45 protein-coding genes, 1 rRNA gene, 1 other RNA gene, 1 pseudogene and 1 other annotated feature (1 of these 49 running past the window's edge) are annotated in these 57,671 nt (G+C 52.4%); of the genes and pseudogenes, 26 read left to right on the plus strand and 22 right to left on the minus strand.

Going from position 1 to position 57,671, the window contains the following annotated elements; all coding sequences use genetic code 11:
* The 4 genes from J4650_RS06000 to rluD all read right to left on the minus strand — a co-directional run.
* A 16S ribosomal RNA gene (locus tag J4650_RS06000) occupies positions 1-220 on the minus strand; the annotation flags it as partial.
* 451 nt (positions 221-671) lie between these two features.
* A complete protein-coding gene (clpB, locus tag J4650_RS06005) occupies positions 672-3,245 on the minus strand; it encodes an ATP-dependent chaperone ClpB (RefSeq protein WP_023993989.1) in 2,574 nt (857 codons plus the stop codon).
* A gap of 129 nt (positions 3,246-3,374) precedes the next feature.
* Positions 3,375-4,106, minus strand: coding sequence for a purine nucleoside phosphorylase YfiH (gene yfiH, locus J4650_RS06010; RefSeq protein WP_000992634.1), 732 nt, complete (start codon positions 4,104-4,106; stop codon positions 3,375-3,377).
* Positions 4,103-5,083 carry a 23S rRNA pseudouridine(1911/1915/1917) synthase RluD gene (gene rluD / locus J4650_RS06015; RefSeq protein ID WP_000079130.1) on the minus strand — a complete coding sequence of 327 codons (981 nt, stop codon included), beginning with the start codon at positions 5,081-5,083 and terminating at the stop codon, positions 4,103-4,105. Before rluD ends, yfiH begins: the two co-directional genes overlap by 4 nt.
* A 131-nt stretch (positions 5,084-5,214) precedes the next feature.
* Between rluD and bamD the strand changes: the two genes are divergently transcribed.
* From bamD to pheA, 4 genes are all read left to right on the plus strand, one after another.
* On the plus strand, positions 5,215-5,952 hold the full coding sequence (gene bamD, locus J4650_RS06020) for an outer membrane protein assembly factor BamD (RefSeq protein WP_000197660.1): 738 nt from the start codon (positions 5,215-5,217) through the stop codon (positions 5,950-5,952).
* Between the two features lie 271 nt (positions 5,953-6,223).
* Positions 6,224-6,562 (plus strand): ribosome-associated translation inhibitor RaiA, encoded by a 339-nt coding sequence (raiA, locus tag J4650_RS06025; protein WP_000178449.1) that lies wholly within the window; start codon positions 6,224-6,226, stop codon positions 6,560-6,562.
* A gap of 102 nt (positions 6,563-6,664) precedes the next feature.
* Positions 6,665-6,790 (plus strand) — a sequence feature (Phe leader region).
* On the plus strand, positions 6,666-6,713 hold the full coding sequence (gene pheL / locus J4650_RS06030) for a pheA operon leader peptide PheL (RefSeq protein WP_010989056.1): 48 nt from the start codon (positions 6,666-6,668) through the stop codon (positions 6,711-6,713). Its footprint overlaps the feature before it by 48 nt.
* Before the next feature lie 22 nt (positions 6,791-6,812).
* Positions 6,813-7,973 (plus strand): bifunctional chorismate mutase/prephenate dehydratase, encoded by a 1,161-nt coding sequence (gene pheA / locus J4650_RS06035; protein WP_000200080.1) that lies wholly within the window; start codon positions 6,813-6,815, stop codon positions 7,971-7,973.
* On the opposite strand, the gene J4650_RS06040 is transcribed toward pheA, so the two are convergent.
* From J4650_RS06040 to aroF, 3 genes are read right to left on the minus strand one after another with little or no spacing between them, the layout of a single operon-like run.
* A complete protein-coding gene (locus tag J4650_RS06040; protein ID WP_023993988.1) occupies positions 7,934-8,842 on the minus strand; it encodes an SMP-30/gluconolactonase/LRE family protein in 909 nt (302 codons plus the stop codon). The two genes, pheA and J4650_RS06040, sit on opposite strands and share 40 nt — an antisense overlap.
* Before the next feature lie 57 nt (positions 8,843-8,899).
* The gene (gene tyrA, locus J4650_RS06045; RefSeq protein ID WP_000225191.1) at positions 8,900-10,021 is read right to left on the minus strand and encodes a bifunctional chorismate mutase/prephenate dehydrogenase; all 1,122 of its coding nucleotides are present in this window, start codon (positions 10,019-10,021) and stop codon (positions 8,900-8,902) included.
* A gap of 9 nt (positions 10,022-10,030) precedes the next feature.
* On the minus strand, positions 10,031-11,101 hold the full coding sequence (gene aroF / locus J4650_RS06050) for a 3-deoxy-7-phosphoheptulonate synthase AroF (RefSeq protein ID WP_001168062.1): 1,071 nt from the start codon (positions 11,099-11,101) through the stop codon (positions 10,031-10,033).
* A 439-nt stretch (positions 11,102-11,540) separates the two neighbouring features.
* Between aroF and J4650_RS06055 the strand changes: the two genes are divergently transcribed.
* Entirely contained in the window at positions 11,541-12,059 is a 519-nt protein-coding gene (locus J4650_RS06055) for a YfiR family protein (RefSeq protein ID WP_001212380.1), read from the plus strand.
* Positions 12,052-13,272: a diguanylate cyclase DgcN gene (gene dgcN, locus J4650_RS06060; RefSeq protein ID WP_001030985.1), complete on the plus strand. Its 1,221-nt coding sequence runs from the start codon at positions 12,052-12,054 to the stop codon at positions 13,270-13,272. Before J4650_RS06055 ends, dgcN begins: the two co-directional genes overlap by 8 nt.
* Before the next feature lie 156 nt (positions 13,273-13,428).
* Here the strand turns inward: dgcN and rplS are convergent, their stop codons facing one another.
* The 5 genes from rplS to ffh all read right to left on the minus strand — a co-directional run bounded on the left by rplS (position 13,429) and on the right by ffh (position 17,058).
* Positions 13,429-13,776 (minus strand): 50S ribosomal protein L19, encoded by a 348-nt coding sequence (gene rplS / locus J4650_RS06065; protein WP_000065257.1) that lies wholly within the window; start codon positions 13,774-13,776, stop codon positions 13,429-13,431.
* Between the two features lie 40 nt (positions 13,777-13,816).
* Positions 13,817-14,584, minus strand: a complete 768-nt coding sequence (trmD, locus tag J4650_RS06070) for a tRNA (guanosine(37)-N1)-methyltransferase TrmD (protein WP_000469813.1) — start codon at positions 14,582-14,584, stop codon at positions 13,817-13,819.
* Between the two features lie 44 nt (positions 14,585-14,628).
* Positions 14,629-15,177: a ribosome maturation factor RimM gene (gene rimM / locus J4650_RS06075; RefSeq protein WP_000043266.1), complete on the minus strand. Its 549-nt coding sequence runs from the start codon at positions 15,175-15,177 to the stop codon at positions 14,629-14,631.
* 18 nt (positions 15,178-15,195) lie between these two features.
* Entirely contained in the window at positions 15,196-15,444 is a 249-nt protein-coding gene (rpsP, locus tag J4650_RS06080; protein WP_000256453.1) for a 30S ribosomal protein S16, read from the minus strand.
* Positions 15,445-15,696: 252 nt separating this feature from the next.
* On the minus strand, positions 15,697-17,058 hold the full coding sequence (gene ffh, locus J4650_RS06085) for a signal recognition particle protein (RefSeq protein ID WP_000460052.1): 1,362 nt from the start codon (positions 17,056-17,058) through the stop codon (positions 15,697-15,699).
* A 168-nt stretch (positions 17,059-17,226) separates the two neighbouring features.
* On the opposite strand from ffh, the gene J4650_RS06090 reads away from it, so the two are divergent.
* The 3 genes from J4650_RS06090 (at position 17,227) to J4650_RS06100 (ending at position 20,049) form a co-directional block, all read left to right on the plus strand.
* Positions 17,227-18,018 (plus strand): inner membrane protein YpjD, encoded by a 792-nt coding sequence (locus J4650_RS06090; protein WP_001537507.1) that lies wholly within the window; start codon positions 17,227-17,229, stop codon positions 18,016-18,018.
* Between the two features lie 19 nt (positions 18,019-18,037).
* On the plus strand, positions 18,038-19,324 hold the full coding sequence (locus J4650_RS06095) for an HlyC/CorC family transporter (protein ID WP_127172650.1): 1,287 nt from the start codon (positions 18,038-18,040) through the stop codon (positions 19,322-19,324).
* A gap of 119 nt (positions 19,325-19,443) precedes the next feature.
* Entirely contained in the window at positions 19,444-20,049 is a 606-nt protein-coding gene (locus J4650_RS06100; protein ID WP_001287928.1) for a hypothetical protein, read from the plus strand.
* A 34-nt stretch (positions 20,050-20,083) separates the two neighbouring features.
* Here the strand turns inward: J4650_RS06100 and grpE are convergent, their stop codons facing one another.
* Complete coding sequence (gene grpE, locus J4650_RS06105; protein ID WP_001518875.1) at positions 20,084-20,674, minus strand: nucleotide exchange factor GrpE; 591 nt, start codon at positions 20,672-20,674, stop codon at positions 20,084-20,086.
* A gap of 123 nt (positions 20,675-20,797) precedes the next feature.
* On the opposite strand from grpE, the gene nadK reads away from it, so the two are divergent.
* The 3 genes from nadK to bamE all read left to right on the plus strand — a co-directional run bounded on the left by nadK (position 20,798) and on the right by bamE (position 23,910).
* On the plus strand, positions 20,798-21,676 hold the full coding sequence (gene nadK, locus J4650_RS06110) for an NAD(+) kinase (protein ID WP_001059155.1): 879 nt from the start codon (positions 20,798-20,800) through the stop codon (positions 21,674-21,676).
* 85 nt (positions 21,677-21,761) lie between these two features.
* Positions 21,762-23,423 (plus strand): DNA repair protein RecN, encoded by a 1,662-nt coding sequence (gene recN, locus J4650_RS06115; RefSeq protein WP_000880965.1) that lies wholly within the window; start codon positions 21,762-21,764, stop codon positions 23,421-23,423.
* Positions 23,424-23,571: 148 nt separating this feature from the next.
* Positions 23,572-23,910 carry an outer membrane protein assembly factor BamE gene (bamE, locus tag J4650_RS06120; protein ID WP_001203445.1) on the plus strand — a complete coding sequence of 113 codons (339 nt, stop codon included), beginning with the start codon at positions 23,572-23,574 and terminating at the stop codon, positions 23,908-23,910.
* Between the two features lie 165 nt (positions 23,911-24,075).
* Here the strand turns inward: bamE and J4650_RS06125 are convergent, their stop codons facing one another.
* Positions 24,076-24,366, minus strand: a complete 291-nt coding sequence (locus tag J4650_RS06125) for an RnfH family protein (protein WP_001112990.1) — start codon at positions 24,364-24,366, stop codon at positions 24,076-24,078.
* Positions 24,356-24,793: a type II toxin-antitoxin system RatA family toxin gene (locus J4650_RS06130; protein ID WP_001537508.1), complete on the minus strand. Its 438-nt coding sequence runs from the start codon at positions 24,791-24,793 to the stop codon at positions 24,356-24,358. Before J4650_RS06130 ends, J4650_RS06125 begins: the two co-directional genes overlap by 11 nt.
* 188 nt (positions 24,794-24,981) lie before the next feature.
* On the opposite strand from J4650_RS06130, the gene smpB reads away from it, so the two are divergent.
* The 7 genes from smpB (at position 24,982) to J4650_RS06165 (ending at position 44,193) form a co-directional block, all read left to right on the plus strand.
* Positions 24,982-25,464 carry an SsrA-binding protein SmpB gene (gene smpB, locus J4650_RS06135; RefSeq protein WP_001518569.1) on the plus strand — a complete coding sequence of 161 codons (483 nt, stop codon included), beginning with the start codon at positions 24,982-24,984 and terminating at the stop codon, positions 25,462-25,464.
* A gap of 617 nt (positions 25,465-26,081) precedes the next feature.
* Positions 26,082-37,556: a biofilm-associated protein BapA gene (gene bapA, locus J4650_RS06140; protein WP_023993987.1), complete on the plus strand. Its 11,475-nt coding sequence runs from the start codon at positions 26,082-26,084 to the stop codon at positions 37,554-37,556.
* Between the two features lie 64 nt (positions 37,557-37,620).
* On the plus strand, positions 37,621-39,030 hold the full coding sequence (locus J4650_RS06145) for a TolC family outer membrane protein (RefSeq protein ID WP_023993986.1): 1,410 nt from the start codon (positions 37,621-37,623) through the stop codon (positions 39,028-39,030).
* Positions 39,027-41,207, plus strand: a complete 2,181-nt coding sequence (locus tag J4650_RS06150) for a type I secretion system permease/ATPase (RefSeq protein ID WP_023993985.1) — start codon at positions 39,027-39,029, stop codon at positions 41,205-41,207. Before J4650_RS06145 ends, J4650_RS06150 begins: the two co-directional genes overlap by 4 nt.
* Before the next feature lie 7 nt (positions 41,208-41,214).
* Positions 41,215-42,378 (plus strand): HlyD family type I secretion periplasmic adaptor subunit, encoded by a 1,164-nt coding sequence (locus J4650_RS06155; RefSeq protein WP_072095627.1) that lies wholly within the window; start codon positions 41,215-41,217, stop codon positions 42,376-42,378.
* 71 nt (positions 42,379-42,449) lie between these two features.
* Positions 42,450-42,812: a transfer-messenger RNA gene (ssrA, locus tag J4650_RS06160) on the plus strand.
* Positions 42,813-42,996: 184 nt separating this feature from the next.
* The gene (locus tag J4650_RS06165) at positions 42,997-44,193 is read left to right on the plus strand and encodes an integrase domain-containing protein (protein ID WP_001604633.1); all 1,197 of its coding nucleotides are present in this window, start codon (positions 42,997-42,999) and stop codon (positions 44,191-44,193) included.
* A gap of 36 nt (positions 44,194-44,229) precedes the next feature.
* Here J4650_RS06165 and J4650_RS06170 read toward each other — a convergent pair whose 3' ends face one another.
* The 4 genes from J4650_RS06170 to J4650_RS06185 all read right to left on the minus strand — a co-directional run bounded on the left by J4650_RS06170 (position 44,230) and on the right by J4650_RS06185 (position 47,732).
* The gene (locus J4650_RS06170; protein ID WP_001604631.1) at positions 44,230-45,639 is read right to left on the minus strand and encodes a hypothetical protein; all 1,410 of its coding nucleotides are present in this window, start codon (positions 45,637-45,639) and stop codon (positions 44,230-44,232) included.
* A gap of 533 nt (positions 45,640-46,172) precedes the next feature.
* Positions 46,173-46,739 (minus strand): phage polarity suppression protein, encoded by a 567-nt coding sequence (locus J4650_RS06175; protein WP_023993984.1) that lies wholly within the window; start codon positions 46,737-46,739, stop codon positions 46,173-46,175.
* Positions 46,740-46,755: 16 nt separating this feature from the next.
* Complete coding sequence (locus J4650_RS06180) at positions 46,756-46,998, minus strand: ogr/Delta-like zinc finger family protein (protein WP_000984209.1); 243 nt, start codon at positions 46,996-46,998, stop codon at positions 46,756-46,758.
* Entirely contained in the window at positions 46,995-47,732 is a 738-nt protein-coding gene (locus J4650_RS06185; protein ID WP_000149860.1) for a hypothetical protein, read from the minus strand. The genes J4650_RS06180 and J4650_RS06185 overlap by 4 nt, the downstream gene beginning before the upstream one ends.
* A gap of 537 nt (positions 47,733-48,269) precedes the next feature.
* Here J4650_RS06185 and J4650_RS06190 point away from each other — a divergent pair.
* From J4650_RS06190 to J4650_RS06210, 5 genes are read left to right on the plus strand one after another with little or no spacing between them, the layout of a single operon-like run.
* Positions 48,270-48,536: an AlpA family transcriptional regulator gene (locus J4650_RS06190; RefSeq protein ID WP_000556594.1), complete on the plus strand. Its 267-nt coding sequence runs from the start codon at positions 48,270-48,272 to the stop codon at positions 48,534-48,536.
* Positions 48,533-49,084, plus strand: coding sequence for a host cell division inhibitor Icd-like protein (locus J4650_RS06195; protein WP_015701354.1), 552 nt, complete (start codon positions 48,533-48,535; stop codon positions 49,082-49,084). The genes J4650_RS06190 and J4650_RS06195 overlap by 4 nt, the downstream gene beginning before the upstream one ends.
* Entirely contained in the window at positions 49,081-49,308 is a 228-nt protein-coding gene (locus tag J4650_RS06200; protein ID WP_001216603.1) for a hypothetical protein, read from the plus strand. Before J4650_RS06195 ends, J4650_RS06200 begins: the two co-directional genes overlap by 4 nt.
* Complete coding sequence (locus J4650_RS06205) at positions 49,305-49,625, plus strand: DUF5375 domain-containing protein (protein ID WP_023993983.1); 321 nt, start codon at positions 49,305-49,307, stop codon at positions 49,623-49,625. The genes J4650_RS06200 and J4650_RS06205 overlap by 4 nt, the downstream gene beginning before the upstream one ends.
* 14 nt (positions 49,626-49,639) lie before the next feature.
* Positions 49,640-51,973, plus strand: coding sequence for a primase-helicase zinc-binding domain-containing protein (locus J4650_RS06210; protein ID WP_023993982.1), 2,334 nt, complete (start codon positions 49,640-49,642; stop codon positions 51,971-51,973).
* A gap of 599 nt (positions 51,974-52,572) precedes the next feature.
* On the opposite strand, the pseudogene J4650_RS06215 reads toward J4650_RS06210, so the two are convergent.
* The 3 genes and pseudogenes from J4650_RS06215 to J4650_RS06225 all read right to left on the minus strand — a co-directional run.
* Positions 52,573-52,794: pseudogene (locus J4650_RS06215) on the minus strand (helix-turn-helix domain-containing protein); the annotation flags it as partial.
* Between the two features lie 27 nt (positions 52,795-52,821).
* Entirely contained in the window at positions 52,822-53,361 is a 540-nt protein-coding gene (gene fljA, locus J4650_RS06220; protein ID WP_023994244.1) for a phase 1 flagellin gene repressor FljA, read from the minus strand.
* Positions 53,362-53,428: 67 nt separating this feature from the next.
* Positions 53,429-54,949: a FliC/FljB family flagellin gene (locus tag J4650_RS06225; protein WP_023993980.1), complete on the minus strand. Its 1,521-nt coding sequence runs from the start codon at positions 54,947-54,949 to the stop codon at positions 53,429-53,431.
* 91 nt (positions 54,950-55,040) lie between these two features.
* On the opposite strand from J4650_RS06225, the gene hin reads away from it, so the two are divergent.
* Together hin and iroB are read left to right on the plus strand one after the other, a co-directional pair.
* Complete coding sequence (gene hin, locus J4650_RS06230) at positions 55,041-55,613, plus strand: flagellar phase variation DNA invertase Hin (protein WP_000190907.1); 573 nt, start codon at positions 55,041-55,043, stop codon at positions 55,611-55,613.
* Between the two features lie 963 nt (positions 55,614-56,576).
* Positions 56,577-57,671, plus strand: partial view of a salmochelin biosynthesis C-glycosyltransferase IroB gene (gene iroB, locus J4650_RS06235; protein WP_023993720.1) — the 5' portion only. It continues 21 nt past the right edge of the window; only the first 1,095 of its 1,116 coding nucleotides appear in the window; it begins with the start codon at positions 56,577-56,579; the stop codon falls past the right edge of the window.

Consider the following 57,671-nt stretch of genomic DNA (forward strand, 5'->3'; position numbering starts at 1 on the left):
GGCAAGAGGCCCGAAGGTCCCCCTCTTTGGTCTTGCGACGTTATGCGGTATTAGCCACCGTTTCCAGTAGTTATCCCCCTCCATCAGGCAGTTTCCCAGACATTACTCACCCGTCCGCCACTCGTCACCCGAGAGCAAGCTCTCTGTGCTACCGTTCGACTTGCATGTGTTAGGCCTGCCGCCAGCGTTCAATCTGAGCCATGATCAAACTCTTCAATTTAAAAGTTTGATGCTCGTGAATTAAACTTCGTAATGAATTACGTGTTCACTCAGAGACTTGGTATTCATTTTTCGTCTTGCGACGTCAAGAATCCGTATCTTCGAGTGCCCACACAGATTGTCTGATAAATTGTTAAAGAGCAGTGCAACGCGGCTTTCGCTCACCGTTGCGAGGTGGCGCATATTACGCTTTCCTCTTTTTGAGTCAAGCCTTTATTTTCGCTTTCCTCACAGACTTCTTAACGAAGCCTTTCTGACCCGGCGGCCTGTATGCCGTTGTTCCGTGTCAGTGGTGGCGCATTATAGGGAGTTATTAGAGCCTGACAAGACCTAAATGCAAAAAAAAGCTCAACCGTTCACTTTTCAAACAACATTTGAACCAAAAGCCTATTTTCGCCTGGTTTTTAAACAAAAACGAGCCCGTCAGGGCCCGTTTTATTCAAATTTGTGACTTACTGCACTGCCACAATACGATCATCATTAGCTTCAAGGCGAATCACTTTGCCAGGAACCAGTTCACCAGACAGGATTTGCTGCGCCAGTGGGTTTTCGATCTGCTGTTGAATAGCACGTTTTAACGGACGCGCCCCGTAGACCGGATCGTAACCGTTGGCGCTCAACAGTTTCAGCGCCTCGTCGGAGATATGGATTTCATAACCACGTTCTTCCAGACGTTTGTACAGACGCTGCAGCTGGATCTGAGCAATAGAAGCGATGTGTTGCTCACCTAACGGATGGAATACCACAACTTCATCAATACGGTTGATAAATTCCGGACGGAAGTTTTGGCTAACCACACCCAGCACCATCTCTTTCATTCGACCGTAATCCAGTTCGCCAAAGCGCTCCTGAATGAGATCGGAACCGAGGTTAGAAGTCATAATGACCACCGTATTACGGAAGTCGACCGTTCTCCCCTGCCCGTCAGTCAGCCGACCGTCGTCCAGCACCTGCAACAGAATGTTGAATACATCCGGATGCGCTTTTTCTACTTCATCCAACAAGATGACGGAATAAGGACGACGGCGTACCGCTTCTGTCAAATAACCGCCTTCTTCATAGCCGACATATCCCGGAGGCGCCCCGACCAAACGAGACACGGAGTGTTTCTCCATAAACTCGGACATATCGATACGCACCATCGCGTCGTCGCTGTCGAACATAAAGTTAGCCAGCGCTTTACACAGTTCGGTTTTACCGACCCCCGTCGGCCCAAGGAACAGGAAGGAACCAATCGGACGGTTCGGATCGGACAGCCCCGCGCGGCTACGACGTATGGCGTTCGATACTGCTTCAACGGCTTCATTCTGCCCGATCACACGGCTGTGTAACTCTTGTTCCATACGCAACAGTTTTTCACGTTCGCCTTCCAGCATTCTGGCCACCGGAATACCGGTCCAGCGCGCCAGCACTTCGGCAATTTCCGCATCCGTTACTTTGTTACGTAACAGACGCATGGTTTTACCTTCCGACTGGGTCGCGGCTTCCAGCTGTTTTTCCAGCTCCGGAATTTTGCCGTACTGCAGTTCAGACATTCGCGCCAGGTCGCCAACGCGACGCGCCTGCTCGATGGCGATCTTCGCCTGCTCCAGCTCCGCTTTAATAGTTTGCGTCCCAGAAAGCGATGCTTTTTCCGCTTTCCACTCTTCTTCCAGCTCAGAGTACTGACGCTCTTTATCGTCCAGTTCTTCGTTGAGCATATCGAGACGTTTTTTACTCGCCTCGTCAGACTCTTTCATCAACGCCTGCTGTTCCAGTTTGAGCTGAATAATGCGGCGGTCGAGTCTGTCCAGCTCCTCCGGCTTAGAGTCAATCTGCATACGAATGCTGGATGCCGCTTCATCGATGAGGTCGATAGCTTTATCCGGCAACTGACGGTCGGCGATGTAGCGGTGAGATAATGTTGCCGCCGCCACAATCGCCGGGTCAGTGATCTGCACATGGTGGTGCAACTCGTAACGTTCTTTCAGGCCACGCAGAATAGCAATGGTGTCTTCCACTGAAGGTTCTGCGACAAACACTTTTTGAAAACGACGTTCCAGCGCCGCGTCTTTTTCAATGTACTGACGGTATTCATCCAGCGTGGTCGCACCCACACAGTGCAGTTCACCACGCGCCAGCGCCGGTTTCAGCATGTTACCGGCATCCATGGCGCCATCAGCTTTACCTGCGCCAACCATGGTGTGCAGCTCGTCGATAAACAGGATGACGTTGCCTTCCTGTTTCGCCAGATCGTTCAGCACGCCTTTCAGACGCTCTTCAAATTCGCCGCGATATTTCGCCCCGGCCACCAGCGCGCCCATATCCAGCGCCAGCACGCGACGGCCTTTCAGGCCTTCCGGTACTTCACCGTTGATAATACGTTGCGCCAGCCCTTCAACAATGGCGGTTTTACCTACGCCTGGCTCACCGATTAACACCGGGTTGTTTTTAGTACGACGTTGCAATACCTGAATGGTACGGCGAATTTCTTCATCACGACCAATTACCGGGTCAAGCTTACCTTGTTCAGCCCGCTCGGTCAGATCGACGGTATATTTTTTCAAGGCCTGACGTTGGTCTTCAGCCCCTTGATCGTTCACGCTTTCACCTCCGCGCATCTGTTCAATTGCCTGAGTGATATTGGCCGTGGTCGCACCGGCTGATTTCAGCAGATCGGTTAACGTGCCGTGAGACTCAAGCGCCGCCAGAACAAACAGCTCTGACGAAATAAAATTGTCCCCCCGTTTTTGCGCCAGCTTGTCACAAAGGTTCAGTACGCGTACCAGTTCCGAAGAAGGCTGTACGTCGCCGCCGGTGCCTTCCACCTGCGGTAAACGGCTCAGCGCCTGATCGATAGCGGTGCGCAACTGGCCAGCATTAATGCCGGCGGAGGTTAATAAAGGACGTATCGATCCCCCTTCCTGGTTCAGCAAGGCGCTCATTAAATGAAGAGGTTCGATGAATTGGTTGTCGTGCCCCAGCGCGAGCGACTGGGCATCGGCAAGAGCAAGCTGGAATTTGTTAGTAAGACGATCCAGACGCATAACTCCTCCCATAACAGGTCAAAATTGCTACTGGAGATTAAATGAGGTCATCCCTCAATTATTCAAGGTGAATGACCTGAATTATGTGAAAAGAAAGTTACCCGTACCGGATCGTCTTGATTCTTTAGGTTATATCAGCCAAATAAAACTTGCCATACGACCTGTCGTCTTGTCGCGACGATAAGAGAAGAAAGTCTCACTTTCGCTAAAGGTGCAGCGATCCCCGCCATAGACATGTTCAACGCCGGTATTCGCCAGACGTTGGCGTGCAAGCTGATAAATATCCGCCAGAAATTTTTCCCCGTGCGGCAAAAATGCGCTATCGGCTTGCGCATCTTTTGCTAAAAATGCGTCACGCACTTCCGGCCCCACTTCAAACGCGGCCGGGCCGATCGCCGGACCTAACCAGGCGATGATATTTTCTGGTTTGTCAGCAAAGCAGGTGACAGTTTCCTCCAGTACGCCTTCACATAATCCGCGCCAGCCCGCATGAGCCGCCGCCACTTCTGTCCCCTCACGGTTACAGAATAGCACAGGCAGGCAGTCTGCCGTCATTACCGCGCAGACGGTTCCTGGCGTATTGCTGTAAGACGCATCCGCACGTTTGGAGGCATAAGGTTCTCCGGTAAGCCTCAATACATTTTTACCGTGAACCTGTTCAAGCCAGACAGGTTTCGAAGGCAGATTGCCCGCCGCGAACAGACGCTTGCGGTTCTCTTCAACATGCTCCGGGTTATCGCCGCAATGCGCGCCCAGATTCAGCGAGTCGTAAGGCGGTAAACTCACCCCGCCAATACGGGTAGAACTACAGGCTGCGACGCCTTTCGGCAGCGGCCACTGCGGGACAATCAGTGCATTCATAACCAGTCCACATCATCTTTATGATCTTCGAAATCGGCGCGCATCGCATCGATAAGGTCCACCATATCTTGTGGAATCGGCGCGTGCCACTCCATTTCGATACCCGATACAGGATGGTAGAGACGCAGCATCGTTGCATGAAGCGCCTGGCGGTCAAACTTACGCAGAGTGGAAATAAATTCTTCCGATGCGCCTTTCGGTGGACGTGGACGACCACCGTAGACCTGATCGCCCACTAACGGATGCGTAATATGCGCCATATGCACGCGGATCTGGTGCGTACGCCCGGTCTCCAGACGCAACCTAAGACGCGTGTGCACACGGAAATGTTCCATAATGCGGTAGTGGGTCACCGCCGGTTTGCCCATAGGATGCACCGACATATGGGTACGTTTGGTCGGGTGACGACTGATGGGTTCATTCACCGTTCCTCCTGCTGTCATATGTCCGATCGCGACCGCTTCATATTCGCGGGTGATCTCGCGCAGCTGCAAAGACTCCACCAGGCGCGTTTGCGCCGGAACGGTTTTGGCCACCACCATCAGCCCCGTCGTGTCCTTATCCAGACGATGCACAATGCCCGCGCGCGGAACATCCGCAATCGGCGGATAATAATGTAGCAACGCGTTCAGTACCGTACCGTCCGGGTTACCCGCGCCAGGATGTACCACCAGATCGCGTGGTTTGTTGATAACCAGAATATCGTCATCTTCATAAACAATATCTAACGGGATATCCTGCGCTTCAAAACGAATCTCTTCGTCGATCTCCGCATCAATAGCCACCCGCTCGCCGCCTAACACTTTTTCTTTTGGCTTATCGCAAAGTTGACCATTGACCAACACGCGTTGATTCAAAATCCATTCTTTTATACGCGAACGTGAATAATCCGGGAACATTTCGGCCAAAGCCTGATCTAAGCGTTGACCGAGTTGGTTTTCGGAGACCGTTGCGGTGAGTTGTACTCGTTGTGCCATATACAGCTTCTTCGTTTAACGTTGGGTTTTACGGCTTTGCCGTTTAATATAGTGTGCTATTGTAGCTGGTCTTAACCGGGAGCAGGAACAGAGAATCTCCCGTAAAACATTTTGAGGAAAGTCAAAACGTCATGACGCGCATGAAATATCTGGTGGCAGCAGCCACGTTGAGCCTGTTTCTGGCGGGTTGCTCGGGTTCAAAGGAAGAGGTGCCCGATAATCCGCCGAATGAAATCTACGCGACTGCTCAGCAAAAGCTGCAGGACGGTAACTGGAAACAGGCAATAACGCAATTGGAAGCGTTAGATAATCGTTATCCATTCGGACCGTATTCTCAGCAGGTGCAGTTGGATCTTATCTACGCCTATTACAAAAACGCCGATTTGCCGCTAGCGCAGGCCGCTATCGATCGTTTTATGCGTCTTAATCCAACGCACCCTAATATTGACTATGTCATGTACATGCGCGGCCTGACGAACATGGCGCTGGATGATAGCGCGCTGCAGGGTTTCTTTGGCGTCGATCGCAGCGATCGCGATCCGCAACATGCGCGGGCGGCGTTCAATGACTTTTCGAAACTGGTACGCAGCTATCCTAATAGCCAGTACACCACCGACGCCACTAAGCGTCTGGTATTCCTGAAAGACCGTCTGGCGAAATATGAATATTCCGTCGCAGAGTACTATACCGCGCGCGGCGCATGGGTTGCGGTCGTAAACCGGGTAGAAGGTATGCTACGCAATTATCCTGATACGCAGGCCACGCGCGATGCGTTGCCACTGATGGAAAACGCCTATCGTCAGATGCAGCTGAATGCGCAGGCTGACAAAGTCGCGAAAATTATTGCCGCTAACAGCAAAAACACCTGAAGCAATACAGACAAGCAAAACGGCAGCCTTCCGGCTGCCGTTTTTTTATTCGATATCTGATGCAACAGAAATGATTTCACTGCAACGCATCCAGTCAAATATGGCCTGCTTTCAGCCATTCCTCAAGTAAAAGATCGCTTCTTCCTGCGATGCCTCACAAAAAGTTCGCCTTGACAAAAAGTGACAAAATAATGTGATTTACATCACACATTTTGACATTAAGAACGGTATGCTGGAATCACCAAGACGGGAAAGACAAGAGGTAAAATTTATGACAATGAACATTACCAGTAAACAAATGGAAATTACTCCGGCAATCCGCCAACATGTCGCAGACCGTCTCGCCAAACTGGAAAAATGGCAAACTCACCTGATTAATCCTCATATCATTCTGTCTAAAGAGCCACAGGGTTTTATTGCTGACGCCACCATTAATACACCGAACGGACATCTGGTCGCCAGCGCAAAACACGAAGATATGTACACCGCTATTAATGAATTGATCAACAAGCTGGAACGGCAGCTCAATAAAGTGCAGCACAAAGGCGAAGCCCGTCGTGCCACCGCATCGGTGAAAGATGCCAGCTTCGTCGAAGCAGAAGAAGAGTAGTCCCTTACATTGAGTGTATCGCCAACGCGCCTTCGGGCGCGTTTTTTGTTGACAGGATTAAAACAGTACGGGTACTGTACTTACGTACACAAAGGAAACAGTTATGAAGCTAACCCGGTTTTTCTTCGCATTCTTTTTTATCTTCCCCTGACCGGGAGGCGTTTCGTCATGTGATAAAGAATGCGAAGACGAACAAGAAGGCCTCCCCCACCGGGAGGCCTTTTTTATTGATAACAAAAAAGGCAACACTATGACATCGGAAAACCCATTACTGGCGCTGCGAGATAAAATCAGCGCTTTAGACGAAGAGTTACTGGCCTTACTGGCAAAACGACGCGCGCTGGCGATTGAAGTGGGACAAGCAAAACTACTGTCGCATCGTCCGGTTCGGGATATCGATCGTGAACGCGCGCTGCTGGACAGGCTCATCCATCTCGGTAAAGCCCACCATCTCGACGCACACTACATTACCCGTCTGTTCCAGCTTATCATTGAAGACTCCGTGCTTACTCAGCAGGCGCTGCTGCAACAACATCTGAATAATACTCACCCTCATTCGGCACGTATTGCGTTTCTTGGGCCGAAAGGCTCCTATTCTCATCTCGCGGCGCGCCAGTATGCTGCACGCCATTTTGAGCAATTTATTGAGAGCGGTTGCGCAAAATTCACCGATATTTTTCATCAGGTCGAAACCGGCCAGGCCGATTACGCCGTGGTTCCGATAGAGAACACCAGCTCCGGCGCTATCAACGATGTGTACGACTTATTGCAACACACCAGTCTATCGATTGTCGGTGAGATGACCGTCACTATCGATCACTGCGTGCTGGTTTCCGGCGCTACGGATCTGAATACCATCGAAACGGTGTACAGCCATCCGCAGCCGTTCCAGCAGTGCAGTAAGTTTTTGAGCCGCTATCCGCACTGGAAAATCGACTATACCGAGAGTACGTCGGCAGCGATGGAAAAAGTCGCGCAGGCAAACTCTCCGCGCGTCGCGGCGCTCGGCAGCGAGGCAGGCGGCATGTTGCACGGTTTACAGGTGCTGGAACGCATTGCCGCAAACCAGACGCAGAATATCACCCGCTTTCTGGTACTGGCGCGCAAAGCCATCAACGTTTCCGATCAGGTTCCGGCAAAAACCACTCTGTTAATCGCCACCGGGCAGCAAGCTGGCGCGCTGGTCGAAGCGCTGCTGGTGCTGCGTAACCACAATCTCATCATGACGAAACTGGAGTCGCGCCCCATTCACGGCAATCCGTGGGAAGAGATGTTTTATCTCGATATTCAGGCGAACCTGGAGTCGCAGGTAATGCAAAGCGCGCTAAAAGAGCTGGGCGAGATCACGCGCTCAATGAAAGTGCTTGGCTGCTATCCCAGCGAAAACGTCGTGCCGGTAGAACCTGCCTGACGTTCAATAAAACGGCTTTTCTTCATCCCTGCGACGGCTACCTGCAGGGTGAAGATGGCGCCGGAGAGCGGATAATCCGCCACTTCCTGAGCAGACATATTTTCTCTGGTAGTTGTAATAAACAGCGTTTTCATATCTGCGCCGCCAAAGCAAACCATCGTCGGACAACGTACCGGCAACCGGTACTCTTCCAGCTGCTCTCCTTGCGGTGAGAAACGCGCCACGCGCCAGCCGTCAAACATCGCGCTCCAGTAGCACCCTTCGCTATCCATCGCCGCGCCGTCGGGAAGTCCTTCTCCTTCGCCAAAATGGCGAAAAAGTTCACGCTTGCCCGGATCGCCATGCTTATCAAGTAACGTGCGGTATATCACGCCATTCGGCGTATCGGAGGTATACATCCACTGGTTATTCGGGCTGAACGCCAGGCCGTTGTGTCCCTGGATATCGCACTGGATCACTTTTGCCGTCAGGTCATGATCGATCCGCATCAGCAACGCGCCATTATAGTCACCTGGCGCCCAGAACGTTCCGGCATAAAAACGTCCATCGCCATCAGTGCCGCCATCGTTGAAACGCGCCAGTTTCGTATTAGAGGGATTGTCGCAAACCTTACGCTGCAATAATCCATTTTTATCGGCCAGCCAGATAGCATGACGCATGGCCACAATAAATCCGCCCTGCTCACGCAAGGCAAAACAACCCACCTCTTCCGGAAACGCCAGCACGCTATGCGTCCCGCTCGCCGGATGGTAACGATGGATCTCCTGTTCCAGGATATCGGTCCAGTACAGCGCGCTTTCATCCTCGCTCCATGTGGGGCATTCTGGTAAATGTCCGACATAATCAAATAAAAGGTGCGGCGTAGTCATAACGGTTCCTTAAACGAAAAAAGCCAGCAAAGCTGTCTTTTAGTATAGATGTCATCATTATGGTCGGCTGTCATTCGCCTGACGCAATAACACACGGCTTTCATTCTGGAAGCGTCTGGCATAATCGCCAAACCAGTGTTCAACTTTGCGAAAACTGTCGATAAAAGCCTGCTTATCACCCTGTTCCAGTAACCCGATCGCATCGCCAAAACGTTTATAGTAACGCTTGATAAGCGCCAGATTGCGCTCCGACGACATAATAATGTCTGCATACAGCTGCGGGTCCTGGGCGAACAGACGCCCGACCATCGCCAGCTCCAGTCGATAAATCGGCGATGATAGCGCCAGAAGCTGCTCAAGCTGGACGTTCTCTTCCGCCAGATGCAGCCCATAAGCGAAGGTAGCAAAGTGGCGCAGCGCCTGGATAAAAGCCATGTTCTGATCGTGCTCGACAGCGCTAATTCGGTGCAACCGCGCGCCCCACACCTGGATTTGCTCAAGGAACCACTGATACGCTTCCGGTTGACGCCCATCACACCAGACCACCACCTGCTTCGCCAGGCTCCCGCTGTCCGGACCAAACATCGGATGCAAGCCCAACACGGGGCCATCATGGGCCGCCAACATTGCCTGCAACGGACCGCTTTTCACCGATGCCAGATCGACCAGAATACAGTCGGACGGCAGGGGCGGCAGTTGCGCTATGACCTGTTCAGTAACATGAATCGGCACGCTGACGATCACCATTCCGGCATCGGCGACAATGTCCCTGGCGCGCGGCCAGTCCTGTTGTTCCAGAATACGGACCTGATAGCCCGACAGCGTGAGCATTTTTTCAAACAGACGCCCCATCTGTCCGCCGCCGCCCACAATGACGACCGGACGCAGAGAAGGACAAAGCGTTTTGAACCCCTTATCATTTTCGCTGGAGTAAGATTCACGCATTACCCGGCGCAGGACATCTTCAATGAGATCGGGCGGGACACCGATCGCTTCTGCTTCCGCCCGTCGTGAAGCCAGCATAGAGGCCTCACGCTCCGGCACGTAAATAGGCAGGCCAAAACGGCTTTTCACCTCGCCGACTTTGGCAACCAGTTCCAGGCGCTTAGCCAGTAAATTCAACAACGCTTTATCGACATCATCTATTTGATCGCGTAACGCGGTCAATTCAGCAACCATAACAACCTCTTATGCGACGCGCACCGCCAGCTGGCCGCTCAAATCTTTATGAATTTCACGTAACAGGGCATCGGTCATCTCCCAGCTAATACAAGCATCGGTGACGGAAACGCCATACTTCATTTCGCTGCGCGGCTGTTCGGAAGACTGATTACCCTCATGAATATTACTTTCAATCATTAAGCCAATGATTGAACGATTGCCATCTTTAATCTGCGCAACCACAGATTCGGCAACGGCTGGCTGGCGGCGATAATCTTTATTGGAGTTACCATGACTGCAATCTACCATCAGCGAAGGACGTAGTCCCGCCTGTTCCATCTCTTTTTCACACTGAGCGACATCTGCCGGGCTATAGTTTGGCGCTTTGCCACCACGCAGAATTACATGGCCATGCGGATTTCCCTGGGTTTGCAATAACGCAACCTGACCGGCCTGGTTAATGCCAACAAAGCGATGGGGTTGCGCAGCGGCGCGCATGGCGTTAATCGCTGTCGCCAGGCTGCCATCCGTGCCGTTTTTAAAGCCGACCGGCATAGAAAGACCAGACGCCATTTCGCGGTGGGTTTGCGATTCGGTTGTGCGCGCGCCTATCGCCGACCAGCTAAACAGATCGCCCAGGTATTGCGGGCTGTTCGGATCCAACGCTTCGGTCGCCAACGGCAACCCCATATTCACCAGTTCCACCAGTAGCTGACGCGCTATTTTCAACCCGGCTTCCACATCAAATGAGCCATCCATGTGAGGATCGTTAATCAGCCCTTTCCAGCCGACGGTAGTCCGCGGCTTTTCAAAATAGACGCGCATTACCAGATAGAGGCTATCGCTGACCTCTGCGGCAAGGGCTTTAAATCGACGGGCATATTCCAGAGCGGTTTCAGGATCGTGAATAGAACAAGGACCGCATACCACCAACAGACGCGGATCGCGCCCGGCAATAATGTCAGAAATGATTCCCCGGGACTGCGCTATCTGCGCTTCCTGCGCCAGACTCAACGGAAAGGCCGCTTTAAGCTGCTCCGGCGTCATTAATACCTGTTCATCGGTGATACGTACGTTATTCAGCGCGTCTTTTTGCATGATGGCGATCCTGTCTTTTCTTGTTTGCGATAGTTGATCCTCCACGAGGATGTTTAAACCATACCACAAAAAGTAAAGATTTCAATCCATATTACGTAAAATAAACTTTACACCATGCGCAATCGTCGATTAAACCACCTCATTTCGTATCAAAAACTTTACACAACAAGTGAATTATTTTATTCCCAGCCTCAGAAAAGCGGTAAAATGAGCGATGCTCGCTATTTTTTGATTATTTTTTCTCCGCACACATATTTTTACTTTCTGATATAGGGTGATTAATACCATTATCACAAGAATTTAATATCAGGGATATCACTTAAATTATTCATATTATCAATAAGACATAATGACGATATGGCAAAATAATGTTATTTTGCTACAAACAATCACGGATGTATTTTAATGCTTTACGACTGAAGATGGTGGGGACTTGTTAATGCGTTTTTCTCACCGATTTATCCTTCTGTTATCGCTATTATTAGCAAGCTTGCCTCTGTATGCTCAACGCGTCACGGAAGAAGAGAAATCCGTACGCGCCATCGTCTCCGGTATCGTCAGTTATACACACTGGCCGGCGTTATCCGGGCCGCCAAGGCTATGCATATTTTCATCTGCGCGTTTTGTCAGGGTACTTAGCGAAGAGGCTGACTGGGCTTTCCCTTATCAACCGCTTGTCATCCGTACCACACAAGAAGCCCTGAGCGCCCGCTGTGATGGTTTTTACTTTGGCAATGAATCGCCAGCTTATCAGGTGGAGTTAACGCGTCATTATCCAGTTAATGCCTTGTTATTAATTGCCGAGCAAAATACCGAATGTATTATGGGCAGCGCATTTTGTCTGATCATTAACAATGATGAAGTCAAATTTTCCGTCAACCTGGACTCCCTCTCGCATAGCGGGGTGAGAGTGAATCCAGAAGTATTAATGCTTGCACGGAATCAAAAGCATGAATAAGGAATTTTCTCTGTCCAGACCAACATTTAAACGCACACTACGGCGGATTAGTATAATCAGCGTGCTGCTTACAATGACATTGATCTGGCTATTAATTTGCGTTGCGTCTGTCCTTACGCTCAAACAGTATGCGCAAAAAAATCTCGATTTGACCGCCGCCACAATGGCCCATAGCCTTGAAGCGGCACTGGTATTTTCCGATAACGCGGCCGCAGCGGAAACGCTCGCCACACTGGGACGCCAGGGACAATTTTCAGCGGCGGAGGTCCGCGATAAAAATGGCCGTACTATCGCCTCATGGCGCTATGATGCGCGAGCCGCAGACGATAAGCTCATCGGCTTAATTAGCCACTGGCTTTTTCCATTGCCGGTATCGCAACCCGTCTGGCACAACGGCAGGGCCATCGGCGAAGTACGGCTTGTCGCCCGCGACAGCCTTATTGGTCATTTTATCTGGCTATCGCTGGCAGTGCTGACAGGATGTATTCTGCTGGCATCCGGCATTGCCCTGCTGCTCACGCGTTATTTGCACAATGGCGTTGTGGATGCGCTGCAAAATATTACTGAAGTTGTACACGACGTTCGCACTAACCGAAATTTTTCACGCCGGGTACCTGATGAGCGTATTGCGGAATTTCACCTGTTTGCGCAGGATTTCAATAGCCTTCTGGATGAGATGGAAGAATGGCAGCTACGGCTTCAGGCTAAAAATGCCCAGTTACTACGTACCGCGTTGCACGATCCGCTGACGGGGCTTGCCAATCGCGCGGCATTTCGCAGCTGTATTAACGCGCTGATGAAGGACAATTCCGCTCGTAGCAGTTCGGCATTGTTATTTCTGGATGGCGATAACTTTAAATATATTAATGATACCTGGGGACATGCGGCAGGCGACCGCGTACTTATAGAGGTTGCCAAAAGATTAGCGGAATTCGGTGGTAGCCGTTATCAGACTTACCGACTCGGCGGCGATGAATTTGCGATGGTGCTTTACGATGTACATTCGGAATATGAAGTACAACGTATTTGCGCAGCGCTATCCCAGGCGTTTAATCGACCTTTTGAACTGCATAACGGCCAGCGAATAACGATGACCCTGAGTATTGGCTTTGCGCTGACATGGGAACATGCCACTGCCGAAAAACTACAAGAACTGGCCGATCGAAATATGTATCAGGCTAAACACCGGCGTGCGGAACGCTCGCTAAACTAAGGAACGGGCCTGGCCGTTTCTGACTCAGCGTTGAGACCACTGACCCAGACTAATCATGCAACCGTCTATGGCGTGGAGCAACCCCATAAAAAAGGGGCCAGCGTAATGCCAGCCCCTTCTTTTCTACAAGCTTTCGGATGTTGCGAAAGCGCGTTCTTAGTTAAGACGCTCTTTGATACGAGCCGCTTTACCAGTACGCTCACGCAGGTAGTACAGTTTAGCTTTACGAACAGCACCACGACGTTTAACAGCAATGCTGTCAACTACCGGAGAGTGAGTCTGGAAGACACGCTCAACGCCTTCGCCGTTGGAAATTTTACGAACAGTGAATGCAGAGTGCAGACCGCGGTTACGAATAGCGATAACCACGCCCTCGAATGCCTGCAGACGTTTCTTGGTACCTTCAACAACCCATACTTTCACTTCCACGGTATCGCCCGGACGGAAGGAAGGTACGTTCTGCTTCATCTGCTCTTGTTCAAGTTGCTTAATAATGTTGCTCATAATTTAATCTCTTATCCTGGGTAAACTGATATTTGGGGGCCTATGCCATCCCATCATGTTTATGCTGCTGTTGTGCGTGTTCTGTTTTGAACTCCGCCAGCAACCTTGCTTGCTCTTCAGTCAGAGCCAGGTTTTCCAGAAGTTCAGGTCTTCTAAGCCAGGTTCGGCCCAGCGACTGTTTCAAACGCCAGCGACGTATCTCGGCATGGTTTCCCGACAGCAATACTGGCGGTACTTCCATCCCCTCTAACACTTCAGGGCGCGTATAGTGCGGACAATCCAGCAACCCATCAGCAAACGAATCTTCGATTGCTGATGCTTCATGCCCCAGAACTCCCGGTATAAACCGGGCGACGGAGTCAATCAGCGTCATTGCCGGTAGTTCGCCACCGCTGAGAACGTAATCGCCAATTGACCATTCTTCGTCAATTTCGGTCTGAATTACGCGCTCATCTACGCCTTCGTAGCGACCACACACCAGAATAAGTTTCTGATTCGTGGCCAGCTCGCTAACGCCCGCTTGATCAAGCTTGCGTCCCTGAGGCGACAGATAAATCACTTTAGCGCCTTCACCTGCCGCGGCTTTTGCTGCATGAATGGCGTCCCGCAAAGGTTGCACCATCATTAACATCCCTGGTCCGCCGCCGTAAGGACGGTCGTCCACGGTACGGTGCCGGTCATGCGTGAAGTCGCGAGGACTCCAGCTCTGGATGTTCAGCAGGCCATTTTTTACTGCCCGGCCAGTTACCCCGTAATCGGTAATTGCGCGGAACATTTCAGGAAACAGGCTAACTATGCCAATAAACACAAGCCAATCCCCATAACGCCATTTATTACCGTTTATTCGGTGGTTTAAAAACCAGGATCCCAGTCTACTTCGATAGTACGAGTAGCGAGATCGACTTTCTTGATAACCTGCCCATCGAGGAACGGTACTAGTCGTTCCTTGATACCAAATGCATCTTTCAGGTTCGCCTTAATGACGAGAACGTCATTCGACCCGGTTTCCATCATGTCGATAACTTTACCGAGATCGTAGCCTTCAGCGGTGACTACCTGGCAGCCCATCAGGTCTTTCCAGTAGTAGTCTCCCTCCTCAAGCGCAGGAAGTTGCGAGGAATCCACGACAATTTCGCAATTCGTCAGAAGATTCGCGGCATCTCGATCGTCAACGCCTTTCAGCTTGATGATCAGATCCTGATTGTGGTGCTTCCAGCTTTCCAGCTGTACCTGCTGCCACTGACCCGCCTTCTGGATAAACCAGGGCTGATAGTCAAAAATGCTTTCGGCGTCTTCAGTGGAGGAAAACACTCTGAGCCAACCACGGATACCGTATGAAGAACCCATTTTCCCCAGTACAACCGGTTCAGCGGGTACTTGTGCGGCGAGTTGCTTGCTCATCATGACCACCGTGACAGATTAAGCTGCTTTTTTTACTTCTTTGATCAGCGCCGCAACGCGATCGGAAATGGTTGCGCCCTGGCCAACCCAGTGAGCGATGCGATCCAGATCCAGGCGGGTGCCTTCTTCTTTTTCGCTAGCGATTGGGTTGAAGAAACCAACGCGCTCAATGAAGCGACCGTTGCGTGCATTACGGCTGTCGGTGACAACAACCTGGTAGAACGGACGCTTTTTAGCGCCGTGACGAGCTAAACGAATAGTTACCATAACATCCTCTTGTGTGAATAAAACAACCGGGCCCCATCGAGGAACGGAGCCCGGCGTCATATTAAAAGCCCGAAAATTTTACTGATTTCTGGGAGAATTGCAATCAACAGTTAATAACTCTGCTGTAGAAGGCCGTCGGCGGCGCAGCGAGTTCGGTACCGGCGTGCGCGCAGCCACCGCAGCGTACACGCAGTACGTGAGGATGGCGAGCACACCCCGGTGCCGAAATAGCAAGTGAGCCAGGCCGGGAAATTAGCGACCCGGGAAGCCTGGCGGCATCATCCCCTTCATACTCCGCATCATCTTCGCCATCCCGCCCTTCTTCATCTTCTTCATCATGCGCTGCATGTCGTCGAACTGTTTCAGAAGGCGGTTAACGTCCTGCACCTGCATCCCACAGCCCTGCGCGATACGACGCTTGCGGGAACCTTTGATGATTTCCGGCTTCGCGCGTTCTTTCAGCGTCATCGAATTGATGATCGCCTCCATACGCACCAGCACCTTGTCATCCATCTGCGATTTAACGTTGTCCGGAATCTGCCCCATGCCCGGTAATTTGCCCATCAGACTGGCCATACCGCCCATGTTTTTCATCTGTTTGAGCTGTTCCAGGAAGTCGTTCAGGTCGAAACCGTCGCCTTTCTTCAGTTTAGTCGCCAGCTTTTCAGCCTGTGCGCGGTCAACTTTGCTTTCGATATCTTCGATCAGCGACAGCACGTCGCCCATGCCGAGAATACGCGAGGCGATACGATCCGGATGGAACGGCTCCAGCGCGTCGGTTTTCTCGCCGACACCGAGGAATTTAATCGGCTTGCCGGTGATATGACGAATAGAGAGCGCCGCACCGCCACGCGCATCACCATCAACTTTGGTCAGCACAACGCCGGTTAACGGCAGCGCTTCGTTAAAGGCTTTTGCGGTATTCGCCGCATCCTGACCGGTCATCGCATCAACGACAAACAGCGTTTCTACTGGCTTGATAGACGCGTGGACCTGTTTGATTTCGTCCATCATCGCTTCGTCAACGTGCAGACGACCGGCGGTATCCACCAGCAGCACGTCGTAGAATTTGAGCTTCGCTTCTTTCAGCGCGGCGTTGACGATATCAACCGGTTTCTGGCCGACATCAGACGGGAAGAAATCCACGCCAACCTGCTCAGCCAGCGTTTCGAGCTGTTTGATCGCCGCCGGGCGATAGACGTCGGCAGAGACGACCAGCACTTTCTTCTTGTGCTTCTCGCGCAAGAATTTACCCAACTTACCGACGCTGGTGGTTTTACCCGCCCCCTGCAGACCCGCCATCAATACTACGGCTGGCGGCTGCGCAGCTAAATTCAGCGTCTGGTTCTCTTCGCCCATCGCCGCAACCAGTTCGCTACGGACAATCTTGACGAACTCCTGCCCTGGGGTCAGGCTCTTGTTAACTTCATGACCAACCGCTTTCTCTTTTACGCGATTGATGAACTCACGCACTACCGGCAGCGCAACGTCAGCCTCCAGCAGCGCCATGCGCACTTCGCGCAGCGTCTCTTTAACGTTGTCTTCAGTAAGGCGCCCACGGCCACTGATATTGCGCAGCGTGCGCGACAAACGATCGGTTAAATTATCAAACATTGTCTCTCGCCTGGGGTGGAAACGGTTGGTCGCCGCAGCGACACAGTTACAGAATTTCGCCACAGTATACCATGAAGCCGTCTTTGTTGTTATGCAACGGTTGGAGCTGCGGTCACGTAACGCTATACTGCTTCTCTTTCTCACTGGTCAACTGTCGACACAACTATTATGCCCGTTTTTGCTTTACTTGCCCTTGTCGCCTACTCCTTCAGCCTCGCGCTGATCGTTCCCGGACTGTTGCAAAAAAACAGCGGCTGGCGGCGTATGGCTATTCTTTCTGCGGTCATCGCGCTGGTGTGCCATGCTGTCGCGCTGGAATCGCGTATTCTGCCCGGCGGCGACAGTGGACAAAACCTGAGCCTGCTGAATGTCGGTTCGCTGGTCAGTCTGATGATCTGCACGGTGATGACCATTGTCGCGTCGCGTAATCGCGGCTGGTTACTTCTGCCCATTGTCTATGCTTTTGCGCTGATTAACCTGGCCTTCGCCACGTTCATGCCTAATGAATATATTACGCATCTGGAAGCGACCCCAGGCATGATGGTGCACATCGGTCTGTCGCTTTTCTCTTACGCGACGCTGATAATCGCCGCGCTGTATGCGCTACAACTGGCGTGGATCGACTATCAGTTGAAGAACAAAAAGCTGGCGTTTAGTAATGAAATGCCGCCATTGATGAGCATTGAGCGCAAAATGTTTCATATCACGCAGATTGGCGTCGTACTGCTGACCCTTACTCTGTGTACCGGCCTGTTTTACATGCATAACCTGTTCAGTACTGAAAATATTGATAAAGCCGTGCTCTCTATCGTGGCATGGTTTGTCTATATCGTTCTGCTGTGGGGGCATTACCATGAAGGCTGGCGGGGTCGGCGGGTCGTGTGGTTTAACGTCGCAGGCGCGGGTATTCTGACGCTGGCCTATTTTGGTAGCCGCATATTACAGCAATTTGTAAGCTAAGCTTTTAAAGGAGTTTCCCCTGGAACACATCTCCACCACCACGCTGATTATCATATTAATCATCATGGTGGTCATCTCGGCCTATTTTTCCGGTTCCGAAACTGGAATGATGACGCTAAACCGTTACCGTTTACGCCATATGGCGAAGCAAGGTAATCGCTCGGCAAAACGGGTAGAAAAATTACTGCGTAAACCCGACCGACTGATAAGCCTGGTGCTGATCGGCAATAACCTGGTCAACATTCTTGCCTCGGCGCTCGGCACGATTGTGGGTATGCGGCTTTACGGCGACGCTGGCGTGGCTATCGCCACCGGGGTACTGACGTTTGTCGTGTTAGTTTTTGCCGAAGTCCTGCCCAAAACTATCGCCGCGCTCTATCCGGAAAAAGTGGCCTATCCCAGCAGCTTCCTGCTGGCGCCGTTACAGATACTGATGATGCCGCTGGTGTGGTTACTTAACACCATCACCCGCCTGCTGATGCGTCTGATGGGAATTAAAACGGACATCGTGGTCAGCGGGTCGTTAAGCAAAGAGGAATTACGCACTATCGTGCATGAATCCCGTTCGCAAATCTCTCGCCGCAATCAGGATATGCTGCTGTCGGTTCTCGATCTGGAAAAGGTCAGCGTGGATGACATCATGGTGCCGCGTAATGAAATTATCGGGATCGATATCAATGACGACTGGAAGTCTATCGAGCGGCAGCTCACCCACTCGCCGCACGGACGCATTGTGCTCTATCGCGATTCGCTGGATGACGCCATCAGTATGCTGCGCGTGCGTGAAGCCTGGCGGTTAATGGCCGAGAAAAAAGAGTTCACCAAAGAGATGATGCTGCGCGCCGCCGATGAAATCTATTACGTCCCGGAAGGTACGCCGCTCAGTACGCAACTGATTAAATTTCAGCGCAATAAAAAGAAAGTCGGACTGGTCGTCAATGAGTATGGCGATATCCAGGGGCTGGTCACCGTTGAAGATATTCTCGAGGAGATCGTTGGCGACTTCACCACATCGATGTCGCCGACACTGGCAGAAGAGGTCACGCCGCAAAACGACGGTTCGGTCATTATTGACGGTACCGCCAACGTCCGGGAAATCAATAAAGCGTTTAACTGGCACCTGCCGGAAGATGACGCGCGCACCGTCAACGGGGTGATTCTGGAGGCGCTGGAGGAAATTCCGGTTGCTGGCACGCGCGTGCGCATTGAGCAGTACGATATCGATATTCTCGATGTACAGGAAAATATGATTAAGCAGGTAAAGGTTGTACCGGTAAAACCGCTGCGCGAGAGTGTGGCGGAGTAACACAATGGCGAACTCCGGTTCGCCTTTTTATCGCCGTCTTTTAAGATTCCATCAATTCCAGCCATTTACTTAACAATGCAATAATGTCTTTTCAGGCATTCAGAAAGGATATTGATGTTATGTCAGAAGATTATGTAATTGAATGGGATAAGAATTTTGCAGACGACCTCAACGTCGTCGCCAGCGTTTTTTTATCGCACAACCCAACCTTATGGCCCACTATTTTCTCTCAACTTTCGACGCAACCTGAAATCTTTGAAGACGAAGATGAAGACGAATATGGGTTGCAGGACGTCCTGGATTGTAGCGGTGGCGATCTCGGAAATAACGATCTGGCACAGGCATTTTTACAAGTTCTACGCGGCGAAGGATTTATTCACCTCGTTGACTGGAAAGGTGAAGATGAAGAAGGCGAACTGGCTAATTTTGCCGCAGATCGCTTTTATGAACTCACAAAAAACCTGACGGATTCTGAGGAATTAAGAAATCTTCTTGTCGAAATAACCCAAGAGGATGAAATCTCCGATGTCTGTGAAGCCGGGGACCGTTACCTTGACGAGATCTTTGAACGCATCCAGACCGAACTCAATAAGAGGGGCTTCCAGATTTTTGATCTGAATGAAGGATCTGACACCTATAATGTGGTCGTTCTGCCAATGAGCGAATATAAAAAAATAGAGGATTTCAACACGCCGTGGCTGGAAGTGCAGGATTTTTTAAGCTAAAAAAATGGCCGACTTTACATCGGCCATCAGACTTTTACTTCGCCTTCGCTACCGTCACCATCGCCGCGCGAATGGTACGACCGTTCAGCGTATAGCCTTTCTGCATAATACCCAGCACATTGCCTGCCGGAACCTCTTCCGACTCCACCATCGCAATCGCCTGATGCACGTTCGGGTCCAGCGGCACGTTGGTCTCAGCAATCACTTCCACGCCGAACTTACGCACCACATCCAGCATAGACTTCAGCGTCAGCTCAATCCCTTCGACCATTGCCGCCATATCCGGATTGGCTTTGTCTGCGACTTCCAGCGCGCGATCCAGGCTATCGATTACCGGCAGCAATTCGTTGACGAATTTCTCGAGAGCAAATTTATGCGCTTTTTCGATATCCTGTTCAGTACGACGGCGCAGGTTTTCCATTTCCGCTTTGATGCGCAACACGGTGTCGCGTTCGCGAGTCTGGGCTTCTGCAAGCTGAACTTCCAGATTCGCAATTTTTTCATCGCGCGGATCCACCTGCTCAGCAGAATCGTTTGGTTCAACTGCCTCAACCTCTTCGTGCTGATCCATGATAATTTCTTCCGGGGCTTGCCCCTCAGGCGTTTTCTGTTCTTTACTACTCATGAATTTCTCCGCGTTTTTTTTCGCATTCATCTCGCTAACTTCGCTTATTATGGGGATCAGATTCAGGGTTTCAAGGGAAGTACTCACATTGTCATCAATCTTCGCTACAAGGACCTCAGAAAAATGAATAATCATTTCAAGTGTATCGGCATTGTGGGGCATCCGCGTCATCCCACCGCACTCACGACACATGAAATGCTCTACCGTTGGCTATGCGATCAGGGTTATGAGGTCATTGTGGAGCAACAAATCGCCCACGAATTACAGCTAAAAAATGTGCCAACCGGCACGCTGGCGGAAATTGGTCAACAGGCGGATCTGGCGGTAGTCGTGGGCGGCGACGGCAATATGCTTGGCGCAGCGCGTACGCTGGCGCGTTATGACATCAATGTGATTGGCATTAACCGCGGTAATCTTGGCTTCCTGACCGATCTCGATCCGGACAACGCCCTGCAACAATTATCTGATGTGCTGGAAGGGCGCTATATCTCCGAAAAACGTTTTCTGCTGGAAGCGCAGGTCTGCCAACAGGACCGCCAGAAGCGTATCAGCACAGCCATTAATGAAGTAGTGCTGCATCCGGGAAAAGTGGCGCATATGATCGAATTCGAGGTTTATATTGATGAAACCTTCGCTTTTTCACAGCGATCTGATGGTCTGATCATTTCTACGCCGACCGGCTCCACCGCCTATTCGCTCTCCGCAGGCGGCCCTATTCTGACCCCTTCACTGGATGCCATCACCCTGGTGCCGATGTTCCCGCATACCTTGTCTGCGCGCCCGTTAGTCATTAACAGCAGTAGCACGATTCGTCTGCGTTTTTCGCATCGCCGTAGCGATCTGGAAATTAGCTGCGACAGCCAGATAGCGCTGCCTATTCAGGAAGGAGAAGATGTGCTGATTCGCCGCTGCGATTACCATCTCAACCTCATACATCCCAAAGACTATAGCTATTTCAATACATTAAGCACAAAACTCGGTTGGTCAAAAAAATTATTCTAATTTTACGTTAGCCTCTTTACTGTATAAAAAACCAGTTTATACTGTATTTAATTACAGTCATGGTTTTTCATACAGGAAAACAGCTATGTTGGCGCAACTGACCATCAGCAATTTTGCTATCGTTCGTGAGCTTGAGATCGATTTTCAGAGCGGAATGACCGTCATTACTGGTGAAACCGGCGCGGGTAAATCTATTGCGATTGATGCCCTGGGTCTGTGTCTGGGCGGTCGCGCTGAGGCCGATATGGTCCGTACCGGAGCGACCCGCGCCGATTTGTGTGCCCGCTTTGCACTGAAAGACACGCCTGCGGCATTGCGCTGGCTGGAAGAAAACCAGCTTGAAGAAGGTCGCGAATGCTTACTTCGCCGCGTTATCAGCAGCGATGGTCGCTCACGGGGCTTTATTAACGGCACCGCTGTGCCCCTGTCTCAATTGCGTGAGCTCGGTCAGTTGCTGATTCAAATTCACGGTCAACATGCGCACCAGCAGCTTACCAAACCCGAACAGCAAAAATCGCTGCTGGATAGCTATGCCAACGAAGCCGCTTTAGCGCAGCAGATGGCTGCCCGCTACCAATTATGGCATCAAAGCTGCCGCGATCTCGCCCATCACCAACAACAAAGCCAGGAACGCGCCGCGCGCGCGGAACTGCTGCAATATCAGTTAAAAGAGTTGAACGACTTTAATCCGCAGGCCGGCGAATTCGAGCAAATTGACGAAGAGTACAAACGGCTGGCCAACAGCGGGCAGTTGCTTACGACCAGCCAGAACGCTCTGGCGCTACTCGCGGACGGCGAAGACGTTAATCTGCAAAGCCAGTTATATAGCGCAAAACAACTGGTTAGCGAGCTGGTGGGTATGGACAGCAAGCTTTCCGGCATCCTGGATATGCTGGAAGAAGCCACTATCCAACTCACCGAAGCCAGCGATGAATTACGCCACTATTGCGAGCGTCTGGATTTAGACCCCAATCGTCTGTTTGAGCTTGAACAGCGCATCGCTAAACAAATTTCGTTGGCGCGAAAACATCACGTCAGCCCGGAAGCGCTGCCGCAGCTTTATCAGTCACTGCTCGAAGAACAGCAGCAGCTCGACGATCAGGCCGATTCGCTGGAAACGCTAACGCTGGCGGTTAATAAGCATCACCAACAAGCGCTGGAAACGGCGCAAGCACTGCATCAACAGCGTCAGTTTTACGCCCAGGAGCTGGGGCAGTTGATCACTGAAAGTATGCATTTACTTTCGATGCCGCACGGTCTGTTTACTATCGACGTGAAATTTGATGAGCATCATCTGAGCAACGACGGCGCCGATCGCGTGGAGTTTAAAGTGACGACAAACCCAGGTCAGCCGCTGCAGCCTATCGCTAAAGTCGCGTCTGGCGGTGAACTGTCGCGCATTGCGCTGGCTATTCAGGTGATTACCGCGCGCAAAATGGAAACGCCGGCACTGATTTTTGACGAGGTCGATGTTGGCATCAGCGGCCCAACCGCCGCCGTGGTCGGTAAACTCCTGCGTCAGCTTGGCGAATCCACTCAGGTGATGTGCGTCACTCACCTGCCACAGGTAGCCGGGTGCGGTCACCAGCACTTCTTTGTCAGTAAAGAAACAGACGGGGCAATGACCGAAACCCATATGCAACCTTTGGATAAACGTGCGCGTTTACAAGAACTGGCCCGCCTGTTGGGAGGAAGTGAAGTTACGCGTAATACGCTGGCAAACGCAAAAGAACTGCTGGCGGCGTAAACTTTTTTATCTCCCGAAGGTCTGAGTTCACAACAAAAACGCCGTAAGACCCGACAGCAAAAGGTTTTAAAGTGATGAAAGGTCTATTATCATCGGCATATTAATATGAGCCACGTACTGCTCAGGCCCGAAAAGGAACCCAATCACTATGCGCTGTAAAACGCTGACTGCTGCCGCAGCAGTACTCCTGATGTTGACCGCAGGCTGTTCCACTCTGGAGCGAGTGGTTTACCGACCTGACATCAATCAGGGGAACTATCTTACACCTACGGATGTCGCCAAAGTGCGTGTTGGTATGACGCAACAACAGGTTGCGTATGCTTTAGGCACGCCGATGATGACCGATCCTTTTGGTACGAACACCTGGTTTTATGTCTTCCGCCAGCAGCCAGGACATGAGAACGTGACGCAGCAGACTCTGACGCTCACCTTTAACAGCAGCGGCGTGTTAACCAATATTGATAACAAACCGGCGTTGACGAAGTAATTTTGTGATACCGCCTGATGAGGTTACGTTCATCAGGCCTGCAAACCTCTCCCCCGCCATTTGGTACGAATTTGCCTGATGGCGCTACGTTTATCTGGCTTACAGGCACGCCTGTGCTTCAGGTGTGGTACGGCTTTCACACCGTTATCCGGCAAAAGAGGCTAATTATCTGCCAGCCGATTTTTCGGCACGCTGGCGGCGTAATGCTTTTGGATCGGCGATTAAGGGACGGTAAATTTCAACCCGATCGCCATCCTGCACCGTATCGGTGAGTTTTACCGGACGACTGTAGATACCTACTTTATTTTTCGCCAGATCGATATCCGTGCGCAATTCCAGCAAGCCGGAAGCGCGAATCGCCTCTTCGACCGTCGCGCCCTCCTCCAGCGTTACGCGCTGCAAATACTGCTTTTCCGGCAGCGCATAAGCCACTTCAACCACAAGTTTATCCGGCACGGTAAACCTCTTTGGCGCGAACCGTAAACGCCTGCACCATGTTGGACGCTAACTCTTTGAATATACGACCAAACGCCAGCTCAATGAGTTTATTGGTAAACTCAAAATCAAGCTGAAACTCAATGCGGCACGCCTCGGGGCTGAGCGGGGTAAATTTCCAGCCGCCGATCAGCTTTTTAAAGGGGCCATCCACCAGATGCATCAGAATGCTCTGGTTACGCGTTAGCTGATTACGCGTCGTAAACGTCTTGCTGATACCCGCCTTCGACACGTCAACAGCCGCCGTCATCTGTGCTGGCGATGACTCCAGGACGCGACTACCAACACACCCAGGCAAAAACTGGGGATACGATTGCACGTCATTCACTAACTGATACATCTGTTCCGCACTGTAGGGGACTAAAGCAGTCCGACTAATCTGAGGCATAGCAATTCCCATCAACATAAATCGTGTAAATAATACCACTTATCAGCGAGTAAAAAAAATGCTGTCCCCAACCGTCATGCCTTAATTGTGCGTGCATAGCCCAACTCATGCTAAGATAGATTTTTGCACCTCATCAGGACGTAATGGGGTGTTTTCGATATCAGATTACCTATGAATTCACGACACTTATGACGAAGAAAAAAGCACATAAACCGGGCTCAGCCACCATCGCGCTGAATAAGCGCGCCCGGCACGAATACTTTATCGAAGAAGAGTTCGAGGCTGGTCTCGCCCTGCAAGGCTGGGAAGTAAAATCTCTGCGCGCAGGAAAAGCCAATATCGGCGACAGTTACGTTATCCTCAAAGATGGCGAGGCCTGGCTGTTTGGCGCAAACTTTACGCCGATGGCGGTCGCCTCGACACATGTCGTATGCGACCCAACCCGAACCCGCAAACTGTTGTTAAATCAGCGTGAGCTTGATTCACTGTATGGCCGTATTAATCGTGAAGGTTATACTGTCGTCGCGCTTTCTCTGTACTGGAAAAATGCCTGGTGCAAAGTGAAGATCGGCGTGGCGAAAGGTAAAAAACAACATGATAAACGTTCCGATCTTAAAGAACGTGAGTGGCAACTGGATAAAGCACGCATTATGAAAAATGCAGGCCGATAATAGACATTTTTGTGACCAGCTTCTCAGTATGAAGCTGGTCAATATTCATATCTCATGCATGCCTCGAAAATATATTCTCTGTGTCTGACGCTTATCAATAGCAATAAATACCACACCACAACAAGAATATATTCTTTGTTTAAAAATTTTTATAGTCTAATAACACAATACTTCAAATGATTTTTATAAAATTTAATATTGCTGAATACCTTCACAAAAAGTATTGTTTTTATGTTAAAAGAGAAAAAGAAGAAAAAATTAAAATTCATTATAAAACATAAAGATAAATAAAAAAATATCATGTATTGTTAGCCCACCCTACATCTCCTTAACACAAACTCCGTTATATTTCAGACGCACTAACACCTTTATCAATAGATCTTAATTTGCAGAAAGATTTTTTTCTGACTATATCATCTAATACGAAAGCACTAGTCAGGCACAAAAAACAAAGGGTTATTCGGCGAGAAAACCAGACCTTCACCTACGCTCATAAAAAAGAATATGGCTACGGAAATTCATCTCTCATGATGAACGGGAAGGCTCGTCTACGCATTTTGCCCTGAACGTCGTGCCCGTTAATTAATACACAGAGCAAATCCATCAGGAGCTAATTTATGCGTCTACTCGCCGTGGTTTCGAAATTGACTGGCGTCTCCACCACTGTGGAATCCTCAGCGGTCACTCTTAACGCCCCGTCAATTGTTAAATTATCAGTGGCCCGGGAGGAAATTAGTCAACTTACGCGCATTAATCAGGATCTGGTGGTGAGGCTCCATTCCGGCGAAACGATCACGATTAAAAACTTTTACGTTACCAACGATCTGGGCGCAAGCCAGTTAGTACTGGCGGAAAACGATGGCACGTTATGGTGGGTAGAAAATCCGCAAGCCGGGCTACATTTTGAACAAATCGCTGATATTAATGAGCTGCTGGTCACTTCTGGCGCTTCCCATGAAGCAGGCGGCGCCGTTTGGCCGTGGGTACTGGCTGGCGCGGTGGCGGCTGGCGGCATTGCCGCTATCGCGTCTGCCGGCGGCGGCGATTCCCATCATCATTCGGATGGCGATAATCCGCCCCCCAATAACACCAATCCTGACGGTAATCCCCCTGATAACAGCAATCCCGGCGGCAGTAACCCTAACGGCAATACTCCAGGTAGCAGTAATCCTGTAGATACTACCCCGCCTCTCGCTCCCGGCAACTTGTTGATTTCAGCGGACGGAAAAACGGTAAGCGGGCAAGCCGAAGCGGGCAGTACCATTACCATTAAAGATCCTTCAGGTAACGTCGTTGGCGAGGGCAAAGCGGATAGCGACGGTAAATTTAGTATTGATCTGACAGCGCCACAGATTAGCGGCGAACAACTTACCGTGACCGCGACTGACGATGCCGGCAATACCGGCCCATCCGCAACCATTGATGCGCCCAACATTCCTCTCCCCGATACACCGGTTATCACCGCCGCTATCGATGATGCCGCTCCCCTCACCGGCACGCTGAGCAATAATCAGTTTACGAACGACAGTACCCCCACTCTGGAGGGCACCGGCAGCGCAGGCACAGTCATCCATATTTACGCCAATGGTCAGGAAATAGGCTCCACAACGGTTGATACCAGCGGAAACTGGCGTTTTGCCATTACCAGCGCGCTAGCGGATGGGGAAAATCATTTCACCGCCATTGCGACTAACGTTAAAGGCGAAAGTAGCGAATCAGCCCGCTTTACGCTGACTATCGACACACTCAGCCCCGATGCCCCACGCGTTGAACTGATTGCCGATAACACCGGTTTGCTCACCGGGCCGCTACAGAATAATGACCGGACTGACGAGGCAAAACCGCTATTTTCCGGGCAGGGAGAGGCAGGCAATACCATCACGATTAAAGAAGGTTCAACCGTTATCGGCAGCGCTACCGTAGACGAAAATGGACGCTGGACCTTTACGCCGACTACGCCGTTAAGCGATGGCGAACATACCTTTACCGTCGAACAAAGCGACAAAGCCGGAAACACGAGCCGCGTGACGACAACGCCTACTATCATTGTGGACACCACGCCACCGGACGCCGCTATCATTGATAATGTTGCGAAAGACGGCACAACCGTTAGCGGCACCGCTGAAGCTGGCAGTACCGTGTCGATCTATGACCCGGCGGGAAATTACCTGGGCTCCACGATTACCGGAGAAAATAACCACTTCAGCATCACGCTGAATCCGGCTCAGACCCACGGCGAGCGTCTGGAAGCGCGTATTCAGGACGCCGTCGGTAACATCGGCCCCGCCACGGAGTTTACCGCTTCTGACTCACAGTATCCTGCCCAGCCGACTATCCTTACCGTGACGGATGACGCTGGCGCCGTTACCGGGCTGCTGAAAAATGGCGATGCCACAGATGATAACCGCCCAACCCTCAGCGGTACTGCTGAACCAGGCAGTACGATATCGATTAACGATAATGGCTTTCCTGTAGCGACCTTTCCGCCCATTGTCGCTGACGCTGACGGCAAATGGAGCTTTACCCCCTCGCTGGCGCTTGCCGATGGCGACCATGTCTTTACCGCTACCGCGACCAACGATCGCGGCACCAGCGGGCAGTCCGTCTCCTTTACCATTGATATCGACACGCAGCCGCCGGTGCTGGAAGGCCTGACGGTTAGCGACGTCGGCGACAAACTCACCGGCACTACGGAAGCTGGCAGTACGGTGGTTATCAAAGATAGCCTGGGAAATACGCTCGGGAGTGGAACGGCAGGCGACGACGGCACCTTCTCAATAGGTATTAGCCCGGCGAAAATTAACGGCGAAACATTAAGCATTAGCGTTACCGATAAAGCCGCGAATAGCGGTCCGGTAGAAACGCTGAACGCGCCGGATAAAACTGCGCCTGCGGCACCGAACGGTCTTATCGTGGCGACCGACGGTCTGTCCGTAAGCGGTCAGGCGGAAGCCGGGGCAACGGTCACTATCCGCGACAGTAGCAACACCGTACTTGGCAGCGCCGTCGCTAACGGCAACGGACAATTTATCGTTCCGCTGAATACGGCGCAGACTAACGGCCAGGCGCTTATCGCTACCGCCACCGATGTCGCGAAAAACGAAAGCGCCGCCGCGACGGTTATCGCGCCGGACAGTACCGCGCCGGAAATGCCGAAAAACGTGGTAATTAGTGAGGATGGCACCAGTATCAGCGGCACCGCCGAACCGGGTAGCGCCATCACGATCGCCACGCCGGACGGCAAGCCGCTTGGCAGCGGCAAAGCAGATGGCGAAGGTCATTTTACCCTTCCCCTCGTCCCCGCACAGACCAACGGCGAACAGGTTACCGTCACCGCCACCGACAGCGCCAACAATGTCAGCCCGCCAACCACAGCGCAAGCGCCCGATATCACCGCCCCGGATAAGCCCATTATCACTCAGGTGTTGGACGATGTTGAAAGCTTCACCGGGCCGCTGGTGAACGGACAAACCACCAACGACAACCGTCCCACCCTTAGCGGTACGGCGGAGGCCGGCGCGCGTGTCGAAGTCTTTGATAACGGCGTTTCACTGGGACTCGCCACGCTACAGCCCAACGGTGCCTGGACGTTTACGCCGTCGCAAAATTTAGGTGAAGGCGCGCATCGACTGACCGTAATCGCAACCGACGCTAAAGGCAATGCCAGTCAGGCCGCGTCATTCGACCTGGTGGTCGATACACAATCGCCGCAGCAACCGGTAATCACCTTCATTACAGATGATGCGCCGGGTATTCTCGGTAGCGTCGCGCATCTGGGGCTCACTAACGACAGCACGCCAACGATTAATGGTACAGGTGAACCGGGTTCCACAGTACACCTGTATCAGAATGGCGCCCGGATAGCAGATATTATCGTCGGTAATTCCGGCGTCTGGAGCTACGCTTACACCACGGCCTCGCCACTGGCGGACGACACCTACACCTTTACCGTGACGGCCAGCGACAGTAACGGCAACACCACGCCTTTTTCGACCGATTTTACGATTACCATTGATACCCAGGCCCCTGCCGCCCCCGGCATTATCGGCGTAGCTGACGGCGACGGAAATACGATTGATACCAATCAGATTACCCAGGAATCCCAGCCCCGGTTGAGCGGTAGCGGCACCGCAGGCGACACAATCATCCTTTACGATAACGGCAATGCCATAGGTCAGGCGCTGGTCGGCACGGACGGGCGCTGGCAGTTTACGCCGCCTGCCGCGCTGGGCGACGGCGACCACCTTCTGACCGCTCGCGCCAACGATCCGGCGGGGAACGAAAGTCCCGAATCCCTCAGCTTTACCCTGCGCGTCGATACCCAGGTGCCGGATGCGCCGCAGATCGTGTCAGCCGCCATCACCGGCGGAGAAGGCGAGGTGCTACTGGCAAACGGCAGTATTACCAATCAGCGTATGCCGACCCTCAGCGGCACCGGCGAACCCGGCGCCATCATCACCCTGTACAATAACGGCGTAGAACTGGCTACCGTCCAGGTCAATCCACAGGGTAGCTGGACCTATCCGCTAACCCGTAATCTGAGCGAAGGATTAAACATCCTGACGGCCACCGCCACGGATGCCGCAGGCAATAGTAGCCCGACCTCCGGCGTTTTCTCCGTTACCCTTGATACCCAGCCTCCAGCGCAGCCTGACGCGCCGCTAATCAGCGATAACGTCGCGCCGGTTATCGGCAACATCGGCAATAATGGCGCAACGAACGATACCACGCCGACCTTCAGCGGCACGGGAGAGATCGGCAGCACGATTATTCTCTACAATAATGGCAGTGAAATTGGTCGCACAACGGTAGGCGATAACGGTAGCTGGAACTTTACGCCTGCGGCACTGACGCCAGAAACCTATACCATTACCGTCACGGAAACCGATATAGCGGGCAATATCAGTCCACCTTCCGCCTCAGTCACTTTTACGCTAGACACCACTGCGCCCGCCAATCCGGTTATCACTTTTGCCGAAGATAACGTCGGCGAAGTCCAGGATACTATTGTCAGCGGCGCAACCACTGACGACAATACACCGGTCATTCACGGCACTGGCGACATCGGCAGCATTATTACGCTCTATAATGGCAGCAGCGTTTTAGGCGTAGCCACCGTCGATGAGACCGGCACCTGGACGCTGCCGGTGACCAGCGCGTTGCCGGATGGCGTCTACACCCTGACCGCCATTGCCGCCGATGCCGCCGGAAACAGCAGCGGCGTATCGAACAGCTTTACCTTCACCGTCGACACCGTTCCGTTGCAGCCGCCCGTCGTCAATGAGATCCTTGACGATATTGCACCAGTGACCGGGCCATTAACCGATGGCGCCTTTACTAACGATCGGATGCTGACTATCAACGGCAGCGGCGAAAACGGCAGCACCGTCACGATTTACGACAATGGCGTGGCAATCGGTACAGCGGTCGTCACCGACGGGGCCTGGACATTCAATACGCCCGAATTGTCAGAAGTCAGCCATGCGCTAACCTTCAGCGCGACTGACGACGCTGGAAATACCACGGCGCAAACCCAACCGATCACCATTACCGTGGATATCACCGCCCCGCCCGCGCCAACGATCCAGACGGTGGACGACGATGGCACGCGCGTCGCCGGACTTGCCGATCCTTACGCTACCGTTGAAATTCATCATGCCGATGGCACCCTGGTCGGCAGCGCTGTCGCTAATGGTACCGGTGAATTCGTCGTTACGCTCAGTCCGGCGCAAACCGATGGCGGTACGCTGACGGCAATTGCTATCGATCGCGCGGGGAATAACGGCCCGGCTACGAATTTTCCCGCTTCCGACAGCGGTCTGCCCGCCGTCCCGGCCATCACGGCGATTGAAGATGATGTCGGGAGCGTACAGGGGAATATTGCGGCGGGCGGCGCCACGGACGACACCATGCCGACGCTGCGCGGCACCACGGATATCGGCTCTACCGTTGAAGTTTTCATTGATGGCGATTCGGCAGGCTTTGCCACCGTTGACGCCAGCGGGAACTGGATCTTTGAGATCGCGACGCCATTAAGCGAAAGCACACATTACTTCACCGTCCAGGCAACCAATGCGAATGGCCCGGGCGGCCTGTCCGCACCGGTCGGGATCACTGTCGATCTTAGCGCGCCGGCGCAACCGGTTATTACCAGCGCAACGGATGATGTCCCCGGCATGACCGGTACGCTGGATAACGGCGCGCTCACCAATGATTCACGCCCGACGCTCAACGGAACGGGAGAAGCTGGCGCCACGATCCGCATTCTGGATAACGGCGTAGAAATCGGTTCCGCCACGGTAGATCAAAGCGGCAACTGGCGCTTCACCCCGAACGCGCCGCTGGAGAGCAACGCGCACATCTTTACCGCCGTGGCGACCGATCCCGCTGGCAATAGCGGCCAGCCTTCGGACGGCTTTACGCTGAACATTGACGCGCAGGCGCCAGATGTGCCGGTTATCACGTCCGTGATTGACGATAACAATCAACCGACCGTTCCGGTGTTACCGGGGCAATCCACCGACGATCGGCAGCCAATACTGAACGGAACTGGCGAACCTGGCGCGACAATCACCATTTTTGATAACGGTACGCCGCTTGGCACGGCTCAGGTAGGCGAAAACGGTAGCTGGACCTTCCCGGTGCCCCGCAATTTGTCAGAGGGAAGCCATAATCTGACGGTTAGCGCTACCGATCCGGCGGGCAATACCAGCGCGGTCTCCGCGCCGTGGACGATCGTGGTCGATATTACGCCTCCGGCGATCCCGGTTCTCACCTCCGTCGTGGATGACCAGCCCGGAATTACCGGCAACCTGGTTAGCGGGCAGCTAACGAACGATGCGACGCCCACCCTGAACGGGCGCGGAGAGGCAGGCGCGACGATTAATGTCTATCTTGACGGTAATCCCGCGTCCATCGGTACCACGACGGTGAATAGCGACGGCACGTGGAGTTTCACGCCGCAGACGCCGCTTGCAAACGGTAGCCACACGTTCACCCTTAGCGCCACCGATCCGGCGGGTAATAGCAGCTCGGTGTCCAGCGGATTTGTGCTGACGATTGACGCCACACCGCCCGCCGCGCCGGTTATCGCCAGCGTGGCAGATAATACGGCGCCAGTAACGGGCATCGTCCCCAACGGCGGCTCGACGAACGAAACCCGACCAACACTCTCGGGTACCGGTGAGGCGGGTACAACCATCTCGATTTATAATGGCAGCGCGCTGGTCGGCACGGCGCAAGTTCAGGCCAACGGTAGCTGGAGCTTTACGCCGTCTACCTCGCTGGGCGCGGGCGTCTGGAACCTGACGGCGACAGCAACCGATGCGGCAGGCAATACCAGCGCCGCGTCCGAAATACGCTCGTTTACTATTGATACCACGGCTCCCGCCGCGCCTGTTATTGATACGGTCTACGACGGTACGGGCCCCATTACCGGCAATCTGAGTTCAGGACAGATCACAGACGAGGCGCGCCCTGTCATTAGCGGCACCCGTGAAGCCAACACAACTATTCGTCTCTACGATAACGGCACGCTGCTGGCTGAAATTCCCGCCGACAATAGCAATAGCTGGCGCTACACGCCCGATGCCTCGCTGGCGACGGGCAACCATGTAATCACCGTCATTGCCGTTGATGCCGCAGGCAACGCCAGCCCCGTTTCAGACAGCGTTAATTTCGTCGTCGATACCACGCCGCCGCTGACGCCGGTAATCACATCAGTCAGTGACGATCAGGCGCCAGGCCTCGGCACGATCGCGAACGGCCAAAATACCAACGATCCTACGCCAACCTTCAGCGGCACCGCAGAAGCCGGCGCCACGATTACGCTCTATGAGAATGGCACGGTCATTGGCACGACAACGGCTCAGCCTGACGGCGCGTGGAGCGTCTCCACCTCAACGCTGGCAAGCGGAACGCACGTCATCACCGCCGTCGCCACCGATGCCGCAGGAAACAGCAGCCCGAACAGTACAGCTTTCACCCTGACGGTCGATACCACCGCGCCGCAAACGCCAATCCTGACGTCCGTGGTGGATGACGTCGCGGGCGGGGTCACAGGAAATCTCGCTAATGGTCAGATAACCAATGATAACCGCCCCACGCTGAACGGCACTGCCGAAGCGGGCAGCGTGGTCAGTATCTATGATGGCAACACTCTGCTTGGCGTCACCTCGGCTAACGCGGGCGGCGCGTGGAGCTTCACGCCGACGACAGGGTTAAACGACGGCACGCGCATATTAACAGTGACCGCCACCGACCCGGCAGGCAACGTTAGCCCGGCCACCAGCGGTTTTACTATCGTGGTCGATACCCTTGCGCCAACGGTTCCGCTTATAACCAGCATCGTTGATGATGTCCCGAACAACACCGGCGCCATTGGCAATGGACAATCGACCAACGACACACAGCCGACGCTCAACGGTACCGCGGAAGCCAACAGCGCGGTAAGCATCTTCGATAATGGCGCGCTGGTCGCGACCGTGAACGCCAATGCCAGCGGCAACTGGAGCTGGACGCCAACCGCCGCGCTCGGCCAGGGAAGTCACGCCTATAGCGTTAGCGCCGCCGATGCGGCTGGCAACGTTAGCGCCGCTTCGCCATCGACAACGATTATCGTGGATACCATTGCGCCCGGCGCGCCCGGCAACCTGGTCATCAATACTACCGGTAATCGGGTGACGGGCACCGCAGAAGCAGGCAGTACAGTGACAATTACCTCTGAGACTGGTGTGGTACTGGGAACCGCCACCGCCGACGGTACAGGCAGCTTCACCGCCACTCTCACGCCCGCGCAGACCAATGGTCAGCCGCTACTGGCATTTGCCCAGGATAAAGCAGGCAACACAGGCATTGCCGCCGGATTTACCGCGCCCGATACGCGCGTGCCGGAAGCACCGATCATCACCAACGTAGTAGATGATGTGGGTATTTATACCGGCGCTATCGCCAACGGCCAGGTCACTAATGACGCACAACCCACATTGAATGGTACCGCTCAGGCGGGCGCCACGGTGAGCATTTATAACAACGGGGCGCTGCTCGGCACCACCACGGCGAACGCCAGCGGAAACTGGAGCTTTACCCCGACAGGCAATTTGACCGAAGGCAGCCACGCCTTCACCGCCACCGCGACTAACGCCAACGGAACAGGCAGTGTATCCACCGCCGCGACGGTGATTGTCGATACGCTGGCGCCCGGTACGCCGTCAGGTACGCTCAGCGCCGATGGCGGTTCACTTTCCGGGCAGGCAGAGGCAAACAGCACCGTAACCGTCACGCTGGCGGGCGGTGTGACGCTCACCACCACCGCCGGCAGCAACGGCGCATGGTCTCTCACCTTGCCGACAAAACAAATTGAAGGTCAACTCATTAACGTGACGGCCACTGACGCTGCGGGTAACGCCTCCGGCGCGTTAGGCATTACTGCGCCGGTTCTGCCGCTGGCGGCAAGGGATAACATCACCAGTCTTGATCTGACCTCTACCGCCGTCACCAGTACGCAAAACTATTCGGATTACGGCCTGCTGCTGGTTGGCGCGCTTGGCAATGTCGCCTCGGTTTTGGGTAACGATACCGCTCAGGTTGAGTTCACCATTGCTGAAGGTGGTACGGGCGACGTCACCATCGATGCCGCCGCAACGGGAATCGTGCTTTCGCTGCTCAGTACTCAGGAGATTGTGGTACAGCGCTACGACACCAGCCTCGGCGCCTGGACGACGATCGTCAACACCGCCGTTGGCGACTTCGCGAATTTGCTTACCCTGACCGGGAGCGGCGTTACCCTGAACCTGAGCGGCCTGGGCGAAGGCCAGTACCGGGTACTCACTTATAACACCAGTCTGCTCGCTACCGGGTCATATACCAGCCTGGATGTCGATGTACACCAGACCAGCGCAGGTATTATTAGCGGGCCAACCATCAGTACCGGCAACGTCATGGCTGATGATACCGCGCCGACGGGCACCACGGTCACCGCCATCACCAACGCCAACGGCGTCAGTACGCCGGTCGGCGCGGGCGGCGTGGATATCCTGGGGCAATACGGCACGCTGCACATTAATCAGGATGGCAGTTACACCTACACGCTGACTAAGCCCACGGCGGGATACGGACATAAAGAGAGCTTCACCTACACCATCACCCAGAATGGCGTCGGTAGCAGCGCCGCGCAACTGGTTATCAATCTGGGCCCTGCGCCTGTACCGGGCAGCGTGATAGCGACAGACAATAACGCCTCGCTGGTCTTTGATACTCACGTTAGCTACGTCAACAACGGTCCCTCGACACAAAGCGGCGTCACGGTATTAAGCGTCGGACTTGGTAATGTACTGAACGCGAATCTGCTTGATGATATGACTAATCCGATCATCTTTAACGTTGAAGAAGGCGCTACGCGAACCATGACGTTACAGGGAACCGTCGGCGGCGTCTCACTGGTTTCCACGTTCGATCTGTACGTTTATCGCTTCAACGATGCCATTCAACAATATGAGCAGTTCCGGGTGCAAAAGGGCTGGATTAACACCCTGCTGTTAGCCGGACAGTCCCAGCCGCTGACCCTGACGTTGCCTGGCGGCGAATACCTGTTCGTGCTGAATACCGCCAGCGGCATTAGCGTCCTCACTGGCTATACGCTGGCGATTTCCCAGGACCACACCTATGCCGTTGACAGTATCACCGCCAACACCACCGGCAACGTACTGACCAATGATGTCGCCCCTACGGACGCCCTCCTCACTGAAGTAAACGGCGTGGCGATTGCGGCGACCGGCACGACGGAGGTAAACGGGCTGTATGGCTCGCTCATCATTGACGCAAGAGGCAACTATACCTACACGCTGAAGAACGGCGTCGGCGCCGACAGCATTAAAACGCCGGACAGCTTTATCTATACGGTCAAAGCGCCAAACGGCGATACCGATACGGCCTCGCTCAATATCACGCCAACCGCCAGGGCGCTGGATGCGATTAATGATGTCAGCGATACCCTCAGCGTCGCCACGCTTCAGGATACCGCTGCCTGGCTGGACTCCAGCGTCGGCAGCGCCAGTTGGGGGCTACTCGGCAAATCGGGCAGCGGGAGCGGCACCTTTGACGTTGCAACGGGCACCGTACTTAAAGGCGCGTCACTGGTTTTTGATGTCTCCACGCTCATTACGCTGGGCAATCTGAATATTAGCTGGGCCATTCAGGAGAACGGGACCGTCATACGCAACGGAACCGTTCCGGTGGCGAATATCACGCTGGGCAGCGCGACGGTAACCGTTAACCTGAGCGGCCTGGAGCTGGATGCCGGAACGTACACGCTTAACTTTACCGGCACCAATACCCTGGCCGGGGCGGCGACGATCACGCCACGCGTCATCGGCACCACCGTCGATCTGGATAATTTTGAAACGTCCGGAACGCATACCGTTCTCGGCAATATTTTTGACGGCAGCGACGCGGCGGGGGCGATGGATCAGCTTAATACGGTGAATACCCGCCTGAGCATTAGCGGGTATAACGGCAGCGCCGCCACGCTGGACGCCGCGGCGAATACCACCAGCGCCACGATTCAGGGACATTACGGCACATTGCAAATTAACCTTGATGGCGCTTACACCTACACCCTGAATAATGGCGTCGCGATGTCGTCCATCACCAGTAAAGAGGTCTTTACCTATCAACTGGATGACAAGATGGGTCATACGGATAGCGCCACATTGACCATTGATATGGCGCCACAAATCGTCAGTACCAACCAAAACGATGTTCTCATCGGCTCCGCCTATGGCGATACGCTGATTTACCACCTGTTAAACGGCGCGGACGCGACCGGCGGCAACGGCGTCGATCGCTGGCAAAACTTCTCTACCGCGCAGGGCGACAAGATCGATATCCACGAACTGCTGACCGGCTGGGATCACCAGGCGGCGACGCTGGGTAACTTTGTTCAGGTTCATACCAGCGGCGCCAATACGGTGATATCCGTCGATCGCGACGGCGCCGGCAGCGCGTTTAAATCAACCGACCTTGTCACTCTGGAGAATGTGCAGCTCACGCTAAATGATCTGTTGCAGAACAACCACCTGATAACCGGCGGTTGATAAAAAAGCCCCGAACGCCACGACGTTCGGGGCAACAAGCGGTGATATTTAAAAGGGATAAACTATGGGAAGAGTCGCGCCTGTCGCCATCGTACTGGCATTTGCTTTGTTTCATCACCAGCCCCGGGGCGCAGAAGCGCCGCCAATGATTACATCCGAAGGATTAGCAACGGACCAGATGCTTCCTTCGCTGGATGGCTCCGCCGCTGAGTGGCCGCTCAGCGCCGCCGCGCCGGGCAACCTGACGCTCAATGACGCGGTCAATCGCGCCGTTAACTGGCATCCTTCTATTCGCGAAGCCATCGGCAAACTGCTCGCACAGAATGAACAAATAGAGGTCGCCAAATCGAAATATTATCCGCAAGTCAGCGCTGGCGTGAACAATGGGTACAGCAATACCTACACCGATCACGGGTATAGCCCCTCGCTAGTGCTGTCGGTATCGCAAATGCTTTATGACTTCGGCAAAGTGGCAAGCCAGGTTCGCGCCGAAACCGCAGGCGCAGCGCAGCAACAGGCCAATGTGTTGCTCAGTATTGATACCGTCGCGCACGAAACCGCCAACGCCATTGTACAAACGCAGAGCTGGCAGCAAATGGTAGAAGCGGCGGAAGAACAGCTCGTCGCGCTGGACGGCATCGGTAAACTTATCCGGCAGCGCAGCGATGAAGGCGCTACGTCGCTCTCTGACGTGGTGCAAACCGAAGCCAGAATCGAATCCGCCCGCTCGCAACTGGCGCAGTATCAGGCCAATCTCGACAGTGCGAAAGCCTCACTGATGAGCTGGCTGGGCTGGAATTCGCTTAACGGCATCAATAATGACTTCCCAGCGAAACTTGCTCGCAGCTGTGAGACGGCGACTCCCGACGATCGACTGGTGCCCGCGGTACTGGCCGCCTGGGCGCAGGCCAACGTTGCGCGGGCGAATCTGGACTATGCCAGCGCACAAATGACGCCGACGATTTCGCTCGAACCTTCTGTACAACATTATCTTAATGATAAATATCCCAGTCATGAAGTGCTGGATAAAACCCAGTATTCCACCTGGGTAAAAGTTGAGATGCCGCTTTATCAGGGCGGAGGGCTGACTGCCCGACGCAACGCCGCCAGCCATGCGGTAGACGCGGCTCAGTCGACCATTCAGCGCACCCGGCTTGATGTCCGCCAGAAACTGATGGAGGCGCGCAGCCAGGCAATGAGTCTTGCCAGCGCGTTACAAATCCTTCGTCGGCAACAGCAGCTTAGCGAACGCACGCGCGAACTGTATCAGCAGCAATACCTTGACCTCGGTTCCCGCCCGCTGCTCGACGTGCTTAATGCGGAGCAGGAAGTTTACCAGGCGCGTTTTGCCGAACTGCAAACGGAAAGCCAGTTGCATCAGTTGCAACTGAACTGTCTGTATAACACCGGCGCGCTTCGTCAGGCGTTCGCGTTAAATCATCGCAGCATTCAATCCGTGGAGATCCAGCCATGACCCGTGCCGCCCCCGATGTAGAAGAGGTACTCAGTGAGCGCGCGCTAAGCCAATGGGCGCAGGCCATCAGCTATGTCGCCGGTCATTATCGCGTTGCCTGTTCTCCCGGTTCAATTCAGGCCAACGCCCCGTGGTTTAGGGGTAAAAGCAGAACGACCGCCTTAACGCAGCTCGCGCGGCAGGCGGGTTTATCCTTTCATGCGCCGGACATAGACAAAACGGCATTTAGTCAGTGGCGATTGCCGTTGGTTGTCGAGCTCCGGGACGGGCTGTTATTGGTTATCGAACATGTTAATGGCGAAGATGCGGTAGACGTTTTTGTGATTGAAGAAGAGGGTCAGCGTAACCGCCTGACGCTCAGCGAGTTATTGCCGGAGATCCTCTATGTTGCCGCGCTACGCCCGCTATCGGCGCTCAAGGATAGCCGCGTCGACCGCTATATCTCCCGCTTTAAACCCGACTGGATGCGCGAGCTGGTTCTGCAGGATATTCGCCCTTATTTACCGGTAATGGTCGCCGCCTTTCTGATTAACGTGCTGTCGCTGGCCGGGATTGTGTTCTCTATGCAGGTTTACGATCGGGTGATCCCCGCTCAGTCATATCCTACCCTGTACGTGCTCTCCTTCGGCGTGCTGGTAGCGGTGCTGTTCGGTTTTCTGCTGCGTGAAGCGCGTACGCACATTATGGACGTGCTCGGTAAACGCGCCGATATGCGCATTTCCGATCGGGTATTCGGTCATGCGTTAAGGCTGCGCAACAGCGCTATCCCCCGTTCCACCGGCAGTTTTATCTCGCAGTTACGCGAACTGGAGCAGATCCGCGAGATGATTACCTCTTCAACGTTGGCGACCATTGTCGATCTGCCTTTCTTTTTCCTGTTTATGATAGTCCTGGCGATTATTGCCCCACCGCTGGCATGGATAGCGCCCGTGGCAGCTCTGCTGATGATCCTGCCGGGCGTCGCACTGCAAAAAAAACTGGCTGTCCTCGCCAACCAGGCCGCCCACGAAGCGACGCTACGCAATGCAGTCTTGGTCGAAAGCGTTCAGGGGCTGGAAGATATTAAACTGATGCAGGCGGAGAACCGCTTTCTTCAGCAGTGGAATAGCTATATCCGTATTACCGGCGAGTCGGGTCTACGCACCCGCAAACTCACACAAGGGCTTATCAGTTGGGGGATGTCGGTACAAAGTCTGGTGTATGCCGCGGTGATTATGTTCGGCGCGCCGATGGTCATTGAAGGCAGTATGACTACCGGCGCCGTGGTCGCCGCGTCGATGCTCGGCTCGCGGATGATCGCGCCAATGGCTAACCTGTGCGGCGTGCTGGCGCGCTGGCAGCAGGTGAAAGCGGCGAAGATGGGTCTCGACAACATTATGCAACTGCCCACCGAGACACAGCATGACGATAGCCTGATACACCGCGACATCCTCCACGGGCATTACCTCTTTGAAAACGCTCAGTTTCGTTACCATAACGACGATCAACGCATACCGCTGCGCCTCGTGCGTCTGGAGATCATGCCAGGCGAGCGGATTGCGATACTGGGGCGTAACGGCGCGGGTAAATCCACACTTTTACAGGCGATGGCGGGCGGCCTGGAGATGATTCAGGGAGATGCCCGGCTTGATAATCTCAGCTTGTCGCACATCGATATGGCGGATTTACGCCGCAACATCGGCTTTCTTAGCCAGAACGCGCAGCTTTTCTTCGGCACCCTACGAGAGAACCTGACGCTCGGCGCGCCGCACGCCAACGATGAACAGATTTTTGACGCGCTCGAAGTCAGCGGCGGCGCCGTCTTCGTCAGGCGGCTGGCAAAAGGGTTGGATCATCCCATTATGGAGGGGGGTAACGGCCTGTCCGGCGGGCAGCGTCAGTCCCTGTTGCTGGCGAGAATGCTGCTGCGCTCCCCCAATATTGTGCTACTTGACGAACCCAGCGCCTCGCTGGACGAGCATACGGAACGAGAGTTTATTCAGCGGTTACATCAGTGGCTTGGCAATCGAACCCTGGTCGTCGCGACGCACCGGGTACCAATACTGGAGCTGGTTGAGCGTGTCGTTGTCCTGAAAGAAGGACAACTGGTGATGGATGCGCCAAAAGCGCAGGCGCTTAACGCGGATCGGATGCAAAGTCACCGTCGGGAGTGGAAAAATGAAAATCAATCAGCATGATGCCGCGATGGACGATCCCGATATTCAGCGTGAACGGGCGTTTTCCGGCGCGGGTCGTATTGTTCTGATCTGCTCACTGTTATTTCTCATTTTCGGCATCTGGGCGTGGTTTGGCCGACTGGATGAGGTTTCCACCGGCAACGGGAAAGTGATCCCCAGTTCACGCGAACAGGTTCTGCAGTCGCTGGATGGCGGCATTCTGGCGCAGTTGACGGTGCGGGAAGGCGACAGAGTTCAGGCTAACCAGATTGTCGCCCGGCTTGATCCGACGCGTCTGGCGTCCAATGTGGGTGAAAGTGCGGCAAAATATCGCGCTTCACTCGCCTCCAGCGCACGGTTAACCGCGGAAGTCAACGACTTACCTCTCGCCTTCCCCGCTGAGCTGAACGGCTGGCCGGACCTGATTGCCGCAGAGACGCGTCTCTATAAAAGCCGCCGCGCGCAACTGGCCGATACCGAAGCCGAGCTACGGGATGCGCTGGCGTCGGTTAATAAAGAGCTGACCATTACCCAGCGGCTGGAGAAAAGCGGCGCGGCCAGTCATGTTGAAGTGCTACGCCTGCAACGACAAAAAAGCGATTTAGGCTTAAAAATTACCGATCTGCGCTCACAATATTATGTGCAGGCACGCGAAGCGTTATCGAAAGCGAACGCTGAGGTCGATATGCTCTCCGCCATTTTAAAAGGACGCGAGGATTCCGTCACCCGCCTTACCGTGCGTTCGCCGGTACGCGGCATTGTTAAAAATATCCAGGTCACGACGATTGGCGGCGTGATCCCGCCTAACGGCGAGATGATGGAGATAGTGCCGGTAGACGATCGTCTGCTGATTGAAACCCGCCTTTCGCCGCGTGATATCGCCTTTATTCATCCCGGCCAACGCGCATTGGTTAAAATTACTGCTTACGATTACGCCATTTACGGCGGGCTTGACGGCGTGGTGGAGACCATTTCACCGGATACCATTCAGGATAAAGTGAAACCGGAAATTTTCTACTATCGCGTATTTATCCGCACCCACCAGGACTATCTACAAAATAAATCAGGACGCCGTTTTTCGATTGTTCCAGGCATGATCGCCACGGTAGATATCAAAACCGGTGAAAAAACCATTGTCGACTATTTAATCAAACCGTTTAATCGCGCGAAAGAAGCGCTGCGCGAGCGGTAAATCGTTGAAGATAAGAAGATACGGGGGCTGGTCACGCATGTCACAAGTCTGTTATACTTACCTTACACATTGGGGCTGATTCTGGATTCGACGGGATTTGCGAAACCCAAGGTGCATGCCGAGGGGCGGTTGGCCTCGTAAAAAGCCGCAAAAAAATAGTCGCAAACGACGAAAACTACGCTTTAGCAGCTTAATAACCTGCTTAGAGCCCTCTCTCCCTAGCCTCCGCTCTTAGGACGGGGATCAAGAGAGGTCAAACCCAAAAGAGATCGCGTGGATGCCCTGCCTGGGGTTGAAGCGTTAAAACGAATCAGGCTAGTCTGGTAGTGGCGTGTCCGTCCGCAGGTGCCAGGCGAATGTAAAGACTGACTAAGCATGTAGTACCGAGGATGTAGGAATTTCGGACGCGGGTTCAACTCCCGCCAGCTCCACCAAATCATGATCCGGACACGTCCGGTGAAGTACAGAAAGCCCGCACGGCACAAGCCCTGCGGGCTTTTTTGTGTCTGTCGTTGTCCGAGAACATCCGGCTAAATCCGGTGATTATTGGTATACGTTTAGGTATACGGTAGGATGTATACCTAAAAGCGTATACCAATTCATGAAGGAGCGGCCACAGTGGCACGGACAACACGCCCCCTGACCAACACCGAAGTTCTTCGAACTAAAGCTTTAGAGAAGGATCTGACGCTGCATGACGGCGACGGGCTTTTCCTGATAGTAAAAACAAGTGGTAAGAAGCTTTGGCGTTTTCGCTATCAACGTCCGGCTACAAAACAGCGAACAATGATAGGTCTCGGCGCTTTCCCCGCCCTATCACTTGCAGATGCACGTGGCTTACGAGCGGATTACCTTGCCTTGTTAGCTAATGGCATCGACCCCCAAGTTCAGGCCGAAGTTGTTGAAGAACAACAACAGATAGCACTAGACAGTATTTTTTCGACTGTTGCGACCAACTGGTTCCAGCTTAAAAGCAAAAGCGTTACCTCTGATTACGCAAATGACATTTGGCGTTCACTGGAAAAAGACGTATTTCCAGCTATCGGGGAGACCCCTGTCCAGCAAATCAAAGCCCGAACACTGGTTGAAGCCCTTGAACCAATAAAAGCTCGTGGGGCGCTAGAAACTGTACGTCGATTGGTACAGCGCATTAACGAGATAATGATTTATGCCGTAAACACTGGTCTGATTGATACCAACCCTGCATCAGGTATTGGTATGGCATTTGAGAAACCCAAAAAGCAAAACATGCCAACACTACGACCAGAAGAGTTACCGAAACTCATGCGTTCTTTGATAATGTCGAATCTCTCTGTTTCGACTCGCTGCCTAATTGAATGGCAACTCCTGACTCTCGTGCGCCCCTCTGAGGCTTCTGGCGCTCGATGGGTAGAGATCGATCTCGATGCCAAACTTTGGACGATCCCGGCCGAACGGATGAAGGCAAAGCGTGAACACATCGTACCTCTATCTCCTCAGGCATTAGATATTCTGGAAGTGATGAAACCAATCAGTGCTCACCGTGAACATGTTTTTCCCAGTAGAAATGACCCTAAGCAACCAATGAATAGTCAGACAGCTAATGCTGCACTTAAACGGATTGGTTATGGTGGGAAATTAGTTGCTCACGGGTTACGCTCCATCGCAAGTACTGCACTCAATGAAGCCGGATTTAACCCTGATGTTATAGAAGCAGCTTTAGCACATTCAGACAAAAATGAGGTTCGGCGAGCATATAACCGTTCAACATATCTTCTAAAAAGAATTGAATTAATGAACTGGTGGGGGGAATTAATTAGAGTTTCATTTAGGTAAAAACGTGGTGGTGATAAATCACCACCATCCTTATACTTAATTAAGCTCTTTAAATTTATCACGTAACATGCTGAAATGCTGCTCGCCGATTTTATAATACTCGTCTAGAATACCATTAATAGCCACACTATTTATAATAAAGATATACTTACCTTTGCTTTTTGCCAACGCCTTTATTTTTTCTTTTTGCAGTTCGTTTGTTGCTTCACAGCAGGCCAACAAACAAACTGATGTTTTAATAACATCCATTTCTTGAGTTAGGCTTTCTAGATAATTTTCATTAATATGAGAACTTGACATTACAATGTTAACTAAAATTTTCTCAGCAGGAATCTCAAAAACTGAGAAATCAAAAAAGAATCCCGCACGAGATTCATTCAACATTGTAAATCTATAATCATTCATATTCCCACTTATCAAGCACGGATAAAAAAGAGATGGATAAAATATAGTCAGAAATATTTTTTTAAGGCTGTCAACATATAATTGCTCATCATTTTCTTTTATTGAAAGCTTGAGATTCTCAATATCTGATGATAGTGGACTAGTTACAGCCCCTGTTGAATCATCAAAGCTTTTATGGGGAAGCGGCGGCGGTGGTGAAAGCAATAGCTCTTCTTTGTATTGCTTTATTGCGTCAGGATATTTTACTATCTGTTCCTCAATGAATCCCTTAGACTGCCCAAATTCTTCGATAATCTTTTTAGCGGTTACTGTTTGCTTCCCTTTTAAAAGAGTTACAAGTGCAGAGCCTGCTTTAATATGTTCAGCTCTAATTTCTGGGATTATATATCTCCGATAAAATTTAGAGTGTGAATACGCTATCTTTTCTCTCGCCAGTACTTTTGGAATAAGTATAACTTCTTCACCATTGTAAATAGGAAGCTTGAATGTTCTTTTCACCCAGCGCCCACTATTCGGATCCCACAAACGAATACCAGAAACATCTGACGTATCTACATTATAAAACTCACAAATCTTTTGTGTATATTCTATAAACGGAAGCTTAAGTATATTACATACAGAATCAGATATCCTGTCAGATGCAATCCCGTCAATAGTTAATGCTGTATCCTCAAGATCATGAAGTAATCCTGATTGAGCTGCCTTACTTTTTTTCAATGAATCCAGAATTAACTCTGCCGTTTTTACCCCTAAGGCTTTACCAGAGGATTTTTTAGAAGAATATCCGAGATGAAATGAATTTGATTCTTTCAAAGAAGACAATAATATTCCAGCTCTTTTAAGATCTCCGTTCTTTATACTAGCAAGAACGTCTGCGAAATAATCTTGAATTAATTTTTCAAGACTACCTCCCCAATTTGTTTTTAAGGCTCGAATAGATGTCGGATCTATAAAAAATTGTAAGTCAGTATCCAATGGGATATCGATAAAATCTAAATTTGATTGCTGAAATTCCATATTAAAAGATTCAGAAAACTTCATACAGCACTCCTTACTTTAAACATCTGACAATGGGAACCCTCTCATTTGTATTACATTAGGAAAAAGATCACAAGGTGGTCATATTAAAGTTGTTTTAAAAATCACAAAAACAAAACATTATTCATTAATATCAACAACATAAACCAAAAAAAAAATACTTATTGAACACCGTAGCAACTATTATCATAATCAATTATATATTCACGACCCACTGCTCCTGCGCCCTTCAGATACGCATTACATTGCACTAATCCCTTCCAAACAAATATCGCACTCAATCGAGTGCCGTTGGGTGATCCACTAAGTCTGCGAATTTAAATGCACATTGTTGATAGCGCGCAATGCTCTCCCCGCCCCGCCTGCCCGCTTAATGGGTCGCTTTTAATGCAGGTGCAAAGATGGTCTCAGGCCGCGCCACGACTGGCGCTGGTCTGGCATGCCGGAGCGAGAAAACGCATGCAAAACCATGCACCTTATGGATGCATGGCTTATTTCGTTAAAAATAGCGGGATTTACGAGGATTTTTTGACAGGCTACTGCGCGACCAGTCCGGCGCGTCGACGGGTGTAAATCATGTTCTGTGCAGGGGTGAATTTTTCACGATTATCATCCCGCGAAGGCGCGTCAGGCCTGTATCCGATGGCCGTTAAAATATCTTTATCCTGTGCAGAATAATTAATGTCATTTCCAGCGGTCAGCCAGACGGAAAGAGCTTCTCTCAGGTAAGAGGCTGAACGGTCAAGCGCGCGGTTTTTTATCATCGCGGGCTGGTTTTTAATCCCCATCAGCTCCGGTGCCAGTGCGGCGGTCAGCTCTGCGCCGTTCTGCTGCATAAAATCATGCAGCCGGTTACGGATGCTGATGCGCTGCACCTCCTCATGCGAGAAGATGTAGCGACCGGCGGCCTGATTAACTTCCCACTTTTTTACGTCAATCAGGTCGCGCAGCGACTGTAATCTGCGGGAACCTGATGCATTGTCATCCAGCAATAATTCCTGATATTCCCGCTCTGCGGCGGCCAGTTCGGTTTTACGGTTCAGCCACGCGGTTTTGTTCGTCTGGCAGGCTTCAAAAGCCTGTTGTAATGTCAGGGTGGTCACGGGTTGTCTCTCCTGATTAATGGCGGAACGGCGAGCTGTAGCAGCCTTTTACCCGACGGGGTGCAGGGGCTGTTGGTACCGGCGCGGGTTTCTCATCGACGACCGGCGAACGTATCACTTCAAAGATGGACTCATGCGTTTTGAATGTCGCCGAGCAGTGCACATTCTGACACTGCAGGTAACTTTCTTTGACGCTCTCAGACATATAGCGGCTGGTGCGGACGTGAGCCGCCGTGCGGCAGAAAGGGCAGCGCATCATGACAGTAGCCCCCGTGCTTTCAGGTCGGCTTCACGTTCCCGCATTTTTTCCTGCCAGAATTTCCGCTGAACGGGCGTGGCCGCAACGTCATGCTCCATATGCGGCATCGTGGAGGCCGACAGCCCTGTTTTAAACAGCACCGGTTCATCGGTCAGACGGATATTGCAGCCCTTCACGGCCTGTTCAAGCCACGCTTTCACCTGCTGCATTACAACTTTTTCCGGTTCGATATATCCCTGATGCCCGGTCGTATTAGCAAGCGGATTATTCAGAACCAGTATGTTGAGTTTCATTGCTCTGATGAGGGCACCGCAGCTTTCACGCAGGGCAGCATCAAGTTCATGCTCTGCATACTGACTGAGGACGCCGTGATGTGCCTGACGGTATGCTCTGGCCGTGCGGTCACAGGCTCCTTTGAGCCTGTCCAGCTCAAAAGACAGTACCTCGTTCATGCTGTCACATTCCTGCGCCAGTTCCCGCCGTGCCACGCGCGCCAGATGGCGTTGTTTAAGCTCGTCGGTAATGACAGCACCACCGGCACGAAAGGCGGCGCGCCATGCGCCGGAATCATTGCCGTTTTCCTGCTCCAGTTCATTTTTTTGCGTTTGCACCTGGCTGATGGCCGTCGTGGTTTCATCCATACGGCTGGCATTGGCGAGATGCGCCGAGCGGGCAGTCTCAAGGCGTTCCATTGCAGGTTTAAGGTAGTCGGGAATAACAGCGGTATGAGTCATGTCGGGTCTCCTCTTCGTTTCAATCTGAGGAGATTCTGCCGCGCCGGACACAACAACACGATTCATTGCCGTTGTGGCAAAAATGGCACAAACAGCACTCAAAACCCGGCTGGCCAGAGAAAGGTCTCAGGAAAACCTTACTCACTGTTTGTTTTTTTACTTATAACTATTCACTACTGTTCACTGAAAAGAAAAAGATAAGTAATACAGTCAGATAAAGGGTGAACAGTTGAGGGTGTAACTGTTCACCGACTGTTCACTACTGTTCACCCTTCTGTTTTTATCTGCCGATACCATTTAGACTTTATTTTGATTAAAAATCGAAAATATATAACTAAAGGAAATAGAAATTGCTGCATTGTAATGCAGTGATTTGCATCTGTTTGCCAGCGTTTGCCTTTGTTTGCCATAGCGAAAAGTCAATGTTTGTTTCCACGAAAATCTCACATGACCTGAGGAAAAATATAGACATAATAAGGAGCTACCCGAAGCCGGACGGACACGACCGGCACTGTATGGACTTTGTGAGGTAGCCCGATGCACACCGCTTTTTCTTCCCCGTCTTCCGCCCCTGCCGCGCCGTTGATGCAGGTTTCTGATACCGTTCACGAGCGCTTTATCCGTCTGCCCGAAGTGATGCATTTATGCGGCCTGTCCCGCTCGACCATTTACGACCTCATCAGCCGGGAAGCCTTCCCGAAACAAATCTCCCTCGGTGGTAAAAACGTGGCGTGGGCGCAGTCTGAAATCACCGCATGGATGACTGACCGCATTGCCGAACGCAACCGGGGTTATGACGCATGATGATGACCATTCAGCAAACAGCCCCTTTTTCTGGCTTGCTTCTTTTTATCGTTTCCAGGTATAGTTTTCCCGCTGTCGCAAAATCGGCAGCCGGGCGTGGAAACCCGAGTAATCTAACGGCGACACCTGACGCGCCATGCGTCTTTTTTTGTGTCTATGCTCTCGTGCACCTGTTACTTGCGCAATGGTTTCATGACCTTTGCAGCTATCGAGTAATGGTGGCTCAGGCGGGGCCGACTTCGGTCGGGCCGGTATCCGTTAGAGCCGGTATTTCCACCCCCGTCTGGGCTACCACCACTGAGCGTGGAAACTCCGGTGGTAGCATAACCTGCTATCTAACGGAGGTTGCCCTTATGGCTACGATCCTCACCCCGTCATACCCGCAGTTTGTCTTTGTGTTTGCCGCTGTTCGTCGCGCAGACCGTAAACCCCGTATCTGTATGCTTCGCACCGTTGCCGGTGATGAACAGGCCGCACGTCTTTCCCTCGTTCGCGATTACGTCCTCTCGTTCGCTGGTCGTCTGCCGGTTGCGGAGGTGCGCGCATGAGACACACCACCATTACCGCCCGTGACCTCGAATGTCTGGAGCATATGCGCAACGTCGGCCAGCTCGTCAATGAGCTGATGCAGGTGCAGGACTGCGCCACCGTTCGTCGCGACCCGGTGCAGCAGTCACAGCTCACCTCGGTGATTTACCTCATGACCGCCCAGCTTGACGGCGTGGTAGAGCGCTGCAATCAGCGCTGGCTGACCGGGGAGGGCAACGTATGAAAAATCCATTACCGCCCGTATTACGCGCCGCGCTGTATCGTCGCGCCGTGGCCTGTGCCTGGCTGACCCTGTGCGAACGCCAGCACCGCTATCCGCACCTCACCCTCGACGCGCTGGAAAGCGCCATTGCCGCCGAGCTGGAGGGCTTCTACCTGCGCCAGCACGGAGAGGAAAAAGGCCGCCAGATTGCCTGTGCACTGCTGGAAGATTTAATAGAAGCCGGGCCACTTAAGGCCGCACCGTCGCTGTCCTTTCTCGGGCTGACCGTGATGGATGAGCTTTGCGCCCATCATATCACCGCACCGGTACTGCACTGAGGGAGAAAATAAACATGAAAATGAACGTAACGGAAACGGTAAAACAGGCCTGCGGCCACTGGTCGCGTATTCTCCCGGCGCTGGGTGTGAAGGTGATTAAAAACCGCCATCAGGCCTGTCCGGTGTGCGGCGGCTCTGACCGTTTCCGCTTTGACGATAAAGAGGGACGCGGGACGTGGTTCTGCAACCAGTGCGGCGCGGGTGACGGGCTTAAGCTGGTTGAGAAGGTATTTGGCGTGTCGGCCTCCGAGGCCGCCGGAAAGGTGGATGCCGTGACCGGCAACCTGCCGCCGGTTGCCCTGGAAGTGATTGCGGCCGCAGAAGCAGAAACGGAGGCTGACCGCAAAGCGGCGGCCGCGCTGGCCGTAAAGCTCATGGAGAAAACCCGACCGGCCAGCGGCAACGCCTACCTCACCCGCAAGGGATTCCCCGGTCATGAGTGTGTCATGTTGACGGCCATACACAAAACCGGCGGCGTGACGTTCCGCGCCGGTGATATGGTTGTCCCGCTGTATGACAATGCCGGGGCGCTGGTTAACGTTCAGCTTATTAATTCTGACGGTCTCAAACGCACCCTGAAAGGCGGGGCGGTAAAAGGAGCGTGTCACACCATCGAAGGGAAAAAACAGGCGGGAAAACGCCTGTGGGTTGCGGAGGGCTATGCGACCGCGCTCACCGTACATCACCTGACCGGGGAAACCGTCATGGTGGCGCTGTCCTCCGTGAACCTACTTTCTCTGGCGAGCCTTGCCCGTCAGAAACACCCGGCCTGTCAGATTGTCCTCGCCGCCGACCGTGACCTTAACGGCAACGGCCAGAGTAAAGCCGCTGCGGCCGCAGACGCCTGCGAGGGCATTGTCGCCCTGCCGCCGGTGTTCGGTGACTGGAATGATGCGTTTATGCAGAAAGGTGAAGAGGCCACGCGGAAAGCCATTTATGACGCCATCCGGCCTCCGGCTGACAGCCCTTTCACTACCATGAGCGAAGCGGAATTTACCGCCATGAGCACCAGTGAAAAGGCAATGCGGGTGCATGAACATTACGGCGAAGCGCTGGCCGTGGATGCGAACGGCCAGCTCCTGTCCCGATATGAGGCAGGAATATGGAAAATCATTCCCCCGTCGGATTTTGCCCGCGACGTGGCCGGGTTGTTTCAGCGTCTGCGCGCCCCGTTCTCGTCGGGGAAAATTGCCTCAGTGGTGGAGACCCTGAAACTGATTATTCCGCAGCAGGACGCCCCTGCGCGCCGTCTGATTGGCTTTCGCAACGGCGTACTCGATACCGCCACCGGCACATTCAGCCCGCACCATAAATCACACTGGCTGCGCACGCTATGTGATGTTGATTTCACCCCGCCGGTGGAGGGCGAAACGCTGGAAACCCACGCCCCTCATTTCTGGCGCTGGCTTGACCGCGCTGCCGGTGGCAAACCGGAAAAACGCGATGTGATTCTGGCCGCGCTGTTTATGGTTCTGGCGAACCGTTACGACTGGCAGCTCTTTCTCGAAGTCACCGGCCCCGGCGGGAGCGGAAAAAGTATTCTGGCCGAAATTGCGACCATGCTTGCCGGGGAAGATAACGCCACGTCGGCTACCATCGAAACGCTGGAATCACCACGTGAACGTGCTGCGCTGATTGGCTTCTCGCTGATTCGTCTGCCTGACCAGGAAAAATGGAGCGGTGACGGGGCAGGACTCAAGGCCATCACCGGCGGGGATGCGGTCTCGGTAGACCCGAAATACAAGGATGCATACTCCACCCATATTCCGGCGGTGATTCTGGCCGTGAACAATAACCCGATGCGCTTTACTGACCGCAGCGGCGGCGTCTCACGGCGCCGGGTGATCCTGCATTTCCCGGAACAGATTGCCCCGGAGGAACGCGACCCGCAGCTCAGGGATAAAATCGCCCGCGAGCTGGCCGTGATTGTGCGCCAGCTAATGCAGAAGTTCAGCGACCCGATGACCGCCCGCACCCTGCTCCAGTCACAGCAGAATTCCGACGAGGCGCTCAGCATCAAGCGCGACGCCGACCCGGCATTTGATTTTTGTGGCTATCTGGAGGCACTGCCGGATCCTGACGGTATGTATATTGGCAATGCTAACATCATCCCGCGTCAGCCGCGTCTGTATTTGTATCATGCCTATCTGGCGTACATGGAAGCCCACGGCTACAGGAATACACTCAGCCTTACCATGTTCGGTAAAGGACTGCCAGCCATGCTGAAAGAGTACGGGCTGAGTTATGAAAAGCGCCGTAAAAATCAGGGCATACAGACCAATCTCACACTCAGAGAGGAAAGCAACGCCGACTGGCTACCAAAATGCGATGACCCCATAGCGAAATAACCTTCCCTGACCGGCATCGCCGGTCTTTTTTTACCTGCAAAACGGCAAAAGTGAACAGTAAAGTGTTCACTGTTCACCGACCATTCACCGATTAAGCCACTGAATATTAAAAATAAAAATACCTAGTGAATAGTGTGAACAGTTTTTCTAAAAAAAAGTTTTTTTCTTGATGTGATCTATCCAAAAACAGGTTCACTTAACCGCAGGAAGCGCTGCAACAAATTGCCATTGGTATACGCTTAGGTATACCAATGAAAGTTGAATTGGTTAAAGTCACCTAATAACAGATGATTACGTGAATTATTCAGACTCCGCCAGCCCACCAAATATTGATGTACTGAAGTTCAGTAAAGTCTACTAAGCCCGTATAGTACAAGCTCTGCGGGCTTTTTTACGTCCATTGCCGCCTGGTGAGGATTGCAGAGAACCTTACGGACACTGGAGTCAAATGACGCGGTGGGTAAAGCGGCTGCGCAATGGGTGACAGGGCAAAACGCCAAAAGTCTCACCAATAACTCCCGAAAGAATTGGAATACGAGAGTCAAAGAAAATAGAACACTCACTGAGAGTCCTGCCTGGCTGGGGCAAAGCTCGCAGTCAGACTGTCGAGCATAAAGATAAGCAGTTGCCCGTGAGACGCCAGGATGTTGGGCTACGGTATCCATAGATTTACGAAGATTCAGCAGACCTTCTTTGCGAAGCTTAATGATCAATTCTTTTCTGTCAGGTGCTTTAAGCGTCCTGGCCGTAGTGGCACGAGCAGCGGCGAAACTATCTATGCGCTGTCGAATGGTCTCTGTTCCTCCAGGAGCAATATTTTCTCACGGAATTTTTTATTACCGTAGGCGTTATTCAGCGTAGTCCGAAGACGTGATCCTGCTCACCCAGTCAAACATAACTTGCATATGATTGCCATTGGATTTCCTCACACCAACCTGACACGCATTTACACCTGTCGTTTTACCAGTCAAAACCTGTCCATACTTCATATAGATTTTGATACCGACTCCCTGTTTATAGCACTTATTGCAAATCGAGAAATAATCTCTTCTTGATGGAGTATATTGCTGAAGATTAAATTCGTCAGCCGGCACCAACGAAAGATTAAAAGCGTCATTACCTGATAATTCTTCAAGAATTGCCAGAGACTCTAATTTAACTTCAATGCGATTATTTCCTTTAGGTTTATCCGAAGCCAGAATCAAATTTTCCCTCGGATTAAACTTCGCAATGTAGCCTGTGATTATCCGGGCATGATTACTCACCAATCGAACAGGGATATCATTAAAACGTAGAAATTGAACTCGACGAGCAAGCATAGAATAATCCCGCGGCCATATTTCAGCCTCTCGCCCGTAGGAAATATCATTTACAGCTATACATTCCATAAAGATATATTCATCTATGCTGAATGAAAAAGCCCCGGATTCACGGGGCTGAATAAAACGAAATAAATTAACGTAACAGAGACAGCACGTTCTGCGGGACCTGGTTAGCCTGCGCCAGAACGGAAGTACCGGCCTGCTGCAGAATCTGCGCGCGAGACATGTTGGAGACTTCGGTCGCATAGTCGGAATCTTCGATACGGCTACGCGCTTCAGACAGGTTGTTTACGGTATTGCCCAGGTTGGTGATAGCGGAGTTGAAACGGTTCTGTACCGCACCCAGGTCAGAGCGCAGCGCATCCACCTGCGCCAACGCTGCATCAATTTTCTGCAGCGGGTTTTCGGTGGTTTTAGCGGCTGCTTCAGCCAGCTCTGGTTGTGCTTTGAAATCATGACCAGCGGCTTTGCTGGCATTGTAGGTTTTACCGTCGATAGTAACGACTTCGGTTTTACCATCTACGCCACCCAGTTGGTTAGCCGCTGTTTTGGTAGTGCCGTCAGCAGCAGTATAACTTGTGGTTTTAGCTTTAATTGCTCCTGTCGCTTCATCGTAATCTGCGGCGTAATACTTATCGCCAGCTTTAAGCGCATAACCGCCTTCAATTGTCTTACCATTTTTATCGGTATAAGACATTTTGACCAATGTCGCGGCATTAGCATCGGCAGTGTCAACGCCGCCAGCGATTAAGGCATTCTTAGCATCTGCTGAAGCAACTACCGGTGTAGTTGTTAACTCCTGTACTTCTGTTTTAGTTGTCACACCAGCAGGCATTGTGGTTTTAGTTGCGCCAGCCGCAAGGGTTACTGTACCGTCAGTAGCAACGTTAACTTCATAATCGCCATTTTTGGCGGCATCAGCACCAGTAAAGCCACCAATAGTAACAAAGTACTTGTTATTATCTGCGTCAAATTTAACCGCACCACCGGTTACAGAAGCCGTACCAGTCGTACCACCCGTAGCCGTTTTAATAGCTGCATCAGTAAGACCCGATACATCCAGTGTAGTACCATTATCGGCATAAGCTGTCGTTGTTACTGCTGTATCTTTCACATCATACGCTTTCTGCACGTTCAGTGAATCCAGACCCAGGGTCTGAGAGTTGATCTGCTTCAGATCGATATCGATAGTTTCACCGTCGTTGGCACCAACCTGGATGGTCAGGGTGTTGTCCTGCGCCAGGACTTTCACGCCGTTGAACTGAGTCTGGCCGGATACACGGTCGATTTCGTTCAGGCGCTGGGTGATTTCAGCCTGGATGGAGTCGAGGTCAGACTGGGAGTTGGTGCTGTTAGCAGACTGAACCGCCAGTTCACGCACACGCTGCAGGTTGTTGTTGATTTCGTTCAGCGCGCCTTCAGTGGTCTGCGCAATAGAAATACCGTCGTTAGCGTTACGGGAAGCCTGAGTCAGACCTTTGATGTTCGCGGTAAAACGGTTAGCAATCGCCTGACCTGCCGCATCGTCTTTCGCGCTGTTGATACGCAGACCGGAAGACAGACGCTCGATAGCGGTGCCCAGTGCGGACTGGGATTTGTTCAGGTTATTCTGGGTCAGCAGCGACAGACTGTTAGTGTTGATTACTTGTGCCATAAAATTTTCCTTTTGGAAGGTTTTTGATAAAGCAATCCTCCATGAGAAAAGCGACTAAAATTCTTCCTTATCTGATGTAAAGGAGAAAATCATGGCTACTATTGGGTATATTCGGGTGTCAACAATTGACCAAAATATCGATTTACAGCGTAATGCGCTTACTTGTGCAAATTGTGACCGCATTTTTGAGGACCGTATCAGTGGCAAGATTGCAAACCGCCCCGGCCTGAAACGGGCGTTAAAGTATGTAAATAAAGGCGATACTCTTGTCGTCTGGAAATTAGACAGACTGGGCCGCAGCGTGAAAAACCTGGTGGCGTTAATATCAGAATTACATGAACGTGGAGCTCACTTCCATTCTTTAACCGATAGTATTGATACCAGTAGCGCGATGGGGCGATTCTTTTTTCATGTAATGTCAGCACTGGCCGAGATGGAGCGAGAATTAATTGTCGAGCGAACCCTTGCCGGACTGGCTGCCGCCAGAGCGCAAGGACGACTGGGAGGGCGCCCTCGGGCGATCAACAAACATGAACAGGAACAGATTAGTCGGCTATTAGAGAAAGGCCATCCTCGGCAGCAACTAGCTATTATTTTTGGTATTGGCGTATCTACCTTATACAGATATTTTCCGGCAAGCCGCATAAAAAAACGAATGAATTAAAATAAAAATTACAACAGGATGGATATAACATTTTTGTAATACAGGCGTGTGGCATAAATAAACCGAAAGGGTATACAAAAAAGACAGCATCTAATTAAAAAGAGAAAAAATTCAACGTATTAACATATATAGTGTAACGCGCTCACGATAAGGCCTATGTTACATCCAGCTATAGACGACATCGCTCAAAACACTACCAGACACAGTATTCACCTGGAAAGGCTTTTTAATCAAAATGTTAGATGTAAGCAATTACGGACAGAAAAAATAGTAAAGTTTATGCCTCAAGTGTCGATAACCTGGATGACACAGGTAAGCCTGGCATAACATTGGTTATCAAAAACCTTGGTTTTCAAGAACCAATAAATCGTGTGGCTGATGCGCTATAAAAATCGCAGAGCGGTGACGATATTCCGCATAAGGAGCTGTTCGTTCGCAACATTCGAACGGTGACGTTAAAGCCGGTTTCATTGGCTAATGAAGACGAAGGGGACAAAATTCCTACAGAGTTGATACCACAGAGATAGTCCAGGCTCGCAGGTGATACGGGATTTAACGCCGGAAAGTCTGCACAGAACACGATCTGCCGCCGGACACCATTAAATTGCCCCGCAACGTGTTATCAATACTACTCCCTACGTTTCCCGTTACCTTGTTGTCGGTACGTTTACCTCATTGTCTGAAAGGTTATTTACGAAGTTATCATTAATAATCCACGGGCGTCTGGTATGCGAATCCAGTTCCCCCAATCCTGGCACTTTGCCTGTGCGACCATACGCGCGTAAATAAGCCTGAAACCAAACTTCACCGCTTAACGCTCTCCTCTTTCCCGATTTTTACGCAAAAAATCATCACATGCTCAAGTGTCGTATTTGTTATTGCATTTTACAAATGATATTGGTAATTATTATCATTCTCATTAACGGCTTGTTCGATTTATGACGTGGAGAGAGAGGATTTCTCATGCGTATTCTGTTTGTCGGTCCACCACTGTATGGACTGCTATACCCTGTGCTGTCCCTGGCGCAAGCGTTTCGTGTTAATGGCCATGAAGTGCTGATTGCAAGCGGTGGAAAATTTGCACAGAAAGCAGCCGAAGCTGGGTTGGTGGTATTTGATGCTGCGCCTGGTTTCGATTCGGAAGCGGGTTATCGCCGTCAGGAGGCATTGCGAAAAGAAAATAACATTGGAACAAAAATGGGGAACTTCTCATTCTTCAGCGAAGAGATGACTGACCCGCTGGTCGCGTTCGCCGGGCAGTGGCGACCAGATCTCATCGTCTACCCTCCCCTTGGAGTCGTTGGACCACTGATTGCCGCTAAGTATGACATTCCGGTAGTGATGCAAACCGTCGGCTTCGGTCATACGCCCTGGCACATCAAAGGCGTGACGAAATCACTTTCTAACGCCTACCGCCGCCATGGGGTCAGCGCGCCACCAAGAGATCTGGCGTGGATAGACGTCACACCGCCCAGCATGAGCATACTGCAAAATGACGGAGAGCCGGTTATCTCCATGCAATACGTCCCGTATAACGGCGGCGCCGTCTGGGAAGAATGGTGGGAACGTACACCTGATCGCAAGCGTCTTCTGGTCAGCCTCGGCACCGTCAAACCGATGGTGGATGGCCTGGATCTGATTTCCTGGGTAATGGATTCTGCCGGCGAAGTAGATGCCGAAATCATCCTACATCTTCCGGCAAACGCCCGCTCGGATTTACGTTCACTGCCGCCGAATGTCCGTCTGGTCGACTGGCTTCCGATGGGCGTTTTCCTTAACGGCGCCGACGGTTTTATCCACCATGGCGGCGCAGGCAACACCCTGACGGCGCTGCATGCCGGCATTCCGCAGATAGTCTTTGGCCAGGGTGCCGACAGACCCGTCAATGCCCGCGCCGTGGTCGAGCGCGGATGCGGCATTATTCCCGGTAAGAGCGGGCTTACGAGCAGCATAATCAATACCTTCCTCGGTAATCGCGCGCTTCGCGAGGCGTCGCAGGAGGTCGCGGCGGAAATGGCGGCCCAGCCTTGCCCGACCGAGGTGGCAAAAAAACTGATC

It is taken from the genome of Salmonella sp. 32120201201600049SM (genome assembly GCF_017572835.1).
GTDB lineage: Bacteria > Pseudomonadota > Gammaproteobacteria > Enterobacterales > Enterobacteriaceae > Salmonella > Salmonella enterica.

Bases quoted from the DNA above. Each gene is read 5' to 3' on its own strand.
- clpB (WP_023993989.1), bottom strand. From the start codon at position 3,245: ATGCGTCTGGATCGTCTTACTAACAAATTCCAGCTTGCTCTTGCCGAT.
- yfiH (WP_000992634.1), bottom strand. From the start codon at position 4,106: ATGAATGCACTGATTGTCCCGCAGTGGCCGCTGCCGAAAGGCGTCGCA.
- rluD (WP_000079130.1), bottom strand. From the start codon at position 5,083: ATGGCACAACGAGTACAACTCACCGCAACGGTCTCCGAAAACCAACTC.
- bamD (WP_000197660.1), top strand. From the start codon at position 5,215: ATGACGCGCATGAAATATCTGGTGGCAGCAGCCACGTTGAGCCTGTTT.
- raiA (WP_000178449.1), top strand. From the start codon at position 6,224: ATGACAATGAACATTACCAGTAAACAAATGGAAATTACTCCGGCAATC.
- pheA (WP_000200080.1), top strand. From the start codon at position 6,813: ATGACATCGGAAAACCCATTACTGGCGCTGCGAGATAAAATCAGCGCT.
- J4650_RS06040 (WP_023993988.1), bottom strand. From the start codon at position 8,842: ATGACTACGCCGCACCTTTTATTTGATTATGTCGGACATTTACCAGAA.
- tyrA (WP_000225191.1), bottom strand. From the start codon at position 10,021: ATGGTTGCTGAATTGACCGCGTTACGCGATCAAATAGATGATGTCGAT.
- aroF (WP_001168062.1), bottom strand. From the start codon at position 11,101: ATGCAAAAAGACGCGCTGAATAACGTACGTATCACCGATGAACAGGTA.
- J4650_RS06055 (WP_001212380.1), top strand. From the start codon at position 11,541: ATGCGTTTTTCTCACCGATTTATCCTTCTGTTATCGCTATTATTAGCA.
- dgcN (WP_001030985.1), top strand. From the start codon at position 12,052: ATGAATAAGGAATTTTCTCTGTCCAGACCAACATTTAAACGCACACTA.
- rplS (WP_000065257.1), bottom strand. From the start codon at position 13,776: ATGAGCAACATTATTAAGCAACTTGAACAAGAGCAGATGAAGCAGAAC.
- rimM (WP_000043266.1), bottom strand. From the start codon at position 15,177: ATGAGCAAGCAACTCGCCGCACAAGTACCCGCTGAACCGGTTGTACTG.
- rpsP (WP_000256453.1), bottom strand. From the start codon at position 15,444: ATGGTAACTATTCGTTTAGCTCGTCACGGCGCTAAAAAGCGTCCGTTC.
- ffh (WP_000460052.1), bottom strand. From the start codon at position 17,058: ATGTTTGATAATTTAACCGATCGTTTGTCGCGCACGCTGCGCAATATC.
- J4650_RS06090 (WP_001537507.1), top strand. From the start codon at position 17,227: ATGCCCGTTTTTGCTTTACTTGCCCTTGTCGCCTACTCCTTCAGCCTC.
- J4650_RS06100 (WP_001287928.1), top strand. From the start codon at position 19,444: ATGTCAGAAGATTATGTAATTGAATGGGATAAGAATTTTGCAGACGAC.
- grpE (WP_001518875.1), bottom strand. From the start codon at position 20,674: ATGAGTAGTAAAGAACAGAAAACGCCTGAGGGGCAAGCCCCGGAAGAA.
- nadK (WP_001059155.1), top strand. From the start codon at position 20,798: ATGAATAATCATTTCAAGTGTATCGGCATTGTGGGGCATCCGCGTCAT.
- recN (WP_000880965.1), top strand. From the start codon at position 21,762: ATGTTGGCGCAACTGACCATCAGCAATTTTGCTATCGTTCGTGAGCTT.
- bamE (WP_001203445.1), top strand. From the start codon at position 23,572: ATGCGCTGTAAAACGCTGACTGCTGCCGCAGCAGTACTCCTGATGTTG.
- J4650_RS06130 (WP_001537508.1), bottom strand. From the start codon at position 24,793: ATGCCTCAGATTAGTCGGACTGCTTTAGTCCCCTACAGTGCGGAACAG.
- smpB (WP_001518569.1), top strand. From the start codon at position 24,982: ATGACGAAGAAAAAAGCACATAAACCGGGCTCAGCCACCATCGCGCTG.
- bapA (WP_023993987.1), top strand. From the start codon at position 26,082: ATGCGTCTACTCGCCGTGGTTTCGAAATTGACTGGCGTCTCCACCACT.
- J4650_RS06145 (WP_023993986.1), top strand. From the start codon at position 37,621: ATGGGAAGAGTCGCGCCTGTCGCCATCGTACTGGCATTTGCTTTGTTT.
- J4650_RS06150 (WP_023993985.1), top strand. From the start codon at position 39,027: ATGACCCGTGCCGCCCCCGATGTAGAAGAGGTACTCAGTGAGCGCGCG.
- J4650_RS06155 (WP_072095627.1), top strand. From the start codon at position 41,215: ATGGACGATCCCGATATTCAGCGTGAACGGGCGTTTTCCGGCGCGGGT.
- J4650_RS06170 (WP_001604631.1), bottom strand. From the start codon at position 45,639: ATGAAGTTTTCTGAATCTTTTAATATGGAATTTCAGCAATCAAATTTA.
- J4650_RS06180 (WP_000984209.1), bottom strand. From the start codon at position 46,998: ATGATGCGCTGCCCTTTCTGCCGCACGGCGGCTCACGTCCGCACCAGC.
- J4650_RS06185 (WP_000149860.1), bottom strand. From the start codon at position 47,732: ATGACTCATACCGCTGTTATTCCCGACTACCTTAAACCTGCAATGGAA.
- J4650_RS06190 (WP_000556594.1), top strand. From the start codon at position 48,270: ATGCACACCGCTTTTTCTTCCCCGTCTTCCGCCCCTGCCGCGCCGTTG.
- J4650_RS06195 (WP_015701354.1), top strand. From the start codon at position 48,533: ATGATGATGACCATTCAGCAAACAGCCCCTTTTTCTGGCTTGCTTCTT.
- J4650_RS06200 (WP_001216603.1), top strand. From the start codon at position 49,081: ATGAGACACACCACCATTACCGCCCGTGACCTCGAATGTCTGGAGCAT.
- J4650_RS06205 (WP_023993983.1), top strand. From the start codon at position 49,305: ATGAAAAATCCATTACCGCCCGTATTACGCGCCGCGCTGTATCGTCGC.
- J4650_RS06210 (WP_023993982.1), top strand. From the start codon at position 49,640: ATGAAAATGAACGTAACGGAAACGGTAAAACAGGCCTGCGGCCACTGG.
- fljA (WP_023994244.1), bottom strand. From the start codon at position 53,361: ATGGAATGTATAGCTGTAAATGATATTTCCTACGGGCGAGAGGCTGAA.
- J4650_RS06225 (WP_023993980.1), bottom strand. From the start codon at position 54,949: ATGGCACAAGTAATCAACACTAACAGTCTGTCGCTGCTGACCCAGAAT.
- hin (WP_000190907.1), top strand. From the start codon at position 55,041: ATGGCTACTATTGGGTATATTCGGGTGTCAACAATTGACCAAAATATC.